This is a genomic window from Hymenobacter yonginensis (assembly GCF_027625995.1).
Taxonomy (GTDB): Bacteria; Bacteroidota; Bacteroidia; order Cytophagales; family Hymenobacteraceae; genus Hymenobacter; species Hymenobacter yonginensis.
Map to the genome: position 1 here is coordinate 1,318,194 of NZ_CP115396.1, position 55,562 is coordinate 1,373,755.

Annotated in this window: 56 protein-coding genes (2 of these 56 cut by a window edge); 28 read left to right on the forward strand and 28 right to left on the reverse strand. The window is 62.3% G+C overall.

Features of this window, described 5'->3' with window-relative positions:
• Both O9Z63_RS05645 and O9Z63_RS05650 read left to right on the forward strand, forming a co-directional pair.
• Positions 1-336 carry the 3' portion of a phage holin family protein gene (locus O9Z63_RS05645; RefSeq protein ID WP_044017925.1) on the forward strand. Its footprint begins 3 nt before the window's first position, so only the last 336 of its 339 coding nucleotides appear in the window; the start codon falls outside the window, past its left edge; it ends in the stop codon at positions 334-336.
• Between the two features lie 88 nt (positions 337-424).
• Positions 425-955, forward strand: coding sequence for a GAF domain-containing protein (locus O9Z63_RS05650; protein WP_270128349.1), 531 nt, complete (start codon positions 425-427; stop codon positions 953-955).
• A 25-nt stretch (positions 956-980) separates the two neighbouring features.
• On the opposite strand, the gene O9Z63_RS05655 is transcribed toward O9Z63_RS05650, so the two are convergent.
• From O9Z63_RS05655 to O9Z63_RS05670, 4 genes are all read right to left on the reverse strand, one after another.
• Positions 981-1,850 (reverse strand): DUF4349 domain-containing protein, encoded by an 870-nt coding sequence (locus O9Z63_RS05655; protein ID WP_270128350.1) that lies wholly within the window; start codon positions 1,848-1,850, stop codon positions 981-983.
• 225 nt (positions 1,851-2,075) lie between these two features.
• On the reverse strand, positions 2,076-3,380 hold the full coding sequence (murA, locus tag O9Z63_RS05660; RefSeq protein ID WP_044017922.1) for a UDP-N-acetylglucosamine 1-carboxyvinyltransferase: 1,305 nt from the start codon (positions 3,378-3,380) through the stop codon (positions 2,076-2,078).
• A 97-nt stretch (positions 3,381-3,477) separates the two neighbouring features.
• Positions 3,478-4,203, reverse strand: a complete 726-nt coding sequence (locus O9Z63_RS05665) for a DUF4290 domain-containing protein (protein WP_270128351.1) — start codon at positions 4,201-4,203, stop codon at positions 3,478-3,480.
• Between the two features lie 134 nt (positions 4,204-4,337).
• Positions 4,338-6,620: an ATP-dependent helicase gene (locus tag O9Z63_RS05670; RefSeq protein WP_408613594.1), complete on the reverse strand. Its 2,283-nt coding sequence runs from the start codon at positions 6,618-6,620 to the stop codon at positions 4,338-4,340.
• Positions 6,621-6,777: 157 nt separating this feature from the next.
• Here O9Z63_RS05670 and O9Z63_RS05675 point away from each other — a divergent pair, with 157 nt between their 5' ends.
• Entirely contained in the window at positions 6,778-7,353 is a 576-nt protein-coding gene (locus tag O9Z63_RS05675; protein ID WP_044017920.1) for a DUF3109 family protein, read from the forward strand.
• A 65-nt stretch (positions 7,354-7,418) separates the two neighbouring features.
• Here O9Z63_RS05675 and O9Z63_RS05680 read toward each other — a convergent pair whose 3' ends face one another.
• The 11 genes from O9Z63_RS05680 to O9Z63_RS05730 all read right to left on the reverse strand — a co-directional run bounded on the left by O9Z63_RS05680 (position 7,419) and on the right by O9Z63_RS05730 (position 18,494).
• Positions 7,419-9,218 carry an alpha-amylase gene (locus O9Z63_RS05680; protein ID WP_270128352.1) on the reverse strand — a complete coding sequence of 600 codons (1,800 nt, stop codon included), beginning with the start codon at positions 9,216-9,218 and terminating at the stop codon, positions 7,419-7,421.
• Between the two features lie 297 nt (positions 9,219-9,515).
• Positions 9,516-10,862, reverse strand: a complete 1,347-nt coding sequence (gene accC, locus O9Z63_RS05685; RefSeq protein WP_270128353.1) for an acetyl-CoA carboxylase biotin carboxylase subunit — start codon at positions 10,860-10,862, stop codon at positions 9,516-9,518.
• Positions 10,863-10,975: 113 nt separating this feature from the next.
• Positions 10,976-11,467, reverse strand: a complete 492-nt coding sequence (accB, locus tag O9Z63_RS05690; protein WP_270128354.1) for an acetyl-CoA carboxylase biotin carboxyl carrier protein — start codon at positions 11,465-11,467, stop codon at positions 10,976-10,978.
• Positions 11,468-11,489: 22 nt separating this feature from the next.
• The gene (gene efp, locus O9Z63_RS05695; RefSeq protein ID WP_044017917.1) at positions 11,490-12,053 is read right to left on the reverse strand and encodes an elongation factor P; all 564 of its coding nucleotides are present in this window, start codon (positions 12,051-12,053) and stop codon (positions 11,490-11,492) included.
• 197 nt (positions 12,054-12,250) lie between these two features.
• Complete coding sequence (locus O9Z63_RS05700) at positions 12,251-13,270, reverse strand: beta-ketoacyl-ACP synthase III (protein ID WP_270128355.1); 1,020 nt, start codon at positions 13,268-13,270, stop codon at positions 12,251-12,253.
• Positions 13,271-13,326: 56 nt separating this feature from the next.
• The gene (plsX, locus tag O9Z63_RS05705; protein WP_270128356.1) at positions 13,327-14,268 is read right to left on the reverse strand and encodes a phosphate acyltransferase PlsX; all 942 of its coding nucleotides are present in this window, start codon (positions 14,266-14,268) and stop codon (positions 13,327-13,329) included.
• 127 nt (positions 14,269-14,395) lie between these two features.
• Complete coding sequence (gene rpmF, locus O9Z63_RS05710) at positions 14,396-14,623, reverse strand: 50S ribosomal protein L32 (protein WP_044017914.1); 228 nt, start codon at positions 14,621-14,623, stop codon at positions 14,396-14,398.
• A gap of 52 nt (positions 14,624-14,675) precedes the next feature.
• Positions 14,676-15,218 carry a YceD family protein gene (locus O9Z63_RS05715; RefSeq protein WP_270128357.1) on the reverse strand — a complete coding sequence of 181 codons (543 nt, stop codon included), beginning with the start codon at positions 15,216-15,218 and terminating at the stop codon, positions 14,676-14,678.
• 78 nt (positions 15,219-15,296) lie between these two features.
• Positions 15,297-15,665, reverse strand: a complete 369-nt coding sequence (locus tag O9Z63_RS05720; RefSeq protein ID WP_044017912.1) for a helix-turn-helix domain-containing protein — start codon at positions 15,663-15,665, stop codon at positions 15,297-15,299.
• A 179-nt stretch (positions 15,666-15,844) separates the two neighbouring features.
• The gene (gene pdxA / locus O9Z63_RS05725) at positions 15,845-16,897 is read right to left on the reverse strand and encodes a 4-hydroxythreonine-4-phosphate dehydrogenase PdxA (RefSeq protein ID WP_270128358.1); all 1,053 of its coding nucleotides are present in this window, start codon (positions 16,895-16,897) and stop codon (positions 15,845-15,847) included.
• A 148-nt stretch (positions 16,898-17,045) separates the two neighbouring features.
• On the reverse strand, positions 17,046-18,494 hold the full coding sequence (locus O9Z63_RS05730) for a leucyl aminopeptidase family protein (RefSeq protein ID WP_270128359.1): 1,449 nt from the start codon (positions 18,492-18,494) through the stop codon (positions 17,046-17,048).
• Between the two features lie 253 nt (positions 18,495-18,747).
• Here O9Z63_RS05730 and rsmA point away from each other — a divergent pair, with 253 nt between their 5' ends.
• The 5 genes from rsmA to O9Z63_RS05760 all read left to right on the forward strand — a co-directional run bounded on the left by rsmA (position 18,748) and on the right by O9Z63_RS05760 (position 24,119).
• On the forward strand, positions 18,748-19,536 hold the full coding sequence (rsmA, locus tag O9Z63_RS05735) for a 16S rRNA (adenine(1518)-N(6)/adenine(1519)-N(6))-dimethyltransferase RsmA (RefSeq protein WP_044017909.1): 789 nt from the start codon (positions 18,748-18,750) through the stop codon (positions 19,534-19,536).
• Between the two features lie 60 nt (positions 19,537-19,596).
• Complete coding sequence (locus tag O9Z63_RS05740; RefSeq protein ID WP_270128360.1) at positions 19,597-20,538, forward strand: NAD(P)-dependent oxidoreductase; 942 nt, start codon at positions 19,597-19,599, stop codon at positions 20,536-20,538.
• Between the two features lie 186 nt (positions 20,539-20,724).
• Positions 20,725-21,198, forward strand: a complete 474-nt coding sequence (gene greA / locus O9Z63_RS05745; protein ID WP_270128361.1) for a transcription elongation factor GreA — start codon at positions 20,725-20,727, stop codon at positions 21,196-21,198.
• A gap of 240 nt (positions 21,199-21,438) precedes the next feature.
• On the forward strand, positions 21,439-22,326 hold the full coding sequence (locus O9Z63_RS21100; protein WP_333490335.1) for a nuclease A inhibitor family protein: 888 nt from the start codon (positions 21,439-21,441) through the stop codon (positions 22,324-22,326).
• A gap of 281 nt (positions 22,327-22,607) precedes the next feature.
• The gene (locus O9Z63_RS05760; RefSeq protein WP_270128362.1) at positions 22,608-24,119 is read left to right on the forward strand and encodes a M28 family peptidase; all 1,512 of its coding nucleotides are present in this window, start codon (positions 22,608-22,610) and stop codon (positions 24,117-24,119) included.
• A gap of 3 nt (positions 24,120-24,122) precedes the next feature.
• Here O9Z63_RS05760 and O9Z63_RS05765 read toward each other — a convergent pair whose 3' ends face one another.
• The 3 genes from O9Z63_RS05765 to O9Z63_RS05775 all read right to left on the reverse strand — a co-directional run bounded on the left by O9Z63_RS05765 (position 24,123) and on the right by O9Z63_RS05775 (position 28,327).
• Positions 24,123-25,172: an AI-2E family transporter gene (locus O9Z63_RS05765; protein ID WP_270128363.1), complete on the reverse strand. Its 1,050-nt coding sequence runs from the start codon at positions 25,170-25,172 to the stop codon at positions 24,123-24,125.
• A 153-nt stretch (positions 25,173-25,325) separates the two neighbouring features.
• Positions 25,326-26,495 (reverse strand): MFS transporter, encoded by a 1,170-nt coding sequence (locus O9Z63_RS05770; protein ID WP_270128364.1) that lies wholly within the window; start codon positions 26,493-26,495, stop codon positions 25,326-25,328.
• A gap of 392 nt (positions 26,496-26,887) precedes the next feature.
• A complete protein-coding gene (locus O9Z63_RS05775; protein ID WP_270128365.1) occupies positions 26,888-28,327 on the reverse strand; it encodes a DNA/RNA non-specific endonuclease in 1,440 nt (479 codons plus the stop codon).
• Between the two features lie 133 nt (positions 28,328-28,460).
• Between O9Z63_RS05775 and O9Z63_RS05780 the strand changes: the two genes are divergently transcribed.
• Entirely contained in the window at positions 28,461-28,943 is a 483-nt protein-coding gene (locus O9Z63_RS05780; RefSeq protein ID WP_270128366.1) for a hypothetical protein, read from the forward strand.
• A gap of 100 nt (positions 28,944-29,043) precedes the next feature.
• Here O9Z63_RS05780 and O9Z63_RS05785 read toward each other — a convergent pair whose 3' ends face one another.
• From O9Z63_RS05785 to O9Z63_RS05795, 3 genes are all read right to left on the reverse strand, one after another.
• Positions 29,044-29,547 carry a hypothetical protein gene (locus tag O9Z63_RS05785; protein WP_270128367.1) on the reverse strand — a complete coding sequence of 168 codons (504 nt, stop codon included), beginning with the start codon at positions 29,545-29,547 and terminating at the stop codon, positions 29,044-29,046.
• 258 nt (positions 29,548-29,805) lie between these two features.
• Positions 29,806-30,657, reverse strand: coding sequence for a hypothetical protein (locus tag O9Z63_RS05790; protein ID WP_270128368.1), 852 nt, complete (start codon positions 30,655-30,657; stop codon positions 29,806-29,808).
• A 140-nt stretch (positions 30,658-30,797) separates the two neighbouring features.
• Entirely contained in the window at positions 30,798-31,433 is a 636-nt protein-coding gene (locus O9Z63_RS05795; protein ID WP_270128369.1) for a hypothetical protein, read from the reverse strand.
• 180 nt (positions 31,434-31,613) lie between these two features.
• Here O9Z63_RS05795 and O9Z63_RS05800 point away from each other — a divergent pair, with 180 nt between their 5' ends.
• The 4 genes from O9Z63_RS05800 to O9Z63_RS05815 all read left to right on the forward strand — a co-directional run bounded on the left by O9Z63_RS05800 (position 31,614) and on the right by O9Z63_RS05815 (position 35,477).
• A complete protein-coding gene (locus O9Z63_RS05800) occupies positions 31,614-33,386 on the forward strand; it encodes a DUF885 domain-containing protein (RefSeq protein WP_270128370.1) in 1,773 nt (590 codons plus the stop codon).
• 167 nt (positions 33,387-33,553) lie between these two features.
• Positions 33,554-33,910 (forward strand): thioredoxin family protein, encoded by a 357-nt coding sequence (locus tag O9Z63_RS05805; RefSeq protein WP_270128371.1) that lies wholly within the window; start codon positions 33,554-33,556, stop codon positions 33,908-33,910.
• A gap of 198 nt (positions 33,911-34,108) precedes the next feature.
• A complete protein-coding gene (locus tag O9Z63_RS05810) occupies positions 34,109-34,633 on the forward strand; it encodes a GNAT family N-acetyltransferase (RefSeq protein WP_270128372.1) in 525 nt (174 codons plus the stop codon).
• Positions 34,634-34,709: 76 nt separating this feature from the next.
• Positions 34,710-35,477, forward strand: coding sequence for a YdcF family protein (locus O9Z63_RS05815; RefSeq protein WP_270128373.1), 768 nt, complete (start codon positions 34,710-34,712; stop codon positions 35,475-35,477).
• Between the two features lie 147 nt (positions 35,478-35,624).
• Here the strand turns inward: O9Z63_RS05815 and O9Z63_RS05820 are convergent, their stop codons facing one another.
• The gene (locus tag O9Z63_RS05820) at positions 35,625-37,028 is read right to left on the reverse strand and encodes an NAD-dependent succinate-semialdehyde dehydrogenase (protein ID WP_270128374.1); all 1,404 of its coding nucleotides are present in this window, start codon (positions 37,026-37,028) and stop codon (positions 35,625-35,627) included.
• Positions 37,029-37,244: 216 nt separating this feature from the next.
• Here O9Z63_RS05820 and O9Z63_RS05825 point away from each other — a divergent pair, with 216 nt between their 5' ends.
• From O9Z63_RS05825 to O9Z63_RS05855, 7 genes are all read left to right on the forward strand, one after another.
• Positions 37,245-37,808 carry an RNA polymerase sigma factor gene (locus O9Z63_RS05825; protein ID WP_231569748.1) on the forward strand — a complete coding sequence of 188 codons (564 nt, stop codon included), beginning with the start codon at positions 37,245-37,247 and terminating at the stop codon, positions 37,806-37,808.
• A 2-nt stretch (positions 37,809-37,810) separates the two neighbouring features.
• A complete protein-coding gene (locus O9Z63_RS05830; protein WP_270128375.1) occupies positions 37,811-38,755 on the forward strand; it encodes an anti-sigma factor in 945 nt (314 codons plus the stop codon).
• A 127-nt stretch (positions 38,756-38,882) separates the two neighbouring features.
• Entirely contained in the window at positions 38,883-39,431 is a 549-nt protein-coding gene (locus O9Z63_RS05835; protein WP_270128376.1) for a heme NO-binding domain-containing protein, read from the forward strand.
• 65 nt (positions 39,432-39,496) lie between these two features.
• Positions 39,497-39,835, forward strand: a complete 339-nt coding sequence (locus O9Z63_RS05840; protein WP_044017893.1) for an arsenosugar biosynthesis-associated peroxidase-like protein — start codon at positions 39,497-39,499, stop codon at positions 39,833-39,835.
• Between the two features lie 127 nt (positions 39,836-39,962).
• On the forward strand, positions 39,963-41,012 hold the full coding sequence (gene arsS / locus O9Z63_RS05845) for an arsenosugar biosynthesis radical SAM (seleno)protein ArsS (RefSeq protein WP_270128377.1): 1,050 nt from the start codon (positions 39,963-39,965) through the stop codon (positions 41,010-41,012).
• Positions 41,013-41,054: 42 nt separating this feature from the next.
• Complete coding sequence (locus O9Z63_RS05850) at positions 41,055-41,618, forward strand: rhodanese-like domain-containing protein (RefSeq protein WP_270128378.1); 564 nt, start codon at positions 41,055-41,057, stop codon at positions 41,616-41,618.
• A 216-nt stretch (positions 41,619-41,834) separates the two neighbouring features.
• Positions 41,835-42,464 carry a TIGR04282 family arsenosugar biosynthesis glycosyltransferase gene (locus O9Z63_RS05855; RefSeq protein ID WP_270128379.1) on the forward strand — a complete coding sequence of 210 codons (630 nt, stop codon included), beginning with the start codon at positions 41,835-41,837 and terminating at the stop codon, positions 42,462-42,464.
• A gap of 33 nt (positions 42,465-42,497) precedes the next feature.
• On the opposite strand, the gene O9Z63_RS05860 is transcribed toward O9Z63_RS05855, so the two are convergent.
• The 3 genes from O9Z63_RS05860 to O9Z63_RS05870 all read right to left on the reverse strand — a co-directional run bounded on the left by O9Z63_RS05860 (position 42,498) and on the right by O9Z63_RS05870 (position 46,265).
• The gene (locus O9Z63_RS05860) at positions 42,498-43,916 is read right to left on the reverse strand and encodes a glycosyltransferase 87 family protein (RefSeq protein WP_270128381.1); all 1,419 of its coding nucleotides are present in this window, start codon (positions 43,914-43,916) and stop codon (positions 42,498-42,500) included.
• Positions 43,917-43,959: 43 nt separating this feature from the next.
• On the reverse strand, positions 43,960-45,429 hold the full coding sequence (locus tag O9Z63_RS05865) for a cellulose synthase family protein (RefSeq protein ID WP_270128382.1): 1,470 nt from the start codon (positions 45,427-45,429) through the stop codon (positions 43,960-43,962).
• A 146-nt stretch (positions 45,430-45,575) separates the two neighbouring features.
• Positions 45,576-46,265 carry a glycosyltransferase family 2 protein gene (locus O9Z63_RS05870; protein WP_270128383.1) on the reverse strand — a complete coding sequence of 230 codons (690 nt, stop codon included), beginning with the start codon at positions 46,263-46,265 and terminating at the stop codon, positions 45,576-45,578.
• 222 nt (positions 46,266-46,487) lie between these two features.
• Between O9Z63_RS05870 and O9Z63_RS05875 the strand changes: the two genes are divergently transcribed.
• From O9Z63_RS05875 to O9Z63_RS05900, 6 genes are all read left to right on the forward strand, one after another.
• Entirely contained in the window at positions 46,488-46,949 is a 462-nt protein-coding gene (locus O9Z63_RS05875; RefSeq protein WP_270128384.1) for a peroxiredoxin, read from the forward strand.
• A gap of 55 nt (positions 46,950-47,004) precedes the next feature.
• Positions 47,005-47,712 (forward strand): GAF domain-containing protein, encoded by a 708-nt coding sequence (locus O9Z63_RS05880; protein WP_270128385.1) that lies wholly within the window; start codon positions 47,005-47,007, stop codon positions 47,710-47,712.
• Positions 47,713-47,801: 89 nt separating this feature from the next.
• A complete protein-coding gene (locus O9Z63_RS05885; RefSeq protein ID WP_270128386.1) occupies positions 47,802-48,362 on the forward strand; it encodes a hypothetical protein in 561 nt (186 codons plus the stop codon).
• A gap of 22 nt (positions 48,363-48,384) precedes the next feature.
• Positions 48,385-48,906, forward strand: coding sequence for a hypothetical protein (locus O9Z63_RS05890; RefSeq protein ID WP_270128387.1), 522 nt, complete (start codon positions 48,385-48,387; stop codon positions 48,904-48,906).
• Complete coding sequence (locus O9Z63_RS05895) at positions 48,869-49,834, forward strand: alpha/beta hydrolase (RefSeq protein ID WP_270128388.1); 966 nt, start codon at positions 48,869-48,871, stop codon at positions 49,832-49,834. The genes O9Z63_RS05890 and O9Z63_RS05895 overlap by 38 nt, the downstream gene beginning before the upstream one ends.
• A 178-nt stretch (positions 49,835-50,012) precedes the next feature.
• On the forward strand, positions 50,013-50,879 hold the full coding sequence (locus O9Z63_RS05900) for a hypothetical protein (RefSeq protein WP_270128389.1): 867 nt from the start codon (positions 50,013-50,015) through the stop codon (positions 50,877-50,879).
• 111 nt (positions 50,880-50,990) lie between these two features.
• Here O9Z63_RS05900 and O9Z63_RS05905 read toward each other — a convergent pair whose 3' ends face one another.
• The 3 genes from O9Z63_RS05905 to O9Z63_RS05915 form a co-directional block, all read right to left on the reverse strand.
• Positions 50,991-52,370: a 4Fe-4S binding protein gene (locus O9Z63_RS05905; protein ID WP_270128390.1), complete on the reverse strand. Its 1,380-nt coding sequence runs from the start codon at positions 52,368-52,370 to the stop codon at positions 50,991-50,993.
• A 50-nt stretch (positions 52,371-52,420) separates the two neighbouring features.
• Entirely contained in the window at positions 52,421-52,648 is a 228-nt protein-coding gene (locus O9Z63_RS05910; protein WP_270128391.1) for a hypothetical protein, read from the reverse strand.
• Positions 52,649-52,795: 147 nt separating this feature from the next.
• Positions 52,796-54,094, reverse strand: a complete 1,299-nt coding sequence (locus tag O9Z63_RS05915) for an NAD(P)/FAD-dependent oxidoreductase (RefSeq protein WP_270128392.1) — start codon at positions 54,092-54,094, stop codon at positions 52,796-52,798.
• Positions 54,095-54,380: 286 nt separating this feature from the next.
• Here O9Z63_RS05915 and O9Z63_RS05920 point away from each other — a divergent pair, with 286 nt between their 5' ends.
• Positions 54,381-54,797 (forward strand): hypothetical protein, encoded by a 417-nt coding sequence (locus O9Z63_RS05920; protein ID WP_270128393.1) that lies wholly within the window; start codon positions 54,381-54,383, stop codon positions 54,795-54,797.
• Between the two features lie 271 nt (positions 54,798-55,068).
• A protein-coding gene (locus O9Z63_RS05925; protein WP_270128394.1) for a carboxypeptidase-like regulatory domain-containing protein crosses the window boundary here: on the forward strand, positions 55,069-55,562 show its 5' portion. Its footprint extends 217 nt past the window's final position; the window shows 494 of its 711 coding nt (coding positions 1-494); its start codon is at positions 55,069-55,071; its stop codon lies beyond the right edge, outside the window.

Consider the following 55,562-nt stretch of genomic DNA (forward strand, 5'->3'; position numbering starts at 1 on the left):
GTAGGTTTCATTCTCAAATTCCTGCTCACGGCCGTTATCACGTACGTGCTGGCCAACTTCCTGCCCGGCGCCCACATTGCCGGCTTCGGCGACGCCATTTTGCTGGTGATTGTGCTGGCCGTGCTCAACGCCGTGCTCAAGCCCATTCTCAAGCTGCTCGGCTTCCCGATTACGGTGCTCACGCTGGGCCTGTTCCTGCTGGTTATCAACGCGGCTATCGTCATGATTGCCGACGCCATGCTTTCGGGCTTCTCGGTGGACAATTTCCTGTACGCGCTACTCTTTAGCGTGGTGCTGTCCGTCGTGACGTCCATCGTGGACATGGTGGTAGACTAACGTCCGGCGCCTGTTAGCGTAGACAACCCCGGCTGCCTGTGCAGCCGGGGTTTTTTATGCCTCACCCTCATGCATAACCTTGATTGGTATGACCACTACCTTACCTACCGACGTGCGCCGGACGCTGGCGGCAGAAACTGCGCCGGCCGCTGCCCTCACGCAGGTGCTGGAGCTAGTCGGGCAGGCGCTGGCCGCCGACCGCTGCTTTCTGTACGTGCGCGACCCGGCAGCGGGCCGCGGCCGTATTGCGCTCTGCTGGCGCCGCCACACCGACATCCCGAACCCCATCCACGACTGGCAGGACGATACCACCGCCCTGCCGCAGGAAGACCCGCTGTTTCGGGCGGCGCTGGCGGCCAAGCCCTCCGTGTTTGTGGAAGACGTGGAAACCGCGCCACCCACGGTACTCAACCGCGCCTTCGAGCACAAAACCTTCGGCCACCGGGCCCTCATTCACGCCCACATCACCGAGCACGGCCAGCTGTGGGGCATCCTGCAGCCCTGCCTGTTTGGGCAGCCCCGCGCCTGGACCGCCGATGAGCGTGCTGCCATTGAAAGCATCCTGCCGCTGCTGGTGGCGCCCATCAAGGCCTATATGCAGACCGTGACGACGATCTGAGGCCCGCCGCCGAGCAGCCCAACGGTCAGGCTGCCCGGCGACGGCGCCGCCACCAGAAGCGCAGCATTGCCACGGCCAGCCCCAGCAGCGCAACCAGCGGCCAGTTGGCTACCACGCCCAGCACTAGGTTGGTGAGCAGCTGCCAGCCGCTGTAGAAGGATTCCAGCAGCCGGCTGCCAAACGACAGCACTGGCTGGTCGGGGGTGGGGCGCGCCAGTTCCTGGTAGTAGTTCAGCGTGATGGTGGAGTAGGCCACCTCGTTGTCGAGGGTGCGCAGGCGGCTTTCGGTGGCCTCAATGTCCTCCCTGATTTCGCCCATGTTCTCCTCTATCTCCAGAATGTCCGCCACTTTGCGCGCTTGGCCCAGCAGGGCTAGGTAGCGTTGCTCGAGTGCCCGCTTGGAGCGCAGCCGCGCCGATATGTCGGCGTGCTGGGTGGTTACGTCGTCGGTGCTGAGCTCTTTGTGGCGGAGGGTGCCCAGGCGGTTGAGGCCGCCGAGCAGGGCCTCGAAGCGGGCCGGCGCTACCCGGAGCTTCACGTGGTGCCGCCACTGTTCGTCTTCGCGGGTTTCCGATATTTCCTCCGCGTAGGCCCCAAATGCGCGGATGAGGCTGTCCACCTGCTGGTTGGCTGCTGGCAGGTCGGCTACTTTGATCTGGACTTCAGCATGGTATACCAGTTTGCGGGTGGCCGCCGGCTTGGCCTCATTGGTAGCAGGTGCGCCCAGGCCGGGCGGTGGTGGAACGGGTGCTTCGGGCGCTATTGCCAGCTTATCCACCGACTCCTCGTACTCAGCAGAGGAAGGAGACATCATCACGGCGGGCCGCGCTTCGCCGGCGGCTTCCACTTCTCCGGCCGGTTCGGCGGGGTGGTCGGCGCAAGACGTTGCAAGCAATACAAACAGCAGCTGGGCAAGTGGCCTGATACGCATAGCACGGAATGGAATAAATGAAACAATCAACCTGCCCGCTGCCACTCCCAACCATTCATCCGGCAAACGCTGCCGCCAACTGAAACAGTATAGCCGCTTTCAAATACAGCTGAGCCAGCCAGCTGAAACGCGAAATGCCCGGCTGCCAAAGCGGCAACCGGGCATTTGTGTGTAGGAAAATCAAACAGCCTACAGGCGGCGAATCTTGGCGCCGAGGGCGGTGAGGCGCTGGTCGATGTACTGGTAGCCGCGGTCAATCTGCTCCACGTTCTCAATCACGCTGCGGCCTTCGGCAGAGAGGGCCGCAATCAGCAAAGCCACGCCGGCCCGGATGTCGGGGGAGGTCATGCTGATGCCGCGCAGTTTCTGGCGCTGGTCGAGGCCGATGACGGTGGCGCGGTGCGGGTCGCAGAGAATCACCTGCGCGCCCATGTCGATGAGCTTGTCAACGAAGAACAGGCGCGACTCGAACATCTTCTGGTGAATAAGCACCGTGCCTTTGGCCTGGGTGGCCACCACCAGCACAATGCTGAGCAGGTCGGGCGTGAAGCCGGGCCAGGTGTGGTCGGAAACCGTCAGGATGGAGCCGTCGAGGTAGGTGGCAATTTCGTAGTGGTCCTGGGCCGGAATGTGGATGTCGTCGCCGCGGAACTCCAGCTTGATGCCCAGCTTGCGGAACGTGTCGGGGATGATGCCCAGCTCCGGAATCTGGCAGTCCTTGATGGTGATTTCCGAGCCCGTCATGGCCGCCAGACCAATGAAGGAGCCGATTTCAATCATGTCGGGCAGCATGCGGTGCTCGGTGCCGCCGAGGCTTTGCACGCCCTCAATGGTGAGCAGGTTGGAGCCGATGCCGTTGATTTTCGCGCCCATGCGCACCAGCATCTTGCACAGCTGCTGCAGATACGGCTCGCAGGCGGCGTTGTAGATGGTGGTAGTGCCCTGGGCCAGCGCGGCGGCCATCAGAATATTGGCGGTGCCCGTTACGGAAGCCTCGTCCAGCATCATGTAGGCGCCGGTCAGGCCGTTTTCGGCCTTGATGCGGTAGAAGTCGGTGCCTTCCAGCGTGAGCTTGCCGCCGAGCTTCTCCAGGCCCAAAAAGTGTGTATCCATCGGCCGCCGGCCGATTTTGTCGCCGCCGGGCTTGGGCAGCTGGCACTTGCCGAAGCGGGCCAGCATCGGGCCCAGAATCATCACCGAGCCGCGCAGCGCGCCAGCCTGAGCAATGAACTCGGGCGTATCGAGGTAGTCGAGGTTGACGGCGTCGGCCTGAAACCGGTAGGTGTCGGAGGCCAGCTTGCCCACCTTCACGCCCATGTCGCGCAGCAGCTCAATCAGCTTGTTAACGTCGCGGATGTCGGGGATGTTGGAAATCGTGACGGGCTCTGGCGTGAGCAGCACGGCGCAGAGGATTTGCAGGGCCTCGTTTTTTGCGCCCTGCGGCACGATTTCACCCTTCAGCGGATGCCCGCCAATTACTTCAAATGAAGCCATGTGTTATTGAGCTACCAGCCGTAAGCTACAGGCGGCAAGCTGATTGAAATGGTTGGAATAAAGAGAAGCAAGCGGGTAGCTTGCGGCAGAGGTGTGCTTACTGCGGAGGCTGCTGTGGTTCCTGGCGGCCCTTTTTGCCGCCCCGGCGCTGCTTGTCGCGGCGGTTGCCGTTGCCACCACCGTTGCCGCTGCGGCGACCTTCGCGCTCCTGGCGCGGCTGGGGCACAATGAACGGAGCCGGACGACCACCGGCAACGGCCGGAGCGGCGGCCATTTCAAACAGGCTCTGTGCTTCCACGGTGGCCGGGTCCAGGGTGAGCTGGCCGCCGGACAAGTCCTTCAGGTGCTTCAGGATCGTGACGTCCTTGGCGTTTTCCTTGTTGTGCGAGCGGTACAGGAACTTCATCGTGCGGCCGATGGTGATGGTGGCCTGCTCGCGTTCCGTGGGGTCTTCCAGCGTGAGGGCTTTCTCCACCATCAGCTCCACACCGCGGCCGTAGGCGCGCAGCTTGAGGTTTTTCTCGGGGTAGGCGAGGGGCTTGGGCTGCTGATGCAGCTCTTTCAGGCCTTTCAGTTGGAAGGGCGCGTCAATATCCAGGTCTTCATCGGCCATCTCGTAGAGGTGGTTCCAGACTTTCTCCTGGGAGTTGGGCTGGTCGCGCAGGCTGGGCTGCAGCCGGAAAATCAGCTGCACGATCTGCGTGGCGCGGCGCGTGCGCTCGGCCTTGTCTTCCACTTCGCGCAGGCCCTGAATGAGCTGAAAAGTGGTTTGGCCGTACTCGCGCTGGAGCAGCTCGTGTTTATGTAAGATGGGAAGGGGCATTCTAAGAAAATAAGCGCCGGCGCAGGCCAGCGGCAGTGCAAAAATAGGAGGCTGTTGTTCCGGATTGTACCAGCAAAGCAGCGTTAGCCGGTGGGTAGGCGCGCCTGGCGGCGGCGTGCGGCCCGGAACAACGGTTAGCCCAGCACGCGCAATTTCGCAAAACTCAGCAATAACGTCTTCTCGCCGACCTCGTCGAAGTTGATAATGGCTTTGGTGGTGCCCTGCACGGTTTCCAGCTTGGTTACCTGGCCAAAGCCGAACTTGGGATGCTCGACGCGCTGGCCGGTTTGCAGGTTGCTGGTGTCGGAAGGTACGAAATCGGCCGGTGCCACGTACTTGGTGGCAGCTGTCTTACGCGGCGCGGGCGGAATCAGGTTCGAGCGGCGCTCAAACACGTGCCCGAACGGCGACTCGCCCGGCCCGGCGCGGTCGGGCCCGGGGCCGGCCGAATACTTGAAGTCGACGAATTTTGGGTCGATTTCGTCGAGGAAGCGGCTTTTCTCGCAGCTGCGCAGGTTGCCCCACTGGTAGCGGGAGGTGGCGTAGCTCAGGGTCAGCTTTTTCTCGGCCCGGGTGATGGCCACGTAGAACAGGCGGCGCTCCTCTTCCAGATCGGCCTTGGAGGTAATCATCATCTGGCTCGGGAACAGGTTTTCCTCCATGCCCACGATATAGACGTTGCGGAATTCCAGGCCCTTGGCCGAGTGAATGGTCATCATGGTCACCTGCTCGCCCTCGGCCTGGGCGTCCTTGGTGTCGGCGTCGGTCACCAGGGCAATGTCCTGCAGGAAGGCGCCCAGCGTTTTTTCCTCGCGCTCGGGGTCTTCCACGAAAGCCTTCACGCCGTTCAATAGTTCCTGGATGTTCTCGTAGCGGCTCAGGCCCTCGATGCTCTTATCGGCGTAGAGCTCCTCAATCATGCCCGAGTTCTTGGCAATGAACTTGGCCGCCTCGAAGGCATCGTCCTTGGCCGCAATGGCCGTGTACGCCTTAATTTTCTCGGCGAAGTCCACAATCGGGTTGGCGGCACGGGCCGGCAGAAACTGGTCGGCGTTGGCCACCACTTCCCAGATGGTGTGGTTGCTTTCCTCGGCCGCGCTGAGCAGCTTGGCAATGGTGGTGTCGCCGATGCCGCGCTTGGGGTAGTTGATGACGCGGCGCAACGCCTGCTCGTCGTTGGGGTTCACCGTAAGGCGCAGGTAAGCCACCAAATCCTTGATTTCTTTGCGCTGGTAGAAGCTCAGGCCGCCTACAATCTTGTACTTGATGTTGAGCTTGCGCAACGATTCCTCCATGGCCCGGCTCTGGGCGTTGGTGCGGTACAGGATGGCAAAGTCGTCGTACGACAGATGCTGGTTCATCTTGTCCTCGTAGATGCTCTGGGCCACCAGCTTACCCTCCTCGTTGTCGGAGGCAGCCTTCAGTACCTCAATCAGCGGGCCTTCCTCATTGTCCGAGAAAACGTCCTTGCGCAGCTGGGCCTGGTTGTTCTTGATAACCGAGTTGGCCGCCCACACGATGTTCTTGGTAGAGCGGTAGTTCTGCTCCAGCTTGAACACCTGCAGTTCGGGGTAATCTTTCTCGAAGTTGAGGATGTTCTGAATATCAGCGCCCCGGAAGGCGTAGATGCTCTGCGCGTCGTCGCCCACCACGCAGATGTTGCGCTCCTTGGCGGCCAGCTTGCGCGCAATCAGATACTGGGAGTAGTTGGTGTCCTGGTACTCGTCCACCATCACGTACCGGAACATGTTCTGGTACTTGTTCAGCACGTCGGGGTGGTCCTTGAACAGCACGTTGGTCTGGTAAAGCAGATCGTCGAAGTCCATGGCCCCGGCCTTGAAGCAGCGGGCGGCATACTGCTGGTAGATGGCGCCCAGCTTGGGCCGCAGCGCCGCCTCGTCGTCCTGCCGGATTACGGGGTCGTTGACGTACTGCTGCACCGAAATTAGCTTGTTCTTGGCCGACGAAATCCGGCTCAGCACCATGTTCGGCTTGTAGAGCTTGTCGTCGAGCTCCATTTCCTTCAGGATCTGGCCGATGAGGGTTTTGCTGTCCTGCGTGTCGTAGATGGTGAAGGAGCGGGGGTAGCCCATCTTGTCGGCCTCGGAGCGCAGAATACGCGCGAAAATGCTGTGGAAGGTGCCCATCCACAGGTTTTTGGCCTCGGGGCCCACCACCTTCTCAATGCGGGCGCGCATCTCCTTGGCGGCCTTGTTGGTGAAGGTGAGGGCCAGCACGTTGAACGGATTGACGCCCTGCTCCAGCAGGTTGGCAATGCGGTAGGTCAGCACCCGGGTTTTGCCCGAGCCCGCGCCGGCTATAATCATGCAGGGGCCTTCAATCTGCATGACGGCGGCGGCCTGCGAGGGGTTCAGTAAGGAATGATAATCGAGTCCCATGCGGTGTTGGCTAAGCATATTGGCTTGTTAGCAAAGGTACGGCATTGCAGCCGGGCCACGAAACAGGGTTATCTTTGTGTTTCCGATTTCCTGCCGTGGGCCCCGGCGGTTTTGCCGCCGACTGTTCTCCGGCACACTGCAAAACCGTCGGCAGGCGCTGCGGAACCCTACTACCATGATTCAGATCCAGAACACCCTGATTTCCGACGACGTTCGGGATAATTTCTTCGTCTGCAACCTCGAAGCCTGCAAGGGCGCCTGCTGCGTGGAAGGCGACCTGGGCGCGCCGCTCGAAGACGCCGAGCTGGCCATCCTGGAGCAGGAGTACGCCGCCATCAAGCCCTTCCTCACCGAGGCCGGCCAGCAGGCCATCGAGGCCCAGGGCCTCTACATCAAAGACTGGGAAGGCGACTACAGCACCACCACCATCAACGACCGGGAGTGCGCCTACGCCCTCTATGACGAACGGGGCATCCTAAAGTGCGGCATCGAGCAGGCCTACCTAGCTGGCGCCACCAGCTTCAAGAAGCCCATCAGCTGCCACCTATACCCCATCCGCATCACCAAGTACGACGGCTTCGAGGCCCTCAACTACGACCGGTGGAGCATCTGCTCGCCCGCCTGCAGCTTCGGCGCCAACCTGGGCGTGCGCGTTTATCAGTTCCTGAAAGAGCCCTTGATCCGCAAGTACGGCGAGGACTGGTACGGCGAGCTGGTGCACGAAATCGAGCACGGCAACCCTGCCGAATAAGCAAAAAAGACCGGCTATACAGCCGGCCTTTTCTTTTACATGCTTTTCAGGTTACTAAAACCAGCTTACTGCCACGTTTCGGTGCGCGTCTGGCTGGTGCCGGTGGGCGTGAAGGTGCGGTTGGCGCCGCCTTCATAGAGCACGTTGCCGGCGGCATCCTTGCGGATGTACTTGTACTGCACGCTGGTGCCGCTGGTCAGGTTGATGGTGCCTTTCCACACGGGGAAGGAGGCGCCGCTCAGCTTGATGGCGTTGGCCGTGTTCCAGGCGCCGAGCTGGGCGGTGCTGCCCAGCACGTACACATCCTGCCCCGATACGGTGCCGCTATACGTCACGTTAAACGAAACAGCCGTGGTAGTGGTGGATGGAGGCGTCGTGACGGTGCCGCCGGGCACCCATACCGAGTAGCTGCGGGCATTCACCGGGAAGTTGCCGGTGCCGTTGGCATCGGTGGTCACGGTGCTGGTGTTGTTGCCGGTTTTGTCGGTCAGCGTGGCGCTCTTGAAGGGCGTGGTCACCGTTTTGGTGCGGGCCGTGCTGCCGTCGTTGAGCAGCAGGAGCAGGCCTTTGTGCGAGGCGTCGCCGGCGCGGGAGTACACGTACACGTCGGCGTCGTTCACGCTGGTGTACTCGGCGGCGGCACCGTAGGCGTTGGCCTGGCGGATGCCGTTGAGGGTTTTAATCTGGTTGCCGAGGCCGTAGTTGTAGTAGTCCTTGTAGAACACGCAGGGGTAGCCGTTGGCGCGGGTCAGGATGTAGGCGTAGGCCAGCATCTTGAGGTTGGTCACGGGCGAGTACAGGGCGCCGGGGTGGTCGGTGTCGTGGTTATCCACGAACGACACCGACAGCGTCGGGTTCGACTCAGTGAAACCGGCGAACTGCAGCCCGCGCATGTCCCAGGCGCCGTTGCCGTTGCTCATGTCCTGGAAGGTGTAGTGCAGCGGCACGTCGAAGAGGCTGGTGCGGCCACCGGTGGCGGCGGCGTAGTTCTTCAGGTCCTGCAGGTTGCGGAACCACGCCTCCGAAACGGCAAAGCGGCCGTTGGTTTTCACCGCATCCAGCCACTGGTTCACGTAGGGCGTGTAGATGTGCTTGGTGGCATCGAGGCGGTAGCCGTCGAGACTCATCTTGGTGGTAATCCAGTTGCCCCAGTTGATGGTCTCGGTCTGGTTGCTGGTGTTGCCATTATACTGGATTTCCGAGCCGAGCAGGTTGTCGTAGGCGTCGTTGTTGGCGTAGGGCTGGAAGTCCCAGCTTTTCCACTGGTACCAGCCGTTGTTGGGCGCCTGCTGCGTGCCGGTGAAGTTGTTGAAGGTCCACTTGTAGCTGCTGTAGGTGTTGCCGCGGCCGGGGAAGTTGAACTTGGTGTACACCAGGTTGCCGTTCACGTTTTCCTGGGCGTCGGCCCAGGTCATGTGGTTCATCACCATGTCCTCGTACACCTGCAGGCCCTGGGCCTTCATGGCCCCAATAGCGGTCTGCAGCTGCCCGATGGTGCCGTAGCGCGTGGCCACGGTACCTTTCTGGTTGAACTCGCCCAGGTCGTAGCGGTCATACACGCCGTAGCCGACGTCGCTCTGGCTGCCGCCTTTGTATGCCGGCGGGAGCCACAGAGCAGTAATGCCGGCGGACTTCAGCTCGGCGGCCCGAGAGCCCAGCACCTGCCACCAGGTGCCCTGCGTGCTGCTGATCGGCACATCCCAGTAGAAGGCCTGCATCATCACACCATTGGTCGCCACGGCACTCTGTGTGACCGGGGCGGCGCTTGGGGCTGCCATGGGCTGCACCGCGTCTTTGTTGCAGGCTTGCGTCAGCAGTCCTGCGGCAGCCAGCCCGCAGAGGGCCAGCGCGTTCATTTTTCTCATAAAAGTGGGAGTTGGTTGTGGTAAGAAAGAACGAAGCAATACTACCGGATTTATGAGAATTATTCAATTGACGCCCAGTGATTTTGCGTGTAGAATTTGGGCTAATATTCAAAATAAGCCATTTTTAGCGCCTGAGGCTATGTTTAGCCGATTCGCCTGTGTATCAGGATGCTTGTAATAATACTATATTGACCAAAGCTGGTGCTGTGTTGCTCCGTTTCGGATGGGCCACGCACGAAAACGCCCGGCCTGCAAAGCAGATCGGGCGTTGAAACGAAGGCGGTTAGCGGGCTAAACTTACAGCTCCGTGAAGTCGAAAGAGGTTTCCAGGAACTTCGTGGTGAAGTTGCCCGACTTGAAGTCGGCGTTGTCCATCAGCTTCAGGTGGAACGGAATCGTCGTTTTCACGCCTTCCACCACAAACTCGCTCAGGGCGCGCTTCATCTTCACGATGCACTCCTCCCGGGTCTGGGCCACGGTGATGAGCTTGGCAATCATCGAGTCGTAGTTCGATGGAATCTGGTAGCCGGCATATACGTGCGTGTCTACGCGCACGCCGTGGCCGCCGGGGATGTGCAGGGTCGTGATTTTGCCCGGCGACGGACGGAAATCCTTGCTTGGGTCCTCGGCGTTGATGCGGCACTCCATGGCGTGCATCTTGGGGGCGTAGTTGTTGCCCGAAATCGGGATGCCCGCCGCCACCTTGATCTGCTCCTTGATCAGGTCGTAGTTGATAACCTCTTCCGTCACGGGGTGCTCCACCTGAATGCGGGTGTTCATCTCCATGAAGTAGAAGTTGCGGTCCTTGTCCACCAGAAACTCGATGGTGCCCACGCCTTCGTAGCCGATAGCGGCAGCTCCAGCAATGGCGGCTGCGCCCATCCGCTCGCGCAGATCGTCGGTCATGAAGGGCGAAGGGGCCTCTTCCACCAGCTTCTGGTGGCGGCGCTGAATGCTGCAGTCGCGCTCCGAAAGGTGGCACACGTGGCCGAACTGGTCGCCGCAGATCTGGATTTCAATGTGGCGGGGCTCCACCACAAACTTCTCCAGGTACATGCCGTCGTTGCCGAAGGCGGCTTTCGATTCGGTGCGGGCGTCGTTCCAGGCTTTCTCGAACTCGTCTTCGGAGTTGATGATGCGCATGCCGCGCCCGCCGCCGCCGGCTGTCGCCTTCAGAATAACGGGGTACTTGATCTTGGCGGCAATCTTCTTGCCCTGCTCCACCGATTCCAGCAAGCCCACCGAACCCGGAATGCAGGGTACGCCGGCCTTGATCATGGTGGCTTTGGCCGAAGCCTTGTCGCCCATCTGGTTGATCATCTCGGGCGAGGCCCCGATGAACTTGATGCCATTTTCATGGCACACGCGCGAGAATTCGGCGTTTTCGCTCAGGAAGCCATAACCCGGATGAATGGCGTCAGCGTTGGTGATTTCGGCGGCGGCAATCAGTGTCGGGATGCTCAGGTAGCTCTGCGACGAAGCCGGTGGGCCGATGCACACGGCCTCATCAGCAAAGCGCACGTGCAGGCTTTCCTTGTCGGCGGTGGAGTACACAGCCACCGTCTTGATGCCCATCTCCTTGCAGGTGCGGATAATGCGCAACGCAATTTCGCCCCGGTTGGCAATCAGTATTTTTTTGAACACGAGTTCAGTATTGAGTGGTGAGTATTAAGTAGTGAGTAATGAGCAACAGCCACTTCATGATTTCTGGAGTTACCCAGTCTCACTACTTAGTACTCACTACTCCATACCAAAAATTACATCGGCTCAATCAGGAACAGCGGCTGGTCGTATTCCACTGGCGAAGCGTTTTCCACCAGAGCTTTTACCACGCGGCCGCTCTGCTCGGCTTCAATTTCGTTGAAGAGCTTCATAGCCTCAATGATGCAAATCACCTGACCTTTCTCCACCAGGTCACCGACTTGGATGAAGGCGGGCGTTTCGGGGCTGCTGCTGCGGTAGAACGTGCCAATCATCGGGGATTTCAGCGGTACCATGTTGGCGGCTTCGGCCGGAGCCGCGGCGGCTGGGGCCGGAGCTGCTGCTGCCGCTGCAACCGGGGCTGCTGGGGCCGGAGCCGCCACGGCGGCCGGAGCTGCCTGGGGCGCTGGGGCCGCTACGCTCATCACCTGGCGGGTGTTGGGCTCGCGCTGAACCGAGATTTTAAATTCCTCGGTTTCGATGTTGACTTTGTTCAGTCCCGACTTGGCGATGAAGTCGATGAGGTCCTGGAGTTCTTTGGCTTTCATGGAGGAAGGCTTGAGTGGCTGCTTACTTGACTCTTTCGACATAGGAGTAGTCGCTGGTCTTGATGCGGATTTTGGTGTCAGTATCAATGAACAGCGGCACCTGAATGCGGGCGCCGGTTTCCACGATGGCCGGCTTGAGGGTGTTGGTAGCGGTGTCGCCTTTCAGGCCGGGCTCGGTGTAGGTCACTACCAGCTCCACGGTGGTCGGCAGCTCGGCCGTGAGGGGCTGCTCGGTCTCGGCGTGGAACAGGATGGTGGCCACTTGGCCTTCCTTCATGATATCGGCGAAGGGCACCATGGCCTCGGGCAGCACTACCTGCTCAAACGACTCGTTGTCCATGAACGTGTAGCCGTAGTCGTCTTTGTACAGGTACTGGTGCGGGCGCTGCTCTACGCGGGCCGTCTCCACTTTTACGCCAGCATTGAACGTGTTGTCGATGACGCGGCCGGTTTTGATGTTGCGGAGCTTGGTGCGCACGAAGGCCGGGCCTTTGCCGGGCTTCACGTGCTGAAATTCGGTGATGACGTGCAATTCGCCGTTGTAGTTCAGAACGAGCCCGTTGCGAAAGTCTGCAGTGGTTGCCATGGGTGGGAATTAAGAATTAGGAATTAAGCATCAAGAAGTACACATTATCCATTGGCTGGAAATCTGGCTGAAAGCAACGAGCCAATGGCTAATTTTTACTTCTCAAGTCTTAATTGAAAAAAGAAGTGCCGTCCCGGCAGTGGTGGCGGGGCGGCACGACGGGAGTGCAAGTATAGAGGTTTTCCGTTTTCGCGCCGCTATTCCTGGGGGGCGTTTGGATCGGGTTTGGGGTCGTAGGCCCACTTCAGGTAGATGGAGCCCCAGGTGAAGCCCCCACCGAAAGCGGCCAGCACGAGGTTGTCGCCGCGGCGCAGCTGCTGCTCGTAGTCGGCCAGGCACAGCGGAATCGTGCCGTTGGTGGTGTTGCCGTAGCGGTGGATGTTGAGCATCACCTTCTCCGGGCCCACGCCCATGCGGTTGGCGGTGGCATCAATGATGCGCTTGTTGGCCTGGTGCGGTACTAGCCACGCCACTTCCTCGTTGGTGAGGTGGTTGCGCTCCATCACCTGAGCCGCTACGTTGGCCATGTTCGTGACGGCGAATTTGAACACCGTGGCGCCTTCCTGATACACGAAATGCTCGCGGTTGGCCACGGTTTCGGAAGAAGGCGGGCGGCGGCTGCCACCGGCTTTCTGATGCAGATACTGCTCGCCGTTACCGTCGGAGCGGAGCACCTGGTCGAGTACGCCGAAACCATCCGTGTTAGGTTCGAGCAGCACGGCGCCGGCGCCATCCCCAAAGATGATGCAGTTGGCGCGGTCGGTGTAGTCGATGATGGACGACATCTTGTCGGCACCCACCACCACTACCTTCTGGTAGGTGCCAGTCTGGATGTACTGGGCGCCGGTGGCCAGCGCAAACAGGAAGCCCGAACAGGCGGCCTGCATGTCAAAGCTGAACGCCTTGGTGGTGCCCACGGCAGCCGAAATAATGTTAGCCGTGGCCGGAAACACCAGGTCCGGGGTGGTGGTCGAGCAGATCAGCAGATCAATGTCCTCGGCTTTGGTGCCCGTTTTCTCCAGCAGTTGCTGCACTGCCTTGATGGCCATCACCGAAGTGCCCTGGTTTTCGCCTTTCAGGATGCGACGCTCCTTAATGCCCGTCCGGGTGGTAATCCACTCGTCGGTTGTATCTACCAGCTTCTCGAGTTCGTGGTTGGTAAGCACGTAATCGGGCACGTAAGAGCCCACTCCGGTAATTGCAGCGGTTATTTTCATTGAAGAAAGGTCGGGGGCGCGGCAAGAAAAAATCCGGCCGGGGCCGGACTTAGTCGCTAGGACTTGAAAGTGTTTTTTATCTGGTCGGAGATGCCGGAATGTGCCATCTGGTAGCCTTGCAGCAGCATGTTGCAGATAGCCAGCGGCGTGCTGACACCGTGCCCGATGATGGCATTGTCGTTGATGCCCAAGATAGGGGAGCCGCCGACAGCTTCGTAGTTGAACTTGTCGAAGAACGGATCCTGCATCTTCTTGTCGGCCATGATGTCGTAGATGGACTCGGCCATCTTCAGCATCACGTTGCCGGTGTAGCCGTCGCAGACGATGACGTCGGCCTTGTCGTTGAATAGGTCGCGCCCTTCGATATTGCCGATGAAGTGAATATGGGGGTTCACTTTCAGCAGCTGATGAGCGGCCTGCGTGATAGAAGTGCCTTTGCCTTCTTCTTCACCCAGGTTCATCAGCCCAACCTTGGGCTTGTCGATGCCCAACACGTACTGCGCGTAGAGGGAGCCCAGCTCGCCGAATTGCTCCAGCATTTCGGGCTTGCACTCAGCGTTGGCCCCCACGTCCAGCAGAATACCCAGGCCGCCGTGCAGCTTGGGTACAAAGTTGGCAATGGCCGGGCGCATAACGCCCGGAACCGGCTTCACGCTGAACATGGCCCCCACGAGCATAGCGCCCGTGTTGCCGGCCGAGCAAAACGCTTCCACCTCGCCGGTGTGCAGCATACGGTAGCCGACGGCAATGCTGGAATCCTGCTTCTGCTGGTAGGCTTTGGCCGGATGCTCGCCCATTTCAATAATCTGCGAGGCCGGCACCAACTCCAGTTCAGCAGCTGCCGCACCATGCTTTTCCAGCAGCGGACGAACAGCATCTTCCTGGCCGATTAGCACAATCCGGGCCTTGCCAGCCAGCTGTTGGGCAGCCAGCACAGCACCGTCAACAGCTGCCTGGGGCGCAAAATCGCCCCCCATAGCGTCCAGGGCTATCTTCATGTACGGGGTATCAAAGAGGAGTCTGGGAGAGAAACCCGCAGCTAACTCCCGGGCCCCGCCCTACGCCTAAAAAGCGCAGAGCGGGGCCACTAATAGGGGAGCAGCCGCAGGAAAAGCGGCGACGCGACTATTCTTCGTCGTTGTCGGAGGCGGCAGCCGGAGCAGCTACGGGAGCGTAGTCCTTGATGGCAACTTTGCCGTGCAGGTACAGGTCGCCGTCCACTACATAGGCCTTGTGGCGCAGGTGCAGTTCGCCGGTGGTAGCGCAGAGGCTTACAGCTTTCGGGGTCAGTTTGTCGTGCGAGCGACGCTTGTCGCGGGTGGCGGAGGAGGTCCGGCGTTTAGGATGAGCCATGGTACAGTTAAAAAAGAAAAGTTGAAATCAGGAAAAGGGGCTAAGCCGGGGCTTAGTTGAGATTGCGCAGGGCATTCCAGCGCGGGTCAATATCGTCGTCGCCGTCGTCATCCCCATCCGAGTCGCCATCCTGGCGGGTGGTGAAGATGAGCTTGGTGGCAGAGTCGGGGTCTTCATCGGGCTCGTTCTGGAAGCGCGGGTGCAGCTTCTTCATGGGCAGCGCCAGCCCGATGTAGTCGAACAGGTGCTGGGCCAGGGGCAGCGTCTGGGTGTCGGCCGTAATCTGCAGCACGTTATCGTCGAGCTCCACCTCCCGGTCGCCGTAGCGCACGAGCAGCTGCTCCTGCGTGTCGATTTCCTGGTCGTAGTCGTCGAGGCTCCGGTCGCAGACCTGGCGCACGGTGCCCTTGATGTCGAAATCGAGGGTCAGCAGGCGGTCGGTTTTGTGCAGCGTCACGTCGGCGTGCACGGTCCCGTCGGGGATGAGCTGCTGGTCGAACTGCTCGAAAAAGGCACGGTCGAGCTCAAACGCAAAATGGTGCGTTTTGTCGGCCAGTTTGGCAATATTCAAGTCGTATTGCGAGTCCTTCTTCACGGTTTAGTAGGTAGCAGGGGGCAAAAGTAATAAGTTTTCCCCGTTTTGTAAAAGCAGATAGTGCTGTTTGGCGGGCGGTCAGGCGTATTTCAGGATGAAATCGGGCGGGATGCCGAGCCGCTCGTAGAGGCGCTTGGCCAGGTCGAGCGTGACACGCCGCTTGCCGCTGAGAATCTGGGAGAGGCGCCCGGCGGGCACTTCCAGCAGCTGCGCCAGATCCTTCTGCTTGAGCCGCATCTGCTGGCGCTTCAGCTCAATCATCTCCGCTAGCGAAGTGGGCAGGTTCGGAATCGGGAGCAGGCCCAGCTTGCCTTCGTAGGCATCGAGGGCCGCAATCAGCTCCCGCAGCTCGGCTTCCAGGGCCGCATTGCCTTCCACGCCGGCGGCCACCAAGGCGTCGAGGCGACGCAGGGCGGTACGGTAATCAGGCGGAGTGAGAAGCAGCATTAGGAAGTAGTACGGGAACCGGAATCCGGGTAATGATGCTGCAAAGCTACGGTGCGTGTTTCGAAAGGCCAAACAAAATTTCGATTTTGAAAAGAATGTTTCAATAAGGAAACGAAAAAGCCGCCTCCCCCACATGGAGAGAAGACGGCTTTTTAGGCTGATAGAAAGCTGATTGGCGCCTACTCGTGGCGGCCGCCGCGCAAAGGCGGGCCGGGCACCAGCGGCTTGATGCCGGCCAGCAGCTGACGCTGGCGCACCAGCTCGCAGGCCATATACAGCGCCTCCCGGAACGACGTTTCGTCGGCCTTGAACTGCCCGGCCAGGCCGTAGGCAGTGCCGTGGTCGGGGGAGGTGCGGATGACGGGCAGGCCGGCCGTGAAGTTCACGCCCCGCTCGAAGGCCAGGGTTTTGAATGGAATCAGACCCTGGTCGTGGTACAGGGAAAGCGTGGCGTCGAACTGGCGGTACTGGCCGGTGCCGAAGTAGCCGTCGGCGGGGTAGGGGCCATAGACCAAGTGGCCGTCATGGAGCAGCTGCTGTACCACGGGCGTCACGACGTCGCGCTCCTCGGTGCCGAGCAGGCCGTTTTCGCCGGCGTGGGGGTTGAGGCCCAGCACGGCCACGCGCGGCTTCTCAATGCCGAAGTCTTGCTTCAGCGACTTGAGCAGAATGCGCAGCTTGGTGTTCAGCAGCTCCTTGGTAACGCGGCCGGGCACGTCCTTGAGCGGGATGTGGCCGGTGGCGGTGGCCACGCGCAGCTCATCGGCGGCCAGCAGCATCAGGCTCTCCTTGGTGTCGAAGAAAGCCGTCAGGAACTCGGTGTGGCCGGGGTAGCGGAAATCGTCGGCCTGGGTGTTTTCCTTGCTGATGGGCGCCGTGACAAGGGCGTCGAGCAGGCCGGCTTTCAGGTCGCGGGCGGCGGCGAGCAAACTCTGACGGGCGGCGGTGCCGCTGGCGGCACTGGGCTGGCCGGGCGTGAGGTGGAAGTCGTCTTCCCAGCACGTCACGGCGTTGTGCTTGCCGGGCGCAATGTCGGCGGCTTCGCGCACCTGCCGGAACGTGAGCGGCTCGCCATCGGCGGGCACCGGAAAGTCGTCGAAGAGCACCGTAGCGGTGCCGTACACGACCGGCGTGCAGAACTTGAGCAGGCGCTGGTCGAGGAAGGTTTTATAGATGATTTCCGGGCCGATACCGGCAAGGTCGCCAACGGAAATGCCAATGCGTGGAAGCATGATTTTAGGGCTTGGGGATTGAGGGGGCTTTGAACGTCATGCAGAGACGCAGCCGAAGCATCTCGCTCGTGTAGTGATTACCATACTGGCGAGATGCTTCGCTACGCCTTCGGCTTCGCTCAGCATGACGGCCTTTTACAGGACGTTCTTAGGCCTTGCCTTTCAGGAATTCATACGTGAGGCGCACGGCGGTGCCGGTGCCGCCTTTGCCGCGGTAGGAGTCGGGGGCGGTGAGGAAGGCGGGGGCGGCAATGTCGAAATGCACCCAGGGGTAGCCGTCGGTGAAGCGCTCCAGGAACTTGCCGGCCGAAATGGCGCCGGCTTCGGCCTTGCCGATGTTGTTGATGTCGGCAATGTCGGACTTGATGTGGTCGGCGTACTCATCCCAGAGCGGAAACTCCACCAGCCGCTCGTGGGTGGCGTGGCCGGCCTTTTTTAGGGCGCTGAGCGTGTCTTCGTCGGCGGTGCCCATGCACACGATGCCTTCCTTGCCAATGGCGCGGGCGGCCGAGCCGGTGAGCGTGGCGAAGTCGAGCACCAGCTCGGGGTCATACTTTTTGGCAAAGGCCAGGGCATCGCCGAGCAGCAGGCGGCCTTCGGCGTCGGTGTTCATCACCTCCACGGTGAGGCCGCTGTACATGGTAATCACGTCGCCGGGGGCGAAGGCGAGGCCGCCGGGGCGGTTGTCGGTGGCCGGCACGAGGCCGATAACGTGCAGCGGCACCTGGTTTTTGGCCAGCGCGTAGAGCGTGCCCACCACGGCGGCGCCGCCGGCCATATCGCACTTCATCATGTCCATGCTGGCGGGCGTAGGCTTGAGGCTCAGGCCGCCGGTATCAAACACCACGCCTTTGCCGACCAGCACGTAGGGCTTCTTATTGGTGGCGCCTTCCGGCTTGTACTCCATGATGGTGAACGTGGGCGGCTCGGGGCTGCCCTGGTTGACGGCCAGCAGGCCACCCATGCGCAGGGCCTCAATCCGCACCAGATCCAGGATTTCGGTGTGGAAGCCAGCTTCTTCTCCGGCCGCAGCCATGCGCTCGGCAAACTGCAGGGCGTTGAGCTTGTTGAGGGGCGCGTTTACCAGGTCGCGGGCTAGGAATACCCCATCCAGTACGTGTTGCAGCTCCTGCACCCGCTCGGCGCTGAGGTGCGGGCCCACCAGCGTTACGCTTTCCAGCGGGGCCGCCTGGCGGGATTTCTCGTCGGTTTTGTAGCCTTCAAACTGATAGGCCGTGAGGGCCAGGCCCTCGGCCAGCGGCAGCGCGCCGCCGTCGGTCAAGTCCTGGATGAACAGGTTACGCACCTTGTCGGCCTTGAGCTGGGCGTGCAGCTGGTGGCCGCTTTTGCGCAGGGCTTCGGCAGCCAGGGCCGGCGTCTTTTTGTCAGCGGCCACCACGTAGTAGTGGTGGTGGGCGTAGTGGTTGATGCGGATCAGCTTGCTGTCGGCGGCCAGCTGGTCGGCCACGTACTGGCGGGCCGGCTCGGAGAGGTCGGCAGCGGCGGCTACGGGCAGCTCGGTGGTGCCGGCTGGCAGGATAAACACGGTATCGGCCGAGGCGGAGAAATCGGCAGCGTAACGAAGGAGCAGCGACATAGAAACAGGGAATTTAGAGCGGAACAAACCAGAAAAGCACGCCAGCGCCGGATTCAGCAAGCGGGACCGTACCTTTGCGGCCGTGAAGGTAGGCCTTTTGTAGAAGTGAGATAATGAAGTGAGGCGGTGACAAGCTGCAGGCAGCCGGCGGCGTTTTGATTCCGCCAGCTTCCCGGGGCGTTGTTGTATTCCTCGCTCCATTTGCCCACGACCGTATTGCTCCGTCACCTGTCACCTCATTCCTCCCGACTGCATGGATTCCGTTAAAGCCAAAAAACACCTGGGCCAGCACTTTCTGGCCGATGCCAACATTGCCCGCAAGATTGTGGAGGCGCTGCGCCTGCCCGACGGCGTGCAGGAAGTGCTGGAAATCGGGCCGGGGATGGGCGTGCTGACCGGCACGCTGCTGCAGCATGCGGAGTACCGCACGTCGGTGGTGGAAATCGACCGGGAGTCGGTGGCGTATCTGGGCAAGCACTTTCCGGCACTGGAAGGCCGCATCCACAGCCAGGATTTCCTGAAGATGAACCTGGCCACACTATATCCGGGGCAGCCGATTAGTATCATCGGCAACTTTCCCTACAACATCAGCAGCCAGATCTACTTCCAGATTCTGGCCCACCGCCAGCAGGTGCGTGAGAGCGTAGGCATGATTCAGAAGGAAGTGGCCGACCGTCTGGCCGAAGGGCCGGGCTCGAAGACCTACGGCATCCTGAGCGTGCTGCTGCAGGCATTCTATACCATCGAGTACCTGTTCACGGTGCCGCCGCACGTGTTCAACCCGCCGCCCAAAGTGCAGTCGGCCGTTATCCGGCTCACGCGCAACGCCACCGAGAAGCTGGACTGCGACGAGGTGCTGTTCTTTAAAGTGGTGAAGCAGGCTTTTTCGACGCGCCGCAAAACGCTCCGCAACGCCCTAAAGCCCTTCGGCATGCCCGCCGAAGCCACCACCGACCCCATCTTCGATAAGCGCGCCGAGCAGCTCAGTGTCGCCGATTTCGTGGGGCTGACGCAACTGGTGGAGCGCGAGCGGCAGGCGTAGTGCCAGAATACGGCAATGCACCGTGTGATTCACGGCCGATACTTACTTCCTGATTAAAAAATGTCCCTCTGCCTCGTCATCGACGAAATGCACCCCAGCCTGCCCGACCTGATGCAAAAAATCGGGGTGACGCTGCACTACCGGCCCGACCTGAGCGTGGCCGAAGTGCCCGCCGCGTTGGCTGCCCACCCCTACGAGGGCCTGATGGTGCGCTCCAAGCTGCGCGTAACGGCCGAGCTGCTCAGCCACGGCCCGCAGCTGCGCTACGTGGCCCGCGCCGGTGCCGGCGTCGATAACATCGACGAGGCGGCGCTGACGGCGGCGGGCGTGACGCTGCTCAACGCGCCCGAAGGCAACCGCGACGCGGTAGGCGAATACGCCGTAGGGCTGCTGCTGGCGCTGTTTCGCAACATTGCCCGCGCCGACCACGAGGTGCGGGCCGGACAATGGTGCCGCGAGGCCAACCGGGGCGAGGAAATTGGGGGCAAGACCATTGGCCTGTTCGGCTACGGCCACATGGGCCGGGCCTTTGCGCGCCGCCTGCAGGCGTTTGGCTGCACCGTGCTGGCCCACGACCACGACCCGGCTGTGCTGCCTGACGCAAATGCCACGCTGGTTAGCCTAGCCGAGTTGCAGGACCGAGCCGAGGTGCTGAGCTTGCACATTCCGTATTCGGCGGCCAACCACCACTGGGTGAACGAGGAGCTGCTGGCGGGCTTCCGCAACGCCATCTGGCTGCTCAACACGGCCCGTGGTGAGGTGCTCGACCACGCGGCGCTGGTGCAGCGCCTGCAAACCGGCCAGGTGCGCGGCGCCGCCCTCGACGTGCTGGAAAACGAGAAGCTCACGACCCTGACCGCCGGGCAGCAGGCCCGGTTTGCGTATCTGGCGGCGGCGCCCAACGTGGTGCTCTCGCCGCACGTGGGCGGCTGGAGCTACCAGAGCTACCAGCGTATCAACGAGGTGCTGGCGGGCAAAATTGCGGCTTTTTTAGGCCGTTAGGCTGGCCGGCTACCGGGCTCTGGCCCAATAGCTGACGCGGCGGCACGGATGGCTAACCGGCGCGGCCTCATCACCGAGGGGTGGCTTCTTTTCCCGCAGATTCGTATATTTGCCATGAACCCGTGTTGGAGAACGGTCGGCAGTGCCGGCCGTTCTCCTTGTTTTTTAGCTTACCATCACCCTCCCATGGCCACCATCAACTATTATACCGCCGAAGGCCTTCAGAAACTCAAGGACGAACTGCAGGACCTCAAAATCCGTGGCCGCTCTGAGGCTGCCGAAGCGCTGCGCGAAGCTCGCGACAAAGGCGACCTGAGCGAAAACGCGGAGTATGACGCCGCCAAGGAAGCCCAGGGCCTGCTGGAACTGAAAATATCGAAGCTCGAAGAAGTGGTCGGCAACGCCCGCATCCTCGACGAAGCCGGCCTCGACCTCACCAAAGTGCTCATCATGAGCAAGGTGAAGCTCAAGAATCTGAAAAATAACATGGTGCTCGACTACACGCTGGTAGCCGAGGAAGAAGCCAACCTGGCTGCCGGCAAAATCTCCGTAAAGTCGCCCATCGGCAAAGGCCTGCTGGGCAAGTCGGCCGGCGACAAAGCCGAGATTACCGTGCCCGCCGGCAAGCTGCAGTTCGAAATTTTGGAAATCAGTCGTTAAGGGTGATTTTGGTGATGGAGTGATGAGGTGAACTGTGACAAGTGACAGGTCACAAGTGAACCGCCCCGCCATCAACCCGTAGAAAGCCAGACGGCGAAGCATCTTGCTTCGCCGTCTGGCTTTTTGCCTTACTTTGGCCTGACCGACAAAGGCCCTTTTCACCTGTCACGGTTCACCTCACACCTGTCACCTGTCACGGTTCACCTCATCACCCCATCACCAAAATCACCACCCACACCAATGGCTTCCATTTTCTCGCGTATTGTGTCGGGCGAGCTGCCCGCGTATAAAGTAGCCGAGGACGACCAGCATCTGGCGTTTCTCGACATCACGCCGCTGGTGGAAGGCCACACGCTGGTGATTCCGAAACGCGAAATCGACTACATCTTCGATATGCCGGCCGAGGAGCTGGCGGCCCTGCACCTGTTTGCGCAGCGCGTAGCCAAGGGCGTGCAGGCGGCCGTGCCGTGCCGCCGAATTGGGGTGGCCGTTATCGGGCTGGAGGTGCCGCACGCCCACATTCACCTGATTCCGATGAACAAGGTGGCGGACATGAACTTCGCCAACCCCAAAATCAAGGTGGCCGAAGACCGAATGCAGGAACTGGCCGCTGCCATTGCCGCGCAGGTGCCCGCCGCCGTTGGCAGCCGCACTGTAGACGCTCTGGACACCAAAGGTGGCCGCGAAACCGCCGCTGCCAACGAGCCGGCAGCTTCCGCCACCGGCGCTGCCCCGGCCGACAGCACCACGGCGCAGCTGCAGCAACTCACGAAAGGGCTATTGTTTCTGAGTGAGTCGGATGCGGCGCTGGAGCCGGTGAGCTACGACGCGCCGGCCGGCCCGCTGACCGATGCGGCGCTGCTGCAGGCCGTAGGGGCCGAAGCCGGCAGCAAGGTGGAAACCCAGGAGCTGACCCTGTTCCTGCGCAACCACACCGCCGACGACGGTGTGCTCGGCGACCCGGCCCAGGCCAACCGCTTCAAGGCATTGCAGATGTACCTGAAGCAGGAGCTGCAGGACGTGAAGGTGTACCGCGTGGGCACCGGCCCGCAGGTGCAGGCTTACGCCCTCGGCCGCACCACCAGCGGCAAGCTGGCCGGCTTCAAAACCGTGCTGACGGAAACGTAGGAAGTGTGGCACGGACTTCAGTCCATAGCCCCGCCGGCATGGCCCCAGCCTTGGTATAACGGCGTTGAAACCCTGCTCAGCAGATATATTGTGGTGCCGTACTCCTCCGGGGTGGCACCACTTTTTTTGTGAATTGATTGATGATGAAGCCAATAACTGCCTCCGTGCTGATCGCCCTGCTTCTGCTAAGCAGCGCGGCCCACGGCCAATCCGGAAAAAAAACACCCAAACCCCTCCGCAAGCCGCTAAGCAGCATCAGTCCGGCCGGGTTCAGGACCCACGTGCAGTACCTCGCCGACGACCAGCTGCGCGGGCGGCAGCCGGGCACGTCGGGCTACAAAATGGCCGTCGACTACGTGGTGGCGCAGCTGCAGCAGCGCGGCGTGCAGCCAGCCGGCGAAAATGGCACGTTTCTGCAAACCGTGCAGCTGCGGCGCGCCATCACGGAAGCCGGGGCCACGCTGCGCCTGACACCGGCCACGGGCCCGGCCAGCGCGCTGGTCTATGGCACTGACTTCACCTTGTATCCCAACCCCGAGCAGCCGAAAACGGCCGTGGAAGCCGGGCTGGTGTTTGCCGGCTTCGGCATCAGTGCGCCAGAGCTGGGGTATGACGACTACGCCGGCCTCGATGCCCGGGGCAAGGTGGTGGTGCTGACGCGGCTGGAGCCCACCCGTTTCCCCGACGCCGTGCGCCTCTACAACGCCGACCTGCTGACCGTGCTGCAAACCGCCGCCCGCCACGGCGCCGTGGGCGTGCTACTGGCCGCGCCCAAAACCACCACGAAGCTGCCCGATCCGCCCAAAGGCCTCGTGAGCGTGTTGGGGGCCGACGGGAAAGTGGTGGTATCGCGCAGCTTCCAGCCGCAGATTCAGGTGGCGGGCTTCATCAGCGCGGCCACGCTGCAGCGGCTGTTTGCGGGAGCGGCTACTGATACCACGCGGGCCATGGCCGCCCTGAGGGCCGGCAAACCTGCTTCGGTGGCGCTGCTGCCGCGCCTGGCCGCCACCCAGCGCAGCCGCTACCAGGACGTGACCAGCTACAACGTTGTAGGTAAAATCGAAGGCGCCGACCCGCAGCTGCGGCAGGAGTACGTGGTGCACACTGCCCACCTCGACCACCTCGGCGTGGGCACCCCCGTGGCCGGCGACTCCATCTACAACGGCGCCCACGATAACGCCACTGGCGTGACAACGCTGCTGGAAATTGCGGGCGTATATCAGCAGCTGAAGCCCAAGCAGCGGCCGAAACGCTCGGTGCTGCTGACGGTGGTGACGGGGGAGGAGCTGGGTTTGCTGGGCTCGGCGTACTTTGCCCGCAACCCCACCGTGCCTCGCGAAAAGCTGGTGGCCAACGTCAATACCGACATGCCCACCATTATTGCGCCGCTGCTGTCGGTGGTGGCGCTGGGGGCCGAAAACTCCACGCTGGCCGCGCCGGTGGCGGAGGCGGCGCGGGCGCTGGGTGTCACGGTGGAAGCCGACCCCGAACCTGCCCAGAACCGTTTCATCCGCTCCGATCAGTACAGCTTTGTGACGCAGGGCATTCCGGCGCTGCACATCAAATACGGCAACAAAACAGCTGACGGCCGCAATAATCTAAGTGAGCAGGTGCAGAAGTGGCGCGCCGTCACGTACCACAAGCCCCAGGACGATATTAACGGGCAGTTCGACTTCGAGGCCGGCAAGACCTACGTTCAGCTGAACTTCCTGGTGGGCTATCTGGTGGCCAATTCCGCGCAGCGGCCCACCTGGAACCCAGGCAATTTCTTCGGGGAGCGGTTTGGGAAGTAGCGGCTACGGCTGGGCCGCCGTGTCGGCAGGAGCGGGGCGGTGGCGGTTTTCGCGCTCAAACACGCGCATCAGCACCATGAAGTAGGAGAGCAGCAGCGGCCCGATGACCAGACCGAGGATGCCGAAAATCTCCACTCCCAGAATCACGCCCACCAGCGTGACGAGCGGGTGGATGTCGCCGATGCGGCGGGCCAGCACGATGCGCAGCAGGTTGTCGATGTTCATTACCACCACCAGCCCCAGCAGCAGAATGCCCACGCCCTGCCCGGTGTGGCCCTGCGCCAGCTTAACCAGCGCCGCCGGCCCCCATACCAGCGGGGTGCCCAGCACCGGAATGAAGGCCATGAAAAACGACACCATGCCCCAGAACAGGGCGTCGGGCACCTTAAACACCCAGAGCAGCAGCCCCGTCAGGATGGCCTGCACCAGCGAAATCAGGGCTTGGCCGAGCACGTTGGCGTGCACGTTGTTGCGCAGGGCCTCACCCAGCTCGCGCAGCGTTGCGTCGCGGAAGGGCAGGTAGCGGCGCAGGCCGTGCAGAAACCCTTCCTCCTGCACAAACATGAAGTAGAGCGTGAACAGCATCAGGCCGATGACGATGACGAAGTGTAGCAGCCCGCTGGCCAGCGAAGGCAGCCGCTGGCTGAGCCAGCCCAGGCCCTGCCGGATCAGCGTCTGTACGTTCTGGTCGGCCGTGAAGCTGACGCCGATGCGGCGCTCGAAGGCGTGCAGTACGGCCATGAGCTGGGTGGTGTCGGTGTGCACGGCGTAGAACTGCAGCCGGTTGACGAGCATCAGGGTCAGGGCCGTGAAGGGCAGGATGATGACCACCAGCGCAAACGTCAGCAGCGTGGCGCTGGCCAGCTGCCGGTTCCAGTGGCGGCGGTGCACCAGCGCCGCCCACCACGGCCGCAGCACCACATACAGGATGCCCGCCCCGAACAGCCCGGTGATGTAGCTGCCCAGCCCAAACAGCACCAGCCCCGCCAGCACCAGCAGGCAGACAATCAGCAGCACGTATTGCTGCCGGGGAGTGTAGATGGAGTGCGACATGGCGGCAGGAATGGGCGGTGAACAAGACAGTATACCATAAAAAAACGGTCATTGAGAGGCAGTTGCCCTTTCAATGACCGTCCTCTGCCGGCCGGGCGCAGTACACGTATCACCGTTTACCTGTCACCTGTCACGGTTCACCTCATCACTTCATCACCCCTTCACCCGACTAGCCAGCGCCGCCACGCACAGGCCCAGGCCGGCAATGATGGAAAACGACACCCGCAGGCTGGTGAAGCCGGCCACAATACCAATCAGCGGCGGCCCGAACAGAAACCCCAGGAACCCGACCGTGGACACGGCCGCCAGCGCCACGCTGGCCGGCATGGTGGTGGAGCGGCCCGCCGCCCCGTACACCAGCGGCACCACCGACGACACCCCGAACCCCACCAGCAGAAAGCCCAGAATAGCCGTGGGCAGGGCCGGCAGCGCCACCGACAGCAGCAGTCCGGTAGCAGTGAGCAAACCGCTTAGCTGCAACGTGCGACGCAGTCCGTAGCGGTGCGCGAAGCCGTCGGCGATGAAGCGGCCGCCGGCCATGGTGCACATGAAGGCTGTGTTGCCGGCGCCCACCCAGGCGGCCTCGGCGTGCACCACCTTGCGGAAATACACCCCGCTCCAGTCGAACATAGCGCCCTCGCAGATCATGGAGCAGAACGCCAGCACCCCCAGCAGCAGCAGCGACTTGTCGGGCAGCGCGAACAGGGGCACCTTCACGTCGGCACCGATGCTGGCGTCGCGGGGGCGGATGGAGGTGCTGCAGGCTGCCACGCCCGCCACCACCAGCACGGCCACCAGCACGAAGTGCGGCAGCGGTGCCACCTGCCGGCCAATCATGAGGGCGCCCAGCGCCGCCCCGGCAAAGCCCGCCAAACTCCAGAGCCCGTGGAACGAGGCCATGATGGACTTGCGGTGCAGCTGCTCTACGCCCACCGCCTGGGTGTTGACGGCAATATTAGACAGGTTGGACACGAAGCCAAACAGCACCAGCCCCGCCACCAGCAGCGGCACCGACTGCGCCAGCCCCAGCAGGACCAGCCCCAGCGCGTAGCCCACAATGCCGCCCAGCACCACCCGACGGCTGCCTAGCCGCGCCACCAGCCACCCCGCCACCGGCAGTGAAGCCATGGAGCCCACCGGCGCCGCCAGCAGCAGCAGCCCCAGCCGGGCTTCCGAAATACCCAGCTGCTGCTGGATGGTGGGAATGCGCGACGCCCAGGTGGCAAACGTGAGGCCCATCAGGAAAAACAGGACTCCCACGGCCACCCGGTAAACCTGGCGGGGCGGGCGGGAAACAGCAAGCGGCAAACGAAGCGTAAGCATAGAAATAGGCAGAAAATCAGCAGAAAACCAGCCCCCGTAGGCCACAAAAAAGCCCACTAACCCCTGCTGGCAGGAGTTGATGGGCGGGAGAGGCAGGGCAGGAGCAGCAGCAGCGCCAGGGCGCCGCCGCCACAAAGATACCACTCAATCAGGAAGTTGCAGGCAGCGCGGAAATGCCCTGCCGCCCATCAGGGGTAAGATGGCAGAAAAGCACTTTCCGGCGCCATTAGTTCCCGGATGAAAGCTGGGGCAAGGCGGGAAGCAGAGCCGTGCTGTGTATGAACGTCATGCTGAGCTTGCCGAAGCATCTCTGCCGCTTCGTTGCAGTGCCGATTGATTAGCCTCGGTAGGGATGCTTCGGCAAGCTCAGTATGACGTTCTGTTAAGAAGTTCTACCGCACCGGGCCCGTGTCTACCGTTTTCTGCAGACGGGTCTGGGCTTCCAGGGGAAGCTTGCTGAGCAGGTCGAGGCCGGTGGCGGCTTCCAGGGCGTCCACGCTCACGCGGTAGCGGCTCCAGTCGGGGTCAACGGTTTGGTCGTTGGGGGTGTCGATGGCAATGATGCGGGCCTGGCCGGCGGCAATGCGCTGCAGGTCGTTGGTGCCTTCGGGCAGCAGCACCAGCAGCTTCCAGACGCGGGCCGGCACCGTCACGCGTCCCTGGTCGATGGTGGTTTTGAGGCCGTTGAGGCCGGTGCCGCCTTTGCCATAGCACCCCATCACCACGTACACTTCCTGGCCGCGCTGCACCTGAGCGCGGGTCCATTCCTCGAGGTTGCCCCAGGTGCGCTGGTTGTTGTTGGCCGCCTGCGGAATCATGTTGGTCATCAGGAAGGTGGCCGAGTTGTCGTCGAGGTCGGTGGTGCGGTCGGCGCTGGGGCAGTTATGACCTTTGTCGAAGCCGGAGCCGGAGTAGCTGTTGCGCGTGACGGCGTAGAACTGCCGCGGCAACGCCGGGTCGGGGCGGAAGTCATCCTGGCGCGGGGCTGCGCCCATCCAGGCGCGATTGAGGTGCCAGCTCACCCACGTGGGCGTGCCCCGCTGGGCGTTGTAGCCGATGGTGAACTGGGGCTTGGTGAGCAGGTAGTTGGTGGGGTTGTTGGCGTCGGCGGTGGCGCCGCTGGGGTTGCCCAGGGCCATGTTGTCGTCGCGGGTATTGGCGGATTGCCGGGGTGGTGGAGTGGGGGATTGGGTGGGTTTGGGGGGCTGGGGCGCGGAAGGCACGCTGCCGCCCGCCACAGCTGCGCCGCCAGCGGCTTCCAAGGCAATGTCGTCGATGTTGAGGCGGCCGGAGCCGCCGTCGGTTTTGCGGATTTCCAGGCGCAGCGGCGCGGGCGTGGGACCGGCCTGGAAGGTGGTGCTGAGCAAGCGCGGGCTTTGCACCCGCACTGGCTGCCCGATACGACGGAACGTGCGGCCGCCATCCACGCTGCCCCACAGCTCCCAAGTGGCGGCGGCATCCTGCCCGTACAGCGCGCTGCTGACCCGGATGGTGCGCACGCCGGCCGGCGCATCGAAGTTCATGCGCACCCGGCCCTTGCCGCGCAGGCGGGCGGCGTGCTCGCCGTGCTTGTGGTCCTGCTCTGAGGAGCCGATCAGGGCGTCTTCAAAGTACCACAGCCCCGTGCCCAGCGGCTCAGCCGCGGCCGTGTAGGCGCCTTTGCTGCCCGCCTCAAAGGTTTCAGGAAAGGCGGTGCTCGCCTGTGCCACGCCGCGGCCGCCCGACTCCACCGGAATAGCCGGAGGCCCCTCGGGCAGTGGCGGGCGGGTAGTCTCGACGGGCGCCTGCGAGCAGGCCAGCAACGGAAGCAAAAGCAGCGGGAAAAGGCGCATAGCAGCAGAGTAGGGCGGTAGAGAAACGAGGAGTGGCGCGAAGTTTGACACCCGCCTGGTCCGGGAACGAGGACGGGAAGATTGCCCCGCGAATCGGCCTGAAAACTACGTGAATCCTTTTATTTCCTTTCCGATGCTGAAAAAACTATGCTGCCTGCTGCTGCTGGCCGGCGCCGCGCCGCTAGCGCACGCCCAGACCCGTCCTGCGCCGGTGAAAGTGCCCGCCACCACCGCTACTCCTCTGGAAGCTACTGCCACCAAAGAGCACGATACCATGGTAATAGAGCTGACCGATGCTCCCATGGTGATCTGGCGACGGCTGGCGCAGGTACTAGCCGTGCGCGGCTACGCCATCGAGCACAGCAGCCCGGAGCTACTGACGCTGGCCACGTATCCGCTGGAGGTGCGCAGCTCCAGGATACGGATAGCGGGTATGGTGGAAGGCCGGACGCTGATGGTGCGGGCCTATGCCGTGTATCAAAATGAGGGCTACCCCGAAACCAACCAACGAGCGCGCCGCCGTGGTGGCGATAATGCCGAATGGGAAGAACTGGCAGCCATTGGGCAGCAGCTGGGCGGCACTATTCGCTACACCACCTCGGCCGCACCGCAGTAGGACGCTTCGCCGTGGCACGGGCTTTAGTCCGTAGCCCACTGCTGTCCATGGGTAGCGTGTGGGCTACGGACTAAAGCCCGTGCCACAGGAAGATGGGCTTCTACTTCTGCTTGGTTTTGAGCTTGATGGTACCGACGGGCACCTTGGCCTGCTGCATCTGGGCGGCCAGCGGCACGCTGCTCATGGCCAGGATGGTCTGGTCGTCGGCGAGGGAGGCGCAGGAGAGGGCCACCAGTGCGCCCTGCCACTTGCAGCTGAAGCCCTGCAGGCGGCCGGGCCCGTAGAGGGCCTCGAACGTAGGGCGCACCTTCTGGGCGTCAGCGGCGCCTTTCACGATGATGGTGACGGCCGCAAACTGCCCCCGGAAAAACTTGTAATGAATGCGTGCCGCCGTGAAGCTGCCCACGCGCAGCTGCTCGTCCAGCCGCTCGTATATTTTCTCATCGCCTTTGTCCTGCACCAGGTTCAGGTGAAGCGCCTCAGTCAGCGGCGAGCCAAAGGTGAGCCCCCGGAAGCCGTTGGCGACATCGAGACGGGCAACGGACTGGGCGCGGGCCGGCAGGATGAGCAGCAGGCAGAGCAGGGAGGCAAGCAGGAGTTTCATAGAAGAGAAAAGCAGCCGGGCAGATGGGGCTGCGCGGCATTAGCAAACGTTGCGCCAGAGACAGTAGTGTGGCAGTAGGGTATCAACAAAAAACCACGCCTTATTCCCGGCGGGAGGCGTGGTCTTCGTGGGGGCGGCAACCGGCCGGACGGTGGCGCCGTCGGACCGGGGCGGCGGTGCTACTGGGCGGCCGGTTGCCGCTGTTGGTGGCGGAGCCGGTTGTGCATTGTTTTGGTGAACGAACTCCCTGACTGAGTATTATGCACGCTTTACATCAAGCACTTTAAGCACCGTATAGTGTAGCAGTGGGTGGCCAAAAGTGCCCTGATAAGTTGTTTTGGTTTGCAGCCGGACGCGTAGATAATCACAGGGACGCATTACCACCCGGCCTTCCTGGAATTCGGTTAGCCAATCAGTATCAGCTATTTTGGCCGTGATAGGATGGTTGCGGAGCACGAGTTCCCACATGGCCTCACCCATGAAATCGGGACGCTTGATACGAACCAAGTATTCGTTTTCGGATAGCTCACTGCTACTTTCAAGCAAAGCCCGCAAATTGGAAGTGTCGAAATGAGGGTTGATGCGCACCTTGCCCGCTGTTGAGCGATACTCGGCGTAGTCGGTGGGGCGCAGTTGTGAGGCGGCTCGCACTATGTCTTCCAGTAACGCTACGAGCTTACCCATTGGCAGTTGCCCCGGTACTTGCAGCGGATTAAGGTGGGTAGTGGGAGCCATGTTCTCAATTTCAAGCCGCAGGTTTTCCAGTTCGCGCACATCATACACTCCTGTGCGACCTTCCAAAAACCGAAGCAGGCGGTACTTCGCTTTTAGCAGAAAGTGGCCTACCAGCTTCTTCCAATCAAAGTTTTCGATAGCCGTATCTGGAATGCCGCGTAGCACCGTGGCAAGCTTCGACCGAATGGATCCAGTTTCGACATCATCGAGCAATAAATCGGTTTGCAACTCTGGCAAGACAATCTGGGCCAGTAACTCATCAAATTTGCCAAAGGCGGTTATTAGGTCGGCCACTGCCTTGAACACCCGTTGCGGGGCTTGGCTCTGGCGCTCAAACTGAACGTAAATTTCAAATTCGGCAACACGTAAATCCATAACAGGCGATAAGGAGAAAGTGGAAGGAGCGGAACAACACCCATCGTTGAACGGGTACATCGCCCCACTAAGGGTTTTGTTGCTTTATAGTGACTACTAATTACCTATATGTTGCCCCTCTGGGGCCACGTAGGAGCGGGCTAATGTAGAAACAGCCCGCCAAAAGCCGCCTTCACCAGCTTCAGTACCTCCTGTGCCTGGGTGGGGTTGAGGGCCAAGCTGGTAATGGAGCTGATGAAACCGCCGATAATCCAGTTCTGCCAATCCTTCTTAGTCAGCCCTTCGGCCTTCACGGCGGCGGTCTGGGTCAATTCAATTAGCTTTTGCCGGGCAGGTTCAGGCAGGGTTGCGGCGGTAAAGCTCTGCTGCAACTGGCGCAACTGGCCTTGTACTTCGGCTAGCTCGGTGCGGTTGAATTTGTCATCGGGTGCTTCGGTGGTGCCGGCAAAGAGTTGGGCGGTCTTGGCGGCTTCGGCCCAGAGGTCGGGTGTGTCAAGTTCTTCCTTTAAAGCTGATGCCCAGCTATCAAATTTATCAGCCACCTCCTCCCACGACCTAACAGCAGTATTGCTAGTAACTATACCTCTTATGCCTGGACGCATTGCTAATTCATACTGGTATGAATTAGCCTCCAAATGGAAGAAGTATTCGTCATCAATAGTGGAGAAAGAAAGTTGGTAAGATTCTTCCTCTCGGTTTTCGTCAAGGCTAGTTGGTTCTATACCATGAACCCTAAGTATTGAAAAAAAATCGTTGCGTTGTTTTTTCAGCAGCATAATTGATTGTTGAGTCTATTATTGGTTGTACAATTACGTTCAAGCGTGAGAAGGTCCTTCCCTCCGCTCAGGATGACAATGTAGCGGGTAAAAACTGAGGTCGGAAGATATGGGGCTGCAATCCGCAATACCAAACCCCGTCCTTGCCCGCTACCTTGCCGCTTCAACCCCCTTCACTACATGAAACACCCGCTACTCCTGGCTGCCACGTTGGCGGCCGCTGCTTCCCTGGCCGCCTGCTCCGACTTGCCGGGGCGCAAAGCGGCCGAAACCGACGCCCAGCCCGACGTGGCGTTTGAGCGCTACAAGTCGCGCTTCATCGACTCGCTCTGGTACTACAACCCCGAGTGGGCCAGCGGCGCCGGCTACCACCGCTACGACTCGCTGCTGGTGGTGCCCAACGAGGGGCGGCGCCGCACCGAGGCCAAGGCCCTGCGGCGCCGCGCCACCGAGCTGGCCACGTTCAAGCCCGAGGAGCTGAGCGTGAACAACCAGACCGACTGGCGCCTGATGCAGAACTACGTGCGCAGCAGCGGCTTCTACGCCGACACGCTGCGCGACTGGCAGTGGAACCCGGCCAACTACAACCTAGGCGCTTCGGTGGGCGAAATCCTCAACGGCCGCTACTGGCCGCTGGATCGTCGGCTGCGGGCCATCAGCCTGAAAATCTCGCGCGCCGCCGACTACTACGCTGCTGCCGAGCAAAACATCAGCACGCCCACCAAAGAGCACACCGAGCTGGCCATTCTGCAGAACCAGGGCGGGCTGGAGGTCTTCGGTAAGGCTCTGGAAGACTCCGTGGCCCGCTCGGGGCTGTCGGCACGCGAAAAGGAGGACTTTGCCAACCGGCTGGCTACCACGCGCCTGAGCATCGAGGACTACCTCCGGTTTCTGAAAACGGAGGTGCTGCCGGCCGGCAAGTTCCGCAGCTTCCGGCTGGGGCAGGACCTGTTCGCCCGCAAGTTCAGCTACGACATCCAGAGCACTTACTCGGCCGGGCAAGTCTACGAGAAGGCCCTCACGCACAAGCAGGAGCTGCTGCGCGACATGAAGACGCGCGCCACCCGGCTCTACCCCAAGTACTTCCCGGGCCAGCCGCTGCCCGCCGACTCGCTGGCTACCGTGCAGCAGGTTATCGGCAAGCTTTCGGAGAAGCACGCCACGCCGGCCGGCTTCGTGCAGGCCGTGAAAGACCAGATGCCCACGCTGGTGAAGTGGGTGGATGACCACAAGCTGCTCACCCAGGACCCCTCCAAGCCGCTGGTAGTGCGCGAAACGCCGCTGTACATGCGCGGCAGCGGCGCGGGCGCCAGCATTTCGGCCCCCGGCCCCTACGACAAGGCCGCCAACACTTACTACAACGTGGAGCCCCTCACCGGCCAGCCCGACGCCCAGGCCCAAAGCTACCTGCGCGAGTACAACCAGTACACGTTGCAGATTCTTAACATCCACGAGGCCATTCCGGGCCACTACACGCAGCTCGTTTACGCCAACCGCAGCCCCTCGCTCATCAAGTCCATCTTCGGCAACGGCGCCATGGTGGAAGGCTGGGCCGTGTATGCCGAGCGCATGATGCTGGAAAGCGGCTACGGTGGCAACACCGATGAAATGTGGCTGATGTGGGACAAGTGGAACATGCGCGTGACCCTCAACGCCATCCTCGACCACGAGGTGCACGTGAAAAATGCCTCCGAGGCCGCCACCGTTGCTATGCTCCGCCGCGACGGGTTCCAGGAAGAAGCCGAGGCCCGCAACAAGTGGCGCCGCGCCACCCTCAGCCAGGTGCAGCTCAGCTCGTACTTCACCGGCTATACCGAAATCTACGACCTGCGCCAGGAACTGAAAAAGGAGCAGGGCCAGGGCTTCGACCTGAAGTCCTTTCACGAGCAGTTCCTGAGCTTCGGTAGTGCCCCGGTGCGCTACATCCGGACCATGATGCTGAAGAAAGGATGAGCAGCAGATAGCCTGTTCTATTATGAAAAAGCCGTCCCAGAATGGAATTTCCGGGACGGCTTTTTCGTATGGGTTGCCGGAAGTATAGCCGCGGCGGTGTATCTTCGAAGTTGGGTATCTCTAAAATCATGGCGCTGCTGGATGGCAGTGCGCTCTTTTCTTGCCGTATGAAAGTTGCTGAACGACAGCGGGTGCACGATGTAAACGATGAGCAGCTACGCAAGCTCACGCATGAGCACATGAAGGTGTTTGCCAAATTCACTTCGGAAAACTGCGATACGTGCGAGTTGCTGGCCCCGCCGTTCGCCAAGTTCTCGGATGACGAGGAATTTGAGACTATCTTGTTTGTGCGGCTGAACTCCGACGAAAACCCGGTCGCCAAAAAAATCATGCAGGAGAAAGTAGCCCCCTTCTTTGTGTCATACTGCCAGGGCCGGCTGCTGGAGTGCGACATGCTCACCACCGAAGCCGACGTGCTGGATATGCTGCGCCGGCTACAGAAGTATATGCCCCAAACCGCATGAGTGAGCTGCGCCTGCACAAAGCCGTGTGGGCGCTGGTAGCCCTGGTAGTTTCGCTGCTGCTCATGCTGCTGCTGTTTCGGTAGCCGTAGCGGCAGATAAGGCAGAAGCCCATTGCGCCCGGCCAACCCGAGCGCAATGGGCTTTTTTATGAACTTGCGGCCCCCAGAGCCCCGGCGGCTCCCACTCAGCAGGCAGTGCATGATAACAGTAGCTCCCCTCCAGCAGGAACACGTGGCCAGCTTCTACCGCTGGATTCGCGACCCGGAAGTAATTGAGTACTCGCTGTCGGCTTTCCAGCGCATGCACACCGACGAGCAGATCCGCCAATGGTACGCGGCTACGCTGCAGGATCAGAAAAGCCTCAACTTGGGCATCTTCCTCCCCGATACCAACGAGCTGATCGGTTACGCCGGGCTGTCGGGCATCTCCGCTATCAACCAGTCGGCCGAGTATTTCATCCTCATCGGGCAGAAAGACCACTGGGGGCGGGGTATCGGCACCGCTGTAACCAGGCAGGTGCTGGCCGTGGGCTTCTCAGTTTGGCAGCTGAACCGGATCATGCTCACGGTTTCGGAAACCAATATCGGCGGCTGGAAAGCCTACGCCAAAGCCGGCTTTGTGGAAGAAGGCCGGATGCGGCAAGCCTGCAAGAGAAACGGCCTGTTTCACGACAAAATCATCATGTCGGTGCTGAAAGCTGAGTGGGAGCGTGCCGCCCACTGACACGCGCCTCCGGCATTGCGGCTACCTTTGCCTGGACTGGCGGCCAGCTTCCGGCGCCGGGTTTTAGCTTTTCGCAGTGTTCTTCGTTCTCTCCAAGCTCCTCGATTTTGTATTGTCGCCGGCCGTGTGGCTGGTAGTGCTGCTGCTGGCCGCCGTGCTGGTGCGGCAGCCGGCACGCCGCCGCCAGCTGCTGCTGGCCACGCTGGCGCTGTTGCTGCTGCTCACCAACCCCGGCCTGATCAATGAGGCGCTGCTGGCCTGGGAGCTGCCCCCGGTGCGCCTGCGCCAGCTGCCGCCCCGCGCCGACGCGGCCGTGCTGCTCACGGGCATCACCAGCGTCAGCAAGTCGCCGCACGACCGGGTGTACCTGCACGAAGGCGCCGACCGCCTCACCAATGCGCTGTGGCTGTGGCGGGCCGGGCGTGTGCGCTACATTCTGGTGTCGGGCGGCTCGGGCGCCATGCTGCAAAAGGCCCACACCGAAGCCGCCGACCTCATCACGCTGCTGCACCTGGCCGGCGTGCCCGATTCGGCCATTATCAAAGAAGACCAGAGCCGCAACACCCGCGAAAATGCCCTGTTCACGCGCCGCATCACGCAGGCGCGCTCCGAGCTGGACACGCTCATTCTGGTGACGTCGGCGTTTCATCAGCGGCGGGCGCTGGGCTGCTTCGCGCAGGTGGGCCTGCACCCGCAGCCCTTCCCGGCCGGCTACTACAGCACCGACCGCGCCGCCACCCCCGACTACTGGCTCATGCCCGACCCGCAGGCCTTGAGCCGCTGGAGCCTGCTGCTGCACGAAATCAGCGGGTATGTGGTGTATAAGGTGCTGGGCTACGCGTGAGGTAGTGGCCTAAAAAGGTTAATAAGTAAGCCCGTCATGCTGAGCGGAGCGAAGCATCTCGCTAGCGTGGTAGAATCATTTACCACACTAGCGAGATGCTTCGCTCCGCTCAGCATGACGGGCTAATAGCTTATCGTTCCGACCAACTTACTCCACCTTCTTCTTACCCGCCGCCGGCTTTTCCTCCTTGGCTATCCAGATGGACTTCTGGTTTACGAACTCCCGGATGCCCAGGTACGACAGCTCGCGGCCGTAGCCCGACTTCTTCACGCCCCCAAACGGCATTTCCGGGGCCGACTTCACGAGGCTATTGACGAACACCGCGCCGGCTTCCACGCGCCGGGCCAGCGCCTCGCCGCGCGCCACGTCGGCCGTCCAGACGGAGCCGCCGAGGCCGAAGCGCGAGTCGTTGGCGAGGCGCACGGCGTCGTCGGCATCTTTGGCTTCCAGCACCAGCGCCACCGGCCCAAACAGTTCCTCGTCGTAGGCACGCTGGCCGGGCCGGATGTTGCTCAGAATCATGGGGCGGAACAGGGCCGTTCCAGGCTCACTCTGGCCACCGTACAGCTCTACTTTGGCACCCTGCTTAATCGAGTCGTTCACCTGTTCGGTCAGCTCGTCGGCCAGGTCGGGGCGGGCGAGGGGGCCGTATTGCGTATCCTCCGCAAGCGGGTCGCCGGGCCGGAAGGCCAGCAGGTGGGTTTTCATCTTCGAGATGAATTCCTTCAGTACCGGCTTCTCCACGATAAAGCGCTTGGCCGCAATGCAGCTCTGGCCGGCGTTGATCATGCGGGCCTGCGCGGCCGTTTTGGCGGCCACCTCAATATCGGCGTCGGCCAGCACGATGAAGGCGTCGGAGCCGCCCAGCTCTAGCACGGTTTTCTTGATGTAGCGCCCGGCCGTGGCGGCCACCTGGGCGCCGGCGGCTTCCGAGCCGGTGAGCGTCACGGCCCGCACCCGGTCGTCGGCAATGAGCGGCTCAATCAGGTCGGAGCCGATGAGCAGCGTACGGAACGTGGCAGGCGGGAAGCCGGCATCGTGGAAAATCTTTTCCAGCGCCAGCGCGCACTGCGGCACATTGGAGGCGTGCTTGAGCAGGCCCACGTTGCCGGCCATCAGGGCCGGGGCCGCGAAGCGCACCACCTGCCAGAACGGGAAGTTCCAGGGCATGATGGCCAGCACCACCCCAATGGGCTCGTGGCTGATGAAGCTGCGCTGGGCTTCGGTTTTGATGATGTCGTCGGCCAGAAACTGCTCGGCGTGCTCGGCGTAGTAGTCGCAGCAGAGGGCGCACTTCAGGGCTTCGGCCCGGCCGTCGGCCAGTGGCTTGCCCATTTCCACAGCCATCAGGCGGGCCAGCTCGTCCTGCCGCTCGCGCAGCAGCTCGGCGGCGCGGCGCATCAGGCGGGTGCGCTCAGCAAACGGCGTGGTGCGCCAGGTGGCGGCAGCGCGGTGGCTCTGGGTTACGATACGCTCGGTCTTCGACCAGGAAAATGCGCGAAACCGGCGCTCTACGCGGCCAGTGTAGGGGTTACGGGACTCAATGGGCATAGCAAAGGTGGGTAGGGAAAGAATCGGGCCGCCGGAAAGGCTCGACCGTAGAACAACTTATAGGCAAACGCAGCCGTAGCACGCAGGTTGCCATCAGGTGTGCCGGCGCAATTATGAATTAACCACCAGCCCCACGCGAACAATTGCCCGGGAAGTGTACTTTCGCTTGTCGGTAAGCTTTGCTTCATTGCTCACTCGTCTTATATCCCATTGCCCGTGAATGTCATTCCCCCCGAAGCCATGCCCCCGATAGCCGATGGCGAAGACCTGCTGGTGCAGCGTCTGCGCGACCGGGACGAGGCGGCCATGACGCTATTCTACGACCGATACTCGGCTGCCCTCTACGGCGTTATCATGCGCGTCGTGAAGAAGGAAGAAGAAGCCGAAGACGTGCTGCAGGAAAGCATGGTCAAGATCTGGAACTCTTTTTCCTCCTATGATGCTAGCAAAGGCCGGCTATTCACGTGGGTAATGAACGTGAGCCGGAATTTAGCCATCGACAAAATCCGCTCCCGACAGTACCGCGTAGGTACTCGTACCCAGCCGCTTGAAGACAGCGCCGCAGTACGTGAGCCCGCTTCGCCCACGTTCCGGCCCGAGCACATCGGTTTGCAGGAAATGACCAAAAAACTCTCCCCTGACCAACAGCAGGTCGTTGATATGCTGTACTTCGGAGGCTACACCCAGAGTGAGGTAGCCGACGAGCTGAATCTGCCGCTAGGCACGGTGAAAACCCGCGCCCGCGCTGCTATCAAGGTACTCTCTAAACTGATTCGATAGCCGTGGACATTCAGCAATATATCGAATCAGGCATTCTGGAAGAATACGCGCTAGGCGTACTCTCCGCCGCCGAAGCTGCTCAGGTAGAGCAGGTGGCTGCCGCCCATCCGGAGGTACAACACGAGCTGCAGGCCGTTATCGGCGGCCTGGATGCGTATGCCGAGGCCCACGCCATTGCGCCGCCGACCGCCATGCGGGAGCGGGTGCTGGCGGGCTGGCAGCAGGCCATCCGCAGCACTTCTGCCCCTGAAACGCCCGTGGTACCGTTCGTGCCCGCCGCCGCGCCTTCCACTGCTGACGCTGCCCCACTGGGCGTGCCCACGGCCCCCATTGTGCCCGACCCCGTAACCAAGGACGAGCCGGTTATGCGCCCCATCAACAGCGCTCCGGAGCCAGTATATGAGGCCGCGCCACGCGCTGGTTTTGGCTGGCTGATGGCGGCCTCGGTGGCGCTGCTGCTGAGCCTGGCCGGCAACTACGTACTCTACAACCGCTGGCAGAACACCGAAACGGCTCTGTTTGCGGCTCAGAACGACCAGGCCCGCTTTGCCGCCACGCAGCAGGCTTCTGAAAAGCGCCTGCTCACCCAGGACCGCGAGCTGGCCGTGCTCCGCGACGAGCAGTACCAGAGCGTGATTCTGGCCGGCACACCGGCCGCGCCCTCGGCTAAAGCGCGGGTGCTTTACAACCCTACGACCAAAGCCGTGTACGTGAACGTGCGCAGCCTGCCCGCGCCACCCGCCGGCAAGCAGTATCAGCTCTGGGCCCTCGACAACGGCAAGCCCGTAGATGCCGGCGTACTGGCCGCCACCACCGCCGCCGGCGACAGCCTGCAGCAGATGAAGGACATTGCCAGTGCCCAAGCCTTCGCCATGACGGTGGAGGATGCTGGTGGCAGCGTTTCGCCTACGCTTTCTACCATGACGGTGCTGGGCAAAATGCTTTAAACCGCGAAGCCACGTATCGGAAGGCGTGAAGAGGAAAACTTCTTCACGCCTTCTTTTTGTCAGGTAGTTTCTGGCCGGATTGGTGTTATTTAGACTGGAAAATCTCTTTTCACCAGACTTTACAGTAGTGCACGGTACCATCTTCACGCTTCTGAAGCGCTACGTTCAAACGCAGTACGACCACAGTACGTGGGTGCGGCTGATGGAAGCGGCGGGCCTGAGCGCCACCAGCTTCGATCATAAAAACGTGTATCCCGACGAGCACATGTATGCGCTGGTCGGGCACGCCGCCGAAATGACCGGCCTCTCGGCGCAGGAACTGCACGAGAAATTCGGGGAGTACCTGGTGCCCGACCTGATGTATATGTACCAGAAGCTGCTGCAACCCCAGTGGACCACGCTGGACATGCTGGAGCACACCGAAAACACCATGCACCGGCAGGTCCGGCAGGAGCACGCCGAAAACGCCCCGCCCGTGCTGCAGGTCACGCGCCTCTCGCCCGACGAACTGGAAATCAACTACGTATCGAAGCGGCGCATGGGGGCGCTGGCCGTGGGCATCGTGCGCGGCATTGCCACTTACTACGACGAGGCCGACCGCATCCTGGTAGAGCCCGAAACCAGCGAGGACGGCGAGCATGTCCGCATCCGGGTGCGCCGGGTGGCGGCGGCCTGAGGTCAGTCGACCCGCCTGTCCATCCATCAGAATCTATTCTCTCTCACCACATTCTATTTCTTCCCATGGAAAAGTCAACCTATTACAATCCGGCCGACCTGGCCAAATTTGGCAACATCACCGAGTGGCAGCCCGAAATGGGCAACAAGTTTTTCGCCTACTACGCCGAGGTGTTCAAGGATGGCGCACTGTCGGAGCGCGAGAAGTCGCTGATTGCGCTGGCGGTGGCCCATGCCGTGCAGTGCCCCTATTGCATCGATGCCTACACCTCTGACTCGCTGCAAAAAGGCGCCGACGAAGCCCAGATGATGGAGGCGGTGCACGTGGCGGCTGCCATCAAGGGCGGCGCGGCTTTGGTACACGGCGTGCAGATGATGAACAAGGCCAAGGAGCTATCCATGTAAATCGCTGATTTGCGCTGATTGAGGTGATTTTGCTGATTTTTTCAGTCAGATATTATGCCCTTTCAGTAGCAGTTTCTGGTGACCAGTAATCAGTGAAATCAATCCAACCAGCGTAAATCAGCGATTTATGAAATCTCTCCAGGCGCGCCACGCGCTATTGGCCGATACTGGCTACCAACTGACGGTTCTTTCGCAGGCGGATGCCGCCGGGGCGCACCTGCCGGCGTTTGCGCACAAGCTGCGCGAAACCGGCCTGCTGCCGTTGCGCCCAACCAGCCTGCGCGTGATGCAGATCAACGTGGGCAAAATGTGCAACCAGGTCTGCAAGCACTGCCATGTAGACGCCGGGCCCGACCGCACCGAAATCATGACCCGCGAAACCATGCAGCAGTGCCTGGCAGCGCTGGCGCAGTCGGACATCCAGGTGGTGGACCTAACGGGCGGAGCGCCGGAGATGAACCCGGACTTCCGCTGGCTGGTGGAGCAGATTTCGGCTCTGGGCCGGCAGACCATTGTGCGCTGCAACCTCACCATCATCGTGGCCAACAAGAAATACCACGATTTGCCGGAGTTCTTTGCCAAGCACCGGGTGCAGGTGGTGTCGTCGTTGCCGCACTTCTCGGCGGCCCGCACCGATGCCCAGCGGGGCGAAGGCGTGTTTGGGCGTTCCATCCGGGCGCTGCAGATGCTGAACGAGGTGGGCTATGGCGTGGAAGGATCGGGCTTGCAGCTGGATCTGGTGTTCAACCCGTCGGGGGCGTTTCTGCCCGGCAATCAGGCGTCGCTGGAGCGCGAGTTCAAGCAGCGGCTGCTGCGCGAGCATGGCATCGTGTTCAACAACCTGCTGGCCATCACCAACCTGCCCGTGAGCCGCTTCCTGGAGTATCTGCTGGAAAGCGGCAACTACGAGAGCTACATGGAGAAGCTGGTGGCCGCCTACAACCCCACGGCGGCCGAAAACGTGATGTGCCGCAGCACGCTCAGCGTGAGCTGGGACGGCCTGCTCTACGACTGCGACTTCAACCAGATGCTGGAACTGCCCGTGGCCGCCACCGCCCCCCAGCACATCCGCGACTTCGACGAAGCGGCGCTCAATGCTCGGGCCATCGTGGTAAACCAGCATTGCTTTGGCTGCACAGCTGGTGCGGGCTCCAGTTGCGGCGGCGCTACCACGTAGCCACTTCGGCCAGCGCAACTGCCATAAACCGCACCACTAAATATGCTGAATCGCCTTGTACATAAGCTGGCCTGGCTGCGCCGCACGAGTTTGGTGTCGTCGGGGCTGTGGCTGCTGGCGCTGGGGGCCTGCGGGCGGGAGCGGCAGGGCGAGCCGGCCCGTAACAACACCGCTTACGACCAGCTGCTGAAAACGCTGTACCGCAACACGGTGCCGCTGATGCAGCCGGCTCAGCTGGCCGCCCTGCAGGCCAAGCCCGGCGGCGTGGTGCTGCTGGACACCCGCACGCCCGAAGAGTACCGCATCAGCCACCTGCAGGGCGCCCGGTTTGTGGACTTCGGCACCTTCGAAAAGGCCGAGTTTCGCGATGTGCCCCGCGACCGGCCGGTGGTGGTGTACTGCTCGGTGGGCTACCGGAGCGAGCGGGTAGGGGAGCGGCTGCGCGCCCTCGGCTTTCGCGACGTGCGCAACCTCTACGGCGGTATTTTCCAGTGGGTGAACGACGGCTACCCGGTGTTCAACGCCCAGGGCCGCACCGACGAAGTACACCCATACTCGGTGCTGTGGAGCCCGTGGCTGAAAAAAGGCCGTAAGGTATACGAGTAGGCGCGTCGGTCCTGACGCTGTGTAGCGCGAACTTTGTAGTTCGCGCCTCCGCGCCGATGGAACGGCTACGGATGTAGCGCGAACTTTGTAGTTCGCGTCCTCGCACCGTTGAAACGAAATCGTCCGGGCGGCGCGGAGGCGCGAACTACAAAGTTCGCGCTACACAGCGGCGTCACGTCAGCTTCTCACTCATTGCTTTTAAATTCTCTTCCGCTTATGTCTACCACCAGTGCCAACCCTGCTCACCAGCACCTGCTCGTTTTCGCCCGTCATCCGGAGCTGGGCAAGGTGAAAACCCGACTGGCCGCCGGCATCGGCAACGAAGCGGCGCTGGCCGTGTACCGGGAGCTGCTGGCCCATACCCGGGCCGTGGCACAGGCGCTGCCCGCCCATAAAACCGTGTGGCTGGCCGAAGCCCCCACGACCACCCCCGACAGCGCCGACGCCTGGCCTGACTACGAGCAGCAGCTACAGTTTCCCGGCGACCTGGGGGCCCGTATGTTGACGGCTTTTGCCCACGCCTTCAATCAGGGCGCCCGCGCCGTGCTCATCGTCGGGACGGATTGCCCGGGTTTATCCACGGCTATTCTGGAGCAGGCATACGCTGTGCTGGCTACGCATGACCTGGTTGTAGGGCCGGCTGAGGATGGCGGGTATTACCTATTGGGAATGAAAGAGTTGTGCGAAGATGTTTTTCTTGGAAAAAGCTGGAGCACCGACTCCGTGCTGTTCCACACCCTGGCCGACGCCGACCGGCTGGGCCTGACCGTCGCACAGCTGCCCACGCTGCGCGACGTAGACGATGCCGCCGACTTGGCAGCCTGGCGCGCTACTTCCGGCGCGTAGCAGCCGCGGCCGGATTCAGACTCCGGCCAGCAGCTAAGCAGCCGGACGTACCAGCCGCCGCCGATAATCCCAAACCATAGCGCCCAGCAGCCCGCCATATTCCAGCGCCAGCAGCCACGGATTCTCGGTGTAGGCTGTGGTCTGGTAGGCCGCGTACGACAGCACCACCAGCCCCGACCAGGCGAAGGCGTAGCGGTAGCGCGTGAACACGCTCAGGGCCAGCAGCGGCGTCAGGTACCAGGGGTGCACGATGGTGGCCAGCAGGTAGTAGCCCGTAAGCAGCAGCAGCAGGGTGGCCGGCAGTGCGGCCCAGGTTGGGCGCTTTTCGCCGAAAGTCAGCAACAGGATCCAAGCCACGCTGCCCAGCGCCAGCGCCGGCCCGATGCGGGCAATCTGGTTGTAGCCGGTGAGGTAGTAGCCGCCGGCGCGCAGCAGGTAATACACGCTGGCATTGAACTCGAAGCTGCGGAAGTACAGGTTGAGGCTGCGGCCGATGTTGCGGGTCAGCTTCGTAGACACAAACGGCGCGAATAGCAGCGCCACAGTCAGCAGTGTGAGGGCGCCGTAGGCTGCCGTGCGCCACCAGCCCAGCCGGCGCAGCAGCAGTGGCAGCAGCAGCAGCGGCAGCAGCTTGGTGCCCACCGCCAGCCCCAGCGCCCCCGCCGACACCGCCCAGCGTCCCCGCACCAGCAGCCACAGCGCCAGCAGCAGCAGCGCCACCACTAGGGCCTCGAAGTGCAGGTTACCAGTCAGCTCCACCAGCACCAACGGGTTGAGCAGGTACCACAGCGCCCGTTGCCGGGGCAGACCCAGCTGCCGCAGCAGCGCCAGCAGCAGCCCGGCCGTGGCGGCTTCGGCCAGCAGCAGCACCAGCCGCATCAGCATGACCGCGCCCCGCTCATGGGCCGGAAAAATTCCCGACGCTGCCCCAAACACCGCTTGGCACACCGGCGGATACACGGAGTAGTAATGCGGCGAGTTCAGCTTCGGATAGAGCGTCTGGAGTTCCTCAGCAACGGGCCGGGGCGAGGTAGTTACCGGCCGGGGCGGGGTCGGGTTGGCCTGAATATCAGCCGCTGGACTGTCTGCCACGAGTTCATCCGGGCGGTACTGATAGGGGTTGAGGCCGGCGGCCACCAGCAGGCCGTCCCAGCGGAAGCGGTGGTAGTCGTCGGAGAGGGCGGGGAGGGCCGGCAGCCACAGCAGCCGCAGCAGCAGCGCCGCCAGTAGGCCCGCCCGCAGCGGCAGCCGTGAGTGTAGCAGCCACGCATACGCCCCAAATGCCACCGCCAGCAGCCCCAGCAGCAGCTCGAATTCTGCCCGCGGCGTGGCGTAGGCCAGCCCCGCATACGCCCCGCCCGAAACCAGCAGGGCCAGCCATTGTCGGCCGGTTATCGGCCGCGAATCGTTAGCAAGCGGCTCAGGTGAGTGTTTGTCTGTCAGGCTGTTCATGCCGGGTAGCTAATCTGTTGGATGAAGTAGCTGACGACTGGTATCATGCCCGGTGGCGGACGGAATACAGGAAGACAATGCCGTAGCCGACCGTGAGCATCAGGTGGAACGGCAATAGTCCCCAGTCGCCCAGATACAGCCCGGCGCCGACTCCGAAAGCGAAGTACAGCGCCAGCAGCCCTTCCGTGAACGTGAGGCCGTCGAGCAGGTCGCCGGTGCGGTAGCGGCGGCCGCGCCAGCCTCCGGCGCGCTTCACCAGCCCCAGCTTGGGCGTGCGGATAAACGCCGACTGCCGGCCCCTGTAGCCCAGCAGCACCGCCCGCGCATTGTGCAGCGTCAGCCCCATCGACACCGATAAAAACAGCAGGAAGTCGGCTACGAAGCGCCAGCGCGGGGCGGTGGGCTTGTCGAGGCGCCAAGCTGTGTAGTAGTAGTACACCAACGGCACAAACGCCAGCAGAAACACCGACGCCACCCGCAGCACCGGCTTCAGCTCCGGCAAATCGGCCCGCACGAAGACCAGCGGCACACTCACCAGCGCCATCACCAGAATAGCCACAAACACCGAGCTGTTGAGCAGGTGAAACGTGGCATGCAGCTTGGTCGATAGCGGCTGCCCGGAACGGAGCACGTTGCGCAGGTGCTTGCGGGCGGTTTCGGCGGCGCCCTTGGTCCAGCGGAACTGCTGCGACTTCAGCGCGTCGAGGGTGGCGGGCAGCTCTGCCGGGGCCACCACGTGGGGCAGGTAGTGGAAGCGCCAGCCGCGCAGCTGGGCCCGGTAGCTGAGGTCCAGGTCTTCGGTGAGCGTGTCGGCGTGCCAGCCGCCGGCATCCTCGATGCAGCTGCGGCGCCACACCCCGCCGGTGCCGTTGAAGTTGATGAAGTGCCCGCCGGCGTTGCGGCCCAGCTGCTCCACGTGAAAGTGCGCGTTCAGCCCGAACGCCTGCAGCTCGGTGAGCAGCGAATACTCCTCGTTGAGGTGGCCCCAGCGCGTCTGCACCACGCCCAAACGCGGCTCCTCCTGAAAGTACGGCACCGTGCGGCGCAGGAAATCGGGCTGCGGCACAAAGTCGGCGTCGAAGATGGCCACCAGCTCGGCTTCGGAATGAGTCAGGCCGTAGGCCAGGGCGCCGGCCTTATAGCCTTGGCGGTCGGGCCGGCGCACCTGCTCGATGTGCAGGCCGCGGGCCTGGTGGTAGGCCACGCGCGCCGCCACCAGGGCTACGGTTTCGTCGGTGGAATCGTCGAGGACCTGGATGTGGAGTTGGGCGGTGGGGTAGTCGAGGGCGGCGCAGGCGTCAATAAGGCGCTCGGCCACAAACACCTCGTTGTAGAGCGGCAGCTGAACCGTCACGCGGGGCCACACGGCCGGCGCGGCCGGCTCCGGCGCCAACCCCTGCCGGTAGGCACGCCGGGCCAGCCGCGTCAGCTGAAACTGCGTGAGGCTGAAGCCCAACACAAACAGCAGACACAGCCCATAAACGACCAGCAGCGTAATTTCGAGGAAAAGCATTTCAAAAGATGACTAAAGAGAACGTCATGCAGAGGCGGAGTCGAAGCATCTCGCTTGCTGAGGTTGAGTTACTAATCCTGAGTAAGCAAGCGAGATGCTTCGGCTGCGCCTCTGCATGACGTTTTTACTTGCACCTCATCACTCCATTACAGATACCGGAAAATGGTCCAGAGGATTTTGTAGCCGGCGCCCAGCGTGCCGCGTACCGTGCCCGATACCTTGCTGGTACCGATGCGGCGGCGGTAGCGCACCGGTACTTCGGTGTTGCGCAGGCGCAGCTTGGCGGCTTTGAGCTGCATTTCCACCGTCCAGCCGTAGGTGGTGTCGGCCATGCCAATACGTTGCAGCGCCTCCCGCCGGATTGCCCGGAACGGGCCCAGGTCGGTGAAGTGGGCCCCGTAGAGGCGGCGCAGTAGGGTAGTGGCCAGCCAGTTGCCGAAAATCTGCTGCGGCATCATGGAGCCGGCTTCCCGCTCGCCCAGCGCCCGCGAGCCAATCACCATATCGGCCTCGCCGCGCAGAATGGGGGCCACCAGCAGCGGCATTTCCTCGGGATAGTCGGAATGGTCGCCGTCCAGAAACACGATGATGTCGGCCTGCTCGGGCAGGGGGCGGGCGAAGGCGTGGGCCATGCCGGCCAGGCAGGCGTGGCCGTAGCCGGGGCGGGTTTCGCGCAGCACCGTGGCGCCGGCCGCGCGGGCCACTTCGCCGGTGCGGTCGGAGGAGTTGTTGTCGACTACAATGACTTCCCGTACCAGACCGGCCGGAATCTCGCGCAGCACCTGCGCAATGGACTGCTCTTCGTTGAAAGCAGGAATAATGACGTCAATCAGCATGGCAGGGGCAGCACATAGCCGCCCGCTTTTGGAGGGCAGAGAAAGTTACAGACTACAAAGATGCAGACTTGGACCCGGTTGCCCCCCACGCCGCCCCGCGGCGGGCGCAACATTCGGCCCGGGCAGCGGGTTTCCAGCTACTTTTACGCGCCGGCTTCCCATCCTATGGGGTGGCATTGGCTTTCTCACACCATCAGCTCGCGCACATTGCGCGCCTCATATATGCTTCAGATAGGCGACCAGGCCCCCGACTTCACCCTCAAAACCACCACCGGCGACTCGTTCCGCCTGAGCGAGCAGCGCGGGCAGCGGGCCATCGTGCTGTACTTCTACCCCAAAGACGATACGCCCGGCTGCACCGCCGAAGCCTGTTCGTTCCGCGACCAGTACCAGGATTTCCAGGACCTCGGGGCCGAAGTGGTGGGCGTCAGCTCCGACTCGGAGGCCTCGCACCAGAAGTTCACCCAGAAGCACCGGCTGCCCTTCCCGCTGCTGGCCGATGCCGGCGGGCAGGTGCGCAAGCTCTACGAGGTGCCCCGCGCCCTGCTGGGTTTGCTGCCCGGCCGCGTCACGTTCGTCATCGACAAGGAAGGCACCATTCGCTACATCTTCAACTCCATGAACCGGGCCACCGACCACGTGGAAACGGCCAAAAAAGTGCTGGCCGAGCTGAATCAGGCTTAATATATTGCATTAAATATATTAGCCATTCTGCTTCGGGACTGGTAATTTTGCCCCTATGGATGCTTTGCCTGACCAGTTGATTCCAGCAAATGATGCGCACCGTCTGCGCACCCTGCACCAGTACCGGATTCTGAACACCACGCCCGAGCCCGTTTTCGATGAGTATGTGGCGCTGGCAGCCCAACTGTTTAACTTGCCCATCTCGCTGATTTCGTTGGTGGATGAGGAGCAGGTGTTTTTCAAGGCTAATACCGGACTGCCCGGGCTGGAGCGGGTAGATCGGGCCGATAGCCTGTGCTCGGCGGCGGTGTTGCAGGATAAGGTGCTGTCGTTTGAGGATTTGTCGGCCAATAGCTGCCGCCTGATTAATCCGTACACGGCGCAGTCGGCCGGGCTGCGGTTCTACGCCGGCGCGGCCCTGCGCATGCCCAACGGCGACAATATCGGGTCGTTGTGCGTGATTGGGCGAGAGCCCCGCGCCATCACGGCCGGCGAAGAAGCCCTGCTCACTACACTGGCCGACCTAGTGAGCCGCACCATTCAGCTGCGGCGCCAGCTCCTGGACCACGGCCTGCCGGAGCGGTGGGAGGCCGCCCAGACCGAGCTGCAGGAGGGCCTGCACGACAACTCGGCGCTAGCCCGCTACCTCACCAGCCGCACCGGCACCGTATCGGCCAGCGAGGCCGACCGGCAGGCAGTAGGGCAGCGGCTGCAAGCGCTGCACCGCCTCCTCGACGGCTACCTCACGGAAATGCCGGCCTAGGGTTCTTCGCTCAGCCCGCAAAAGCAGCTTAACTGCGGTAGTAGCAACCGGCGGCGGCCTATATTTACGGCCTTTAGCTGTTTACTACGATGGGAGCTTTATTGATTGATATGCTGCAGCGGGCCCAGCGCAGCCGCCGCATCGTGTCGGTGCAAACCGGCGGCACGCTGTTTTTGGGCTACGTGCTCAGCATCAACCCCGAGCTGCTGGTGCTGCGCACCATTACGCGGCAGGGCCTGCTCACGGGCGTGCGTACGCTCGGCCTGGAAACGGTGTCGGAAGTGCATTTCGATGACCGGTACGTGCGCCTGATTGAGTTCAAGGAAAACAACCCCGAAGTAGCCTACGGCCAGGCCGCCGCCCCCGACGGCCTCGATACCACCTACCACACCGTGCCCGCGCTGCTCCAGCACGCCCTCGACTCGCACCAGCTGCTGCTGCTTGAAACCCAGAACGACCACGACTACTACGGCTACGTGGTGCGGCTCACGGAAGAGGAGCTGCTGCTGGAGGTGTACACCCAGTACGGCGAGCCCGACGGCCATACCGTGCTCGGCCTCGACGACGTGCGCAGCGTAATCTGGAGCGACGAGGACACGCGCACCATCGAGCTGCTGCTGCGCCAGCGCGACCAGGCCGCCGGCAGCTAGCAGCACAAGAAGCAGAAGCACGATGCCGGTGTTTTCCGAAGTGCGCGCGCCCCGCATCCGGCTGTATAGCTGGGCCGGGCTGAACGGTATAGCGGGCTGCCTGCTGCTGATAGTGGTTTATTTCGGCCACCTGCTTTTGGGGGCATCCGCCGTGGTGTGGCTGGCGTGGCTGCTGGCCGGCAGCCTCTACAGTATCTGGCTGCTGTTTGGCCGGTTCAGCGTTTCTCCCACTGAAGTGCGCCTGGTTACTGGGGGCTGGTTGTGCCCGCACCGCTACCGGGCGCCGCTGGAAGCCGTGCTGGTGAATGGCTGCTGGTTGCTGGATGGCACCGTTCGGAACAACAGCCAGCCAGTTGCAGTGCTGCAGCTGGAAGTGGCGCAGGAATTTGATACCGACGAAGAATACTTGGCCATTACCTACAACGGAGAAGAAATAGACCATTATTTCTCTTTGCGGCAATGGCCCGATATCGTTGCGGCTCTAACGGACATGGCAGCGTTGCGCCATGAAGCATCGGCAGCCCGGCCTGCAGGTTCTGCGTAAGCAGCAGCTCACCTATGCTGCTTTGCTGATGCTGCGTTCCTTTCTTCTGGTGCTGATGTTGCTGCTGGCCCGCGCCGTGGTGGCCCAGCCCGTGCCTGCCGTGCTCGATGCCACCCTCTCCGGTTACGACTACCCGTTTGCGGTGCGTATGCTGCCTTTGAAGCTGGAAGGCCAGCCGCTGCGCATGGCTTACATGGACGTGCCGCCCACTGCCCGCCCCAACGGCCACACGGTAGTGCTGCTGCATGGTAAAAACTTCTTCGGCGCCTACTGGGTGGAAACCATCCGGGCGCTGACGGCCGCCGGCTTCCGGGTGGTGGTGCCCGACCAGCTGGGCTTCGGCAAGTCCGACAAGCCCGACATTCACTATTCCTTTCACCAGCTGGCCCGCAACACCCGGCAGCTACTCGATACGCTGGGCGTGAAAAAGGCCGTGGTGGTGGGGCATAGTATGGGTGGTATGCTGGCCACGCGCTTCGCTTTGCTCTATCCCGAAACCACCGAGAAGCTGGTCCTGGAAAATCCCATCGGGCTGGAAGACTACCGCGTGGGCGTGCCGTTCCAATTCGTCGATCAGGCCGAGGCTACCGAGCGCAAAAGCACCGAAGCCAGCATCCGGAAATACCACGCTACCTACTACCCGCACGGCTACCCCGCCGCCCACGACCAGTGGCTGCTGCCGCTGGCGGCCCAAACCAAAAGCCCGGATTTCGGGCAGGTAGCCCGCGCCAATGCCCTCACCTTCGACATGATCTACCAGCAGCCCGTCTGCTACGAGTTCGGCCAGGTGCGGGTGCCCACGCTGCTCATCATCGGGCAGGATGACCGCACGGTGGTAGGGAAGGGCCTCATCAACAATCCGCAGGTGCTGGCCGCCATGGGCCAGTATCCGGTGCTGGGTAAGCGTGTGACTGCCCAGATCAAATGAGCCAAATTAGTGCCGCTGGCGGGTGTGGGCCATATCCCGCACCTGGAAGCCACCCCGCAGTTTCTGGCGGCGCTGCTGGCCTTTGTGAAGCCGTAGGGCGTTTGCCGCTGACGCCGGCCGGCTACTCCGGGCAGATGTGTGGATTCAACTGTAAGTTGCAGCTGAATCCTGCCTGTTTATGTCCCAGACCTATTTGCGTTGGCTGCTGCCGGCGCTGTTGCTGACTACGGTGCCCGCGCTAGCCCAGCGGACAACTCCAACTCAATCCAGGAAAAAAAGTGCTGCGGCCGGTTGGCCGACCAAGGCTCCGGCAGTAGTAACGGCCAGCCCCCGGGCGCTGGTCGTGAGCGTCGGCGACACCGGGAAAAGTGCCTTCGTCGTGCCGCAGGTGCAGCTGCCCGTGGCGGCCGCGGCCAGCCGCATCAACCAATACCTGGTAGATGCGGCATTGGGCGAAGACCTGGAAATGCTGCCCGAGCCCTTGACGGCCGCCAGTGGCCTCAGGCAAGCGCTGGCCGAGTACGAAACCAACGGCCAGAGTGGGTTTGTGGGCACCAGCTACGAGGTGCTCTACAACGATAACTATCTGCTGTCGGTGGCCCTCACGGCGGAGTACATGGGGGCGTACCCGTCGTCGTCGGTTCGGCACGCCACCTTCGACTTGCGCACGGGCCGCCTGCTGCAGGTGCGCGACCTGCTGGCCGACACGCTGGCGCTGCGCCGGCGCTGGCAGCAGTCCATCAACCGCCGCATTGAGGCCCACCTCGCCGCTTTGCCCGCCAGCTACCCGGAGCTGGATACCGCCATGCTGGCCGATGTGCGGCAGCGCCTGCACTGGAACGAGAGCACCCGCACCGCCACCCTCGAAGCCAACGACCCGCGCTTCTACGACTTCGCCCTTACGCCCTTCGGCCTCACGCTTTACTACGACTTCGGCTTCCCGCACGTCATCCTGGCCCTGCAGCCCGAAACCGACTACCTGTTTCCCTACGCCGACCTCAAAGCCTGGCTGAAGCCAAAAGGGCCGCTGGAGTTCAGGCGCTAGGTTACGGGAGCCCGTAAACGCAGCCTCAAGCCAGTAAGCATAGAAAAAAGCGGCGGCACTTTCTTGTCAGGAAGTGCCGCCGCTTTTCTGTTGTGGCAGTTGATAGTTGGCTTAGCTCAAAATCCGCAGTGAGTCGGCGTGGATGAGCTGGCTGCCCTGGTAGCGGCCTTCGGTGGGGCCGTTTTCGAGGTTGAGCACGCCGCGCGGGCAGGCCGTGGAGCACATGCCGCAGCCCACGCACGAAGCCCGGATGATAGGCTCGCCGCGCTGGGCGTACTGCTTCACGTCGATACCCATTTCGCAGACGTTGGAGCAGTTGCCGCAGGAAATGCACTGCGCGCCGTTGGTGGTGATGCGGAAGCGCGAAAAGTGCTTCTGCAGCAGCCCCAGGTACGCCGCCATTGGGCACCCGAACCGGCACCACACCCGCGCCCCCATCAGCGGGTAGAATCCCACCCCAATCACGCCCGAAAACACCGAGCCAATAGCAAAGCCGTAGGCCTTAGACAGCGGCTCCGTAACGGCTTGTAGGGCCGGCACCGCGCCTGAGGCGCCCAGCCATAGCAGGGCCGTGAGGGCCACAATCAGCACTAGCACGGTGTAGATGATGCGCACTTCCCAGCGCCAAGCGGCGCGGCTTTTGTCGGAGAGGTGGCGGTAGGGGTCGCCAGCGGTTTCGGCCAGCCCGCCGCAGCCGCACACCCACGAGCAGTACCAGCGCTTGCCAAAGAAATACGTGAGAATGGGCGTGCCCACAAACGACATTGCCGCGCCCCAGAACACCATGAACACGCCCAGCGCGGGGCCGCCATCCTTGAGTAGGTAGCTCACCGTGCCTGGAAATAGGTAGTCGTATTTCAGGGGCCAGAAGTAGGAGAAGTAATATTCGGGCCGCTGAAAGGCCAGCAGCAGACCGGGCAGCAGAAACGCAAACCCGAGCTGAAAGAACATCACCGAGGCCGTGCGGATGCGCTGGTAGGGCGAGTGGCGGTACTTCCAGAGCGCCCGGCCGCCCATCAGCAGCACGGCCAGCGTGTAGAAGGTGCCGTACAGAAACCACTGGTCGCTGGGCTTGTGGCGCAGCCACTGGCTGAACGGGTCGAGGGCGTGGATGAGCTGATTGAGCGGCCCGAAATTGCCCTGACCGTTGTCGTTGCTGAACCAGTAGAGCACCACGTAAAAACCCGTCAGGACTACGGCCGTGAGCCAGGCCACGGCGCCGCGGCTGCTGCTGGCCCGCAGCCAGAGGTTGTCCTGGAGCACGCCGGCCGGCTGGCGCCCAAACGTGTACCAGGCCCAGCCCAGCGTGCCCGCGCTCAGCAGCAGCACGCCGGCCCAAAAGCTGAGGCGCGCCCGGCCCGCATCGGCATCGAAAGCCACGGTGAGCAGCGCCAGCAGTCCCAGGCCAACCACTGTGAGCAGGGTTTTCTCGGTGGCCGTGGTGTCGGGTACCGGTGGGCGGGGCAGGGTCAGGTTAGCGTCAAAAGCCATGGCAGACAGCGGAAAACAAACAGGAAATGAGAGCTGGAAACAGGCCGCTCTTAGTGGTGATGGTGGTGGTCTTCGTTAGGTTTGCCGAACAGGTTCAGCAGCGAGCCTACCACGTACAGCGCCGCCCAGCACACGTACAGCCAGTTGTAGCCGGGCAGCGAGTGGTGCGCGAAGAAGTGCAGAATCAGGTGCGCGCCGCCGCTCATAATCAGGCCCGTAACGGCAATGAACTGGAAGCTGTTGAGGGCGCTGGGACGGTAGAGCTTGGAGAAATCCACAGGAAAAGAGTAGCTGAGTGGTTGAGTAACGGAGTAAGGTGAGCACGTCATGCAGAGGCGCGGCCGAAGCATCTCGCTCGTGTAGTAATCAGTAGCACCACAACTTCAGCACGCGAGATGCTTCGGCTGCGGCTCTGCATGACGTTTTTAGTTACTCTTTGAAAGAAGCTGTTGATTGAACGTACGCAGGATGGCGGGCTCGTGGCGGCGGAAAAATTCGGGGTCGAAGTTGGCGCGGCGCAGCTGGGCCAGCACTTCCTGCACCGGCGTACCGGCCCGCAGCCAGCTTTCCCATACGTCGTGGCGCTGCCGGATGCCCAGGGCATTGACGCCCGTTACGGCGTTTCCTTGGCCGGGCCGGTAGTTGATGCGCAGCGCGTGGCGGCCGTTGGGGTGCTGCCAGTAGCAGGTTTGCTCCCCGGCCGTAGCCTCCGCCGGCACCCGGCCGTAGGTCTGGTATTCGAGCTGAAAGAACTTGGCTGAGTTGAACCAGGGCCCGCGCTGGTAGGGCGTCGGCTGCCCGCAGATGGTGTAGGCCACGGTTTCGCCCTGCATACGGCCGGTGTACCAGAGCTGCTCGATGGGCACCTCGTCGGCGCCGGGCTGGCGGTGCTGGGCACAGTCGCCGGCGGCGTACACGTCGGGCAGGCTGGTTTGCAGGTGTGCGTCCACCAGAATGCCGCGGTCGGTTTCCAGGGTGGGGCAGGTGCGGGCCAAGGCCAGGTTGGGGGCCACGCCGGTAGCCAGGCCCACCCACTGGCAGGGCAGCTCGGTGCCCTGGGTGGTGCGCACAGCGCGCACCCGGCCGGTGTCGTCGGGTAGGATTTCGGCCAGCTCGGTGCCATAGTGCACTGTAGTGTGGTGCGCGCGCAGCTGCAGCTCAATCAGGGCGGCTTCTTCGGGGGGCAGCACCGAGCCCCAGTAGCGGCTGTCGCGCACGAGCATGGTCACGGCAATACCGCGGGAGTGCAGCATCTCGGCCAGCTCAATCCCGATCAGGCCGCCGCCCACCACCACGGCCTGCCGGATGCCGTGCGTGTCGCGGTGCATCTGCTCCAGATCGGGCAGCGAGTACAGGCCCTGCACGCCCGGCAGATGCTGGCCGGGCCAGCCCGCCAGCCGGCTCACTGAGCCGGTAGCCAGCAGCAGCTTATCATAGGTGAGGGGCGGGCCGGTGCTCAGGTGTATGGTTTTACGGCCGGCATCGAGGGCGGTGGCGGTGGCGTACACCAGCTCCAGGCGGTTTTCCAGCCAGAACCAGTCTTCGTAAGGCTTGATGTCTTGGGCGCGCATGTGGCCCATGTACACGTACATGAGGGCCGTGCGGGAAAAGTGGTGCGGCGTCTCCTCCGACACCAGCGTGATGCGGGCCTCGGGCGAGAGCCGCCGCACTGTCAGGGCGCAGCTCACGCCCGTAATGCCGTTGCCGATGATAACCAGGTGCATAGCGCGAAGAGGAGGGAGAAATGAAAAAAGCCCGGCGGCAAACATCGTCAATGTCGGGCAAACCCGGCCGAAACCGGCTGAGGCCGACTACTGGGTATACGGGCCAAAGCTGGGCTGCGGATGGGCCCGGGCGGCCGCCCCTGATGCGGTTGACGCCGCCGCGGCCAATACCTGACAGGCTGCTGCCGGATTTTTGGCTGCGGCCGGAACCTGGCCGCAGCACAACTTCGCGGCGCCGGGCGCGTACCTGCATACATAATTCCTCACCCACTACACTTCCCCTAACATGGCACTAGATAGTCTGTTTGGCAGCGGCGACGATGTCAATAAAAACGACCAGGAAAATAAGGACATCACCGACAACAGCAACACGGCTCAGAACGAGCAGCTGGAAAAGGAGAAGGACTTCAAGTCGCTGCTCAGCAATGGTAAGGAAGCCAACGACCCTTCGGCACAGCGCAACACCGGCGCCAACGGATACACCCAGCGCAGCGACCAGAAAAACCAGCTCGACAACCTGCACATTGGCGGTAGCGAAACCGAGCCGCAGGGCGGCAACGACCACCAGAATGCCGGCGAGCAGGCCCAGGGCCCGGGCTTCGAGGCCGAAGGCAGCTACGATATGGGCAACGCCGTCCGGTCGCGCGACCAGGATTTTGGCGAAAAGGAGCCCAGCGGCCCGGCCAAACCGGCCCACGACTAACACCGCTGTCTGCTACGGCAATCAACACAATCCCCGCTTCTTTTGAAGTGGGGATTTTTTTGTGCTGCCACGCAGGCCTGTTTTATTGCCAAAATCAAAAAAGCAAGCTCCCCAGGCCCCGATAGTTGCAATAATTAGGATAAAATGTAACAGTTCCTATATCTTTAGGAACCCGTGGTGAACCCCTTTTTCAACCCCTGTTTTTTCAGGGCTGGCAGTCAGGTTCGCCTCGGTTTGCTCCGATTTTTTTCCAACACTCCAATCCATCCCTATGCCCACTAAATTTACTGTTCCTGAACCTGAAACCGACGACAGCGCGCTACTGAGCGAAGAAGAGGACTATTCCTCCGGTAACGGCCGGCTGGCCCTGATTGTAGGCGCCATTTTGCTGCTGGCCGTCATCGGCTACATGTTTCTGCCGGGCTCCAGCGGCCGCCGCGTGGTTACCACCATCATTCCGTCGGTGATGCTGGGTGAAGCCAGCGTGACAGGCGCCAAGGAAGTGGCGCCCGCCGCTGCCGCCGACGTAACGGCAGCCGAAGAAAAGGCTGCTGCCGATGCCGCCAAGCTGGCCGCTACCGATGCCAAGAAGCCCACGGCCGCCCGCCCGGCCGCCGAGGATGGCTTGGCCGCCCGCACCACAGAGTCGGTGGCGCCAGTAGCTGCGCCGGTAGAGGAAGCCGCGCCGGTGGCTGAGGCCGCCCCGGCCGCCCCGGCTGCTCCCGCCACCGTTACGCTTTCGGGCCGCATTCTGGACGAGGATGG

Excerpts from the sequence above, each read along its gene's own strand:
- O9Z63_RS05915 (WP_270128392.1), bottom strand. The coding sequence starts at position 54,094 with ATGCACCTGGTTATCATCGGCAACGGCATTACGGGCGTGAGCTGCGCC.
- O9Z63_RS05920 (WP_270128393.1), top strand. The coding sequence starts at position 54,381 with ATGGCACTAGATAGTCTGTTTGGCAGCGGCGACGATGTCAATAAAAAC.
- O9Z63_RS05820 (WP_270128374.1), bottom strand. The coding sequence starts at position 37,028 with ATGCCCATTGAGTCCCGTAACCCCTACACTGGCCGCGTAGAGCGCCGG.
- O9Z63_RS05670 (WP_408613594.1), bottom strand. The coding sequence starts at position 6,620 with ATGCTTAGCCAACACCGCATGGGACTCGATTATCATTCCTTACTGAAC.
- O9Z63_RS05765 (WP_270128363.1), bottom strand. The coding sequence starts at position 25,172 with ATGTCGCACTCCATCTACACTCCCCGGCAGCAATACGTGCTGCTGATT.
- O9Z63_RS05700 (WP_270128355.1), bottom strand. The coding sequence starts at position 13,270 with ATGAAAATAACCGCTGCAATTACCGGAGTGGGCTCTTACGTGCCCGAT.
- murA (WP_044017922.1), bottom strand. The coding sequence starts at position 3,380 with ATGGCTTCATTTGAAGTAATTGGCGGGCATCCGCTGAAGGGTGAAATC.
- O9Z63_RS05855 (WP_270128379.1), top strand. The coding sequence starts at position 41,835 with ATGTCTACCACCAGTGCCAACCCTGCTCACCAGCACCTGCTCGTTTTC.
- plsX (WP_270128356.1), bottom strand. The coding sequence starts at position 14,268 with ATGAAGATAGCCCTGGACGCTATGGGGGGCGATTTTGCGCCCCAGGCA.
- accB (WP_270128354.1), bottom strand. The coding sequence starts at position 11,467 with ATGAAAGCCAAAGAACTCCAGGACCTCATCGACTTCATCGCCAAGTCG.
- O9Z63_RS05875 (WP_270128384.1), top strand. The coding sequence starts at position 46,488 with ATGCTTCAGATAGGCGACCAGGCCCCCGACTTCACCCTCAAAACCACC.
- O9Z63_RS05880 (WP_270128385.1), top strand. The coding sequence starts at position 47,005 with ATGGATGCTTTGCCTGACCAGTTGATTCCAGCAAATGATGCGCACCGT.
- efp (WP_044017917.1), bottom strand. The coding sequence starts at position 12,053 with ATGGCAACCACTGCAGACTTTCGCAACGGGCTCGTTCTGAACTACAAC.
- O9Z63_RS05870 (WP_270128383.1), bottom strand. The coding sequence starts at position 46,265 with ATGCTGATTGACGTCATTATTCCTGCTTTCAACGAAGAGCAGTCCATT.
- O9Z63_RS05900 (WP_270128389.1), top strand. The coding sequence starts at position 50,013 with ATGTCCCAGACCTATTTGCGTTGGCTGCTGCCGGCGCTGTTGCTGACT.
- O9Z63_RS05800 (WP_270128370.1), top strand. The coding sequence starts at position 31,614 with ATGAAACACCCGCTACTCCTGGCTGCCACGTTGGCGGCCGCTGCTTCC.
- O9Z63_RS05850 (WP_270128378.1), top strand. The coding sequence starts at position 41,055 with ATGCTGAATCGCCTTGTACATAAGCTGGCCTGGCTGCGCCGCACGAGT.
- O9Z63_RS05780 (WP_270128366.1), top strand. The coding sequence starts at position 28,461 with ATGCTGAAAAAACTATGCTGCCTGCTGCTGCTGGCCGGCGCCGCGCCG.
- O9Z63_RS05805 (WP_270128371.1), top strand. The coding sequence starts at position 33,554 with ATGAAAGTTGCTGAACGACAGCGGGTGCACGATGTAAACGATGAGCAG.
- O9Z63_RS05680 (WP_270128352.1), bottom strand. The coding sequence starts at position 9,218 with ATGAGAAAAATGAACGCGCTGGCCCTCTGCGGGCTGGCTGCCGCAGGA.
- O9Z63_RS05770 (WP_270128364.1), bottom strand. The coding sequence starts at position 26,495 with ATGCTTACGCTTCGTTTGCCGCTTGCTGTTTCCCGCCCGCCCCGCCAG.
- O9Z63_RS05895 (WP_270128388.1), top strand. The coding sequence starts at position 48,869 with ATGAAGCATCGGCAGCCCGGCCTGCAGGTTCTGCGTAAGCAGCAGCTC.
- rsmA (WP_044017909.1), top strand. The coding sequence starts at position 18,748 with ATGGATTCCGTTAAAGCCAAAAAACACCTGGGCCAGCACTTTCTGGCC.
- O9Z63_RS05740 (WP_270128360.1), top strand. The coding sequence starts at position 19,597 with ATGTCCCTCTGCCTCGTCATCGACGAAATGCACCCCAGCCTGCCCGAC.
- rpmF (WP_044017914.1), bottom strand. The coding sequence starts at position 14,623 with ATGGCTCATCCTAAACGCCGGACCTCCTCCGCCACCCGCGACAAGCGT.
- O9Z63_RS05905 (WP_270128390.1), bottom strand. The coding sequence starts at position 52,370 with ATGGCTTTTGACGCTAACCTGACCCTGCCCCGCCCACCGGTACCCGAC.
- arsS (WP_270128377.1), top strand. The coding sequence starts at position 39,963 with ATGAAATCTCTCCAGGCGCGCCACGCGCTATTGGCCGATACTGGCTAC.
- O9Z63_RS05775 (WP_270128365.1), bottom strand. The coding sequence starts at position 28,327 with ATGCGCCTTTTCCCGCTGCTTTTGCTTCCGTTGCTGGCCTGCTCGCAG.
- O9Z63_RS05730 (WP_270128359.1), bottom strand. The coding sequence starts at position 18,494 with ATGTCGCTGCTCCTTCGTTACGCTGCCGATTTCTCCGCCTCGGCCGAT.
- greA (WP_270128361.1), top strand. The coding sequence starts at position 20,725 with ATGGCCACCATCAACTATTATACCGCCGAAGGCCTTCAGAAACTCAAG.
- O9Z63_RS05785 (WP_270128367.1), bottom strand. The coding sequence starts at position 29,547 with ATGAAACTCCTGCTTGCCTCCCTGCTCTGCCTGCTGCTCATCCTGCCG.
- O9Z63_RS05840 (WP_044017893.1), top strand. The coding sequence starts at position 39,497 with ATGGAAAAGTCAACCTATTACAATCCGGCCGACCTGGCCAAATTTGGC.
- O9Z63_RS05795 (WP_270128369.1), bottom strand. The coding sequence starts at position 31,433 with ATGCTGCTGAAAAAACAACGCAACGATTTTTTTTCAATACTTAGGGTT.
- O9Z63_RS05885 (WP_270128386.1), top strand. The coding sequence starts at position 47,802 with ATGGGAGCTTTATTGATTGATATGCTGCAGCGGGCCCAGCGCAGCCGC.
- O9Z63_RS05675 (WP_044017920.1), top strand. The coding sequence starts at position 6,778 with ATGATTCAGATCCAGAACACCCTGATTTCCGACGACGTTCGGGATAAT.
- O9Z63_RS05790 (WP_270128368.1), bottom strand. The coding sequence starts at position 30,657 with ATGGATTTACGTGTTGCCGAATTTGAAATTTACGTTCAGTTTGAGCGC.
- O9Z63_RS21100 (WP_333490335.1), top strand. The coding sequence starts at position 21,439 with ATGGCTTCCATTTTCTCGCGTATTGTGTCGGGCGAGCTGCCCGCGTAT.
- O9Z63_RS05865 (WP_270128382.1), bottom strand. The coding sequence starts at position 45,429 with ATGCTTTTCCTCGAAATTACGCTGCTGGTCGTTTATGGGCTGTGTCTG.
- O9Z63_RS05650 (WP_270128349.1), top strand. The coding sequence starts at position 425 with ATGACCACTACCTTACCTACCGACGTGCGCCGGACGCTGGCGGCAGAA.
- O9Z63_RS05890 (WP_270128387.1), top strand. The coding sequence starts at position 48,385 with ATGCCGGTGTTTTCCGAAGTGCGCGCGCCCCGCATCCGGCTGTATAGC.
- O9Z63_RS05810 (WP_270128372.1), top strand. The coding sequence starts at position 34,109 with ATGATAACAGTAGCTCCCCTCCAGCAGGAACACGTGGCCAGCTTCTAC.
- O9Z63_RS05860 (WP_270128381.1), bottom strand. The coding sequence starts at position 43,916 with ATGAACAGCCTGACAGACAAACACTCACCTGAGCCGCTTGCTAACGAT.
- O9Z63_RS05720 (WP_044017912.1), bottom strand. The coding sequence starts at position 15,665 with ATGCTGCTTCTCACTCCGCCTGATTACCGTACCGCCCTGCGTCGCCTC.
- O9Z63_RS05665 (WP_270128351.1), bottom strand. The coding sequence starts at position 4,203 with ATGCCCCTTCCCATCTTACATAAACACGAGCTGCTCCAGCGCGAGTAC.
- pdxA (WP_270128358.1), bottom strand. The coding sequence starts at position 16,897 with ATGCTTCCACGCATTGGCATTTCCGTTGGCGACCTTGCCGGTATCGGC.